Source organism: Candidatus Methylomirabilis limnetica (assembly GCF_003044035.1).
Lineage (GTDB): Bacteria > Methylomirabilota > Methylomirabilia > Methylomirabilales > Methylomirabilaceae > Methylomirabilis > Methylomirabilis limnetica.
The window spans coordinates 57672-108357 of sequence record NZ_NVQC01000020.1 but is presented as its reverse complement, the minus strand read 5'-3'; the positions used below and the strand labels follow the sequence as shown (position 1 = coordinate 108357).

46 protein-coding genes and 2 pseudogenes (1 of these 48 running past the window's edge) are annotated in these 50686 nt (G+C 59.5%); 16 read left to right on the top strand and 32 right to left on the bottom strand.

What is annotated here, in order from left to right:
- Positions 1-369: 369 nt before the first annotated feature.
- From CLG94_RS07075 to CLG94_RS07030, 9 genes and pseudogenes are all read right to left on the bottom strand, one after another.
- A pseudogene (locus tag CLG94_RS07075) lies at positions 370-3548 on the bottom strand (type I restriction endonuclease subunit R).
- Between the two features lie 37 nt (positions 3549-3585).
- Entirely contained in the window at positions 3586-4422 is an 837-nt protein-coding gene (locus CLG94_RS07070) for a virulence RhuM family protein (RefSeq protein ID WP_320414614.1), read from the bottom strand.
- Positions 4423-4971: 549 nt separating this feature from the next.
- Complete coding sequence (locus tag CLG94_RS07060) at positions 4972-6378, bottom strand: ATP-binding protein (protein WP_107562162.1); 1407 nt, start codon at positions 6376-6378, stop codon at positions 4972-4974.
- Positions 6379-6529: 151 nt separating this feature from the next.
- Positions 6530-6760 carry a type I restriction endonuclease gene (locus tag CLG94_RS13590; RefSeq protein ID WP_239993157.1) on the bottom strand — a complete coding sequence of 77 codons (231 nt, stop codon included), beginning with the start codon at positions 6758-6760 and terminating at the stop codon, positions 6530-6532.
- Entirely contained in the window at positions 6757-8514 is a 1758-nt protein-coding gene (locus CLG94_RS07050; protein ID WP_107562161.1) for an ATP-binding protein, read from the bottom strand. Before CLG94_RS07050 ends, CLG94_RS13590 begins: the two co-directional genes overlap by 4 nt.
- The gene (locus tag CLG94_RS07045) at positions 8511-9659 is read right to left on the bottom strand and encodes an SIR2 family protein (protein ID WP_107562160.1); all 1149 of its coding nucleotides are present in this window, start codon (positions 9657-9659) and stop codon (positions 8511-8513) included. The genes CLG94_RS07050 and CLG94_RS07045 overlap by 4 nt, the downstream gene beginning before the upstream one ends.
- Complete coding sequence (locus tag CLG94_RS07040) at positions 9656-11083, bottom strand: restriction endonuclease subunit S (protein WP_107562159.1); 1428 nt, start codon at positions 11081-11083, stop codon at positions 9656-9658. The genes CLG94_RS07045 and CLG94_RS07040 overlap by 4 nt, the downstream gene beginning before the upstream one ends.
- Positions 11073-12683, bottom strand: coding sequence for a class I SAM-dependent DNA methyltransferase (locus CLG94_RS07035; protein ID WP_107562158.1), 1611 nt, complete (start codon positions 12681-12683; stop codon positions 11073-11075). Before CLG94_RS07035 ends, CLG94_RS07040 begins: the two co-directional genes overlap by 11 nt.
- A gap of 206 nt (positions 12684-12889) precedes the next feature.
- On the bottom strand, positions 12890-13909 hold the full coding sequence (locus CLG94_RS07030) for an alpha/beta hydrolase (protein WP_161954076.1): 1020 nt from the start codon (positions 13907-13909) through the stop codon (positions 12890-12892).
- A gap of 567 nt (positions 13910-14476) precedes the next feature.
- On the opposite strand from CLG94_RS07030, the gene CLG94_RS07025 reads away from it, so the two are divergent.
- Positions 14477-15151, top strand: a complete 675-nt coding sequence (locus tag CLG94_RS07025; RefSeq protein WP_161954075.1) for a TIGR04282 family arsenosugar biosynthesis glycosyltransferase — start codon at positions 14477-14479, stop codon at positions 15149-15151.
- Between the two features lie 32 nt (positions 15152-15183).
- Here the strand turns inward: CLG94_RS07025 and CLG94_RS07020 are convergent, their stop codons facing one another.
- Entirely contained in the window at positions 15184-15879 is a 696-nt protein-coding gene (locus CLG94_RS07020; RefSeq protein WP_107562155.1) for an HAD family hydrolase, read from the bottom strand.
- Positions 15880-16342: 463 nt separating this feature from the next.
- Here CLG94_RS07020 and CLG94_RS07015 point away from each other — a divergent pair, with 463 nt between their 5' ends.
- From CLG94_RS07015 to CLG94_RS06995, 5 genes are all read left to right on the top strand, one after another.
- A complete protein-coding gene (locus CLG94_RS07015; protein WP_107562154.1) occupies positions 16343-17335 on the top strand; it encodes a 4-hydroxy-3-methylbut-2-enyl diphosphate reductase in 993 nt (330 codons plus the stop codon).
- A gap of 159 nt (positions 17336-17494) precedes the next feature.
- Positions 17495-17911, top strand: coding sequence for a DUF3568 family protein (locus tag CLG94_RS07010; RefSeq protein WP_161954074.1), 417 nt, complete (start codon positions 17495-17497; stop codon positions 17909-17911).
- 20 nt (positions 17912-17931) lie between these two features.
- Entirely contained in the window at positions 17932-18384 is a 453-nt protein-coding gene (locus CLG94_RS07005) for a hypothetical protein (RefSeq protein ID WP_107562152.1), read from the top strand.
- Between the two features lie 65 nt (positions 18385-18449).
- Positions 18450-18986 carry a hypothetical protein gene (locus tag CLG94_RS07000; RefSeq protein WP_107562151.1) on the top strand — a complete coding sequence of 179 codons (537 nt, stop codon included), beginning with the start codon at positions 18450-18452 and terminating at the stop codon, positions 18984-18986.
- Complete coding sequence (locus CLG94_RS06995) at positions 18983-19537, top strand: OmpH/Skp family outer membrane protein (protein WP_107562150.1); 555 nt, start codon at positions 18983-18985, stop codon at positions 19535-19537. The genes CLG94_RS07000 and CLG94_RS06995 overlap by 4 nt, the downstream gene beginning before the upstream one ends.
- Before the next feature lie 9 nt (positions 19538-19546).
- On the opposite strand, the gene CLG94_RS06990 is transcribed toward CLG94_RS06995, so the two are convergent.
- The 4 genes from CLG94_RS06990 to CLG94_RS06975 all read right to left on the bottom strand — a co-directional run bounded on the left by CLG94_RS06990 (position 19547) and on the right by CLG94_RS06975 (position 21851).
- Positions 19547-19825 carry a MoaD/ThiS family protein gene (locus CLG94_RS06990; protein WP_107562149.1) on the bottom strand — a complete coding sequence of 93 codons (279 nt, stop codon included), beginning with the start codon at positions 19823-19825 and terminating at the stop codon, positions 19547-19549.
- A gap of 54 nt (positions 19826-19879) precedes the next feature.
- Positions 19880-21142 carry a threonine synthase gene (gene thrC / locus CLG94_RS06985; RefSeq protein ID WP_107562148.1) on the bottom strand — a complete coding sequence of 421 codons (1263 nt, stop codon included), beginning with the start codon at positions 21140-21142 and terminating at the stop codon, positions 19880-19882.
- Between the two features lies 1 nt (position 21143).
- Positions 21144-21380: an NIL domain-containing protein gene (locus CLG94_RS06980; RefSeq protein ID WP_107562147.1), complete on the bottom strand. Its 237-nt coding sequence runs from the start codon at positions 21378-21380 to the stop codon at positions 21144-21146.
- Between the two features lie 231 nt (positions 21381-21611).
- Positions 21612-21851, bottom strand: coding sequence for an NIL domain-containing protein (locus tag CLG94_RS06975; protein ID WP_107562146.1), 240 nt, complete (start codon positions 21849-21851; stop codon positions 21612-21614).
- A gap of 276 nt (positions 21852-22127) precedes the next feature.
- Here CLG94_RS06975 and CLG94_RS06970 point away from each other — a divergent pair, with 276 nt between their 5' ends.
- The gene (locus CLG94_RS06970) at positions 22128-22790 is read left to right on the top strand and encodes a rhodanese-like domain-containing protein (RefSeq protein WP_107562145.1); all 663 of its coding nucleotides are present in this window, start codon (positions 22128-22130) and stop codon (positions 22788-22790) included.
- Here the strand turns inward: CLG94_RS06970 and sat are convergent, their stop codons facing one another.
- The 13 genes and pseudogenes from sat to CLG94_RS06900 form a co-directional block, all read right to left on the bottom strand.
- Positions 22791-23984: a sulfate adenylyltransferase gene (sat, locus tag CLG94_RS06965; protein ID WP_107562165.1), complete on the bottom strand. Its 1194-nt coding sequence runs from the start codon at positions 23982-23984 to the stop codon at positions 22791-22793. It abuts the gene before it with no gap.
- Between the two features lie 34 nt (positions 23985-24018).
- On the bottom strand, positions 24019-24777 hold the full coding sequence (locus CLG94_RS06960) for a phosphoadenylyl-sulfate reductase (RefSeq protein ID WP_107562144.1): 759 nt from the start codon (positions 24775-24777) through the stop codon (positions 24019-24021).
- A gap of 172 nt (positions 24778-24949) precedes the next feature.
- The gene (locus CLG94_RS06955; RefSeq protein ID WP_161954073.1) at positions 24950-25930 is read right to left on the bottom strand and encodes a YVTN family beta-propeller repeat protein; all 981 of its coding nucleotides are present in this window, start codon (positions 25928-25930) and stop codon (positions 24950-24952) included.
- A 68-nt stretch (positions 25931-25998) separates the two neighbouring features.
- Complete coding sequence (locus tag CLG94_RS06950) at positions 25999-27750, bottom strand: nitrite/sulfite reductase (RefSeq protein WP_161954072.1); 1752 nt, start codon at positions 27748-27750, stop codon at positions 25999-26001.
- 48 nt (positions 27751-27798) lie between these two features.
- On the bottom strand, positions 27799-28740 hold the full coding sequence (locus tag CLG94_RS06945) for a sulfite exporter TauE/SafE family protein (RefSeq protein ID WP_107562164.1): 942 nt from the start codon (positions 28738-28740) through the stop codon (positions 27799-27801).
- A 106-nt stretch (positions 28741-28846) separates the two neighbouring features.
- On the bottom strand, positions 28847-29329 hold the full coding sequence (locus CLG94_RS06940; protein WP_133174658.1) for a M67 family metallopeptidase: 483 nt from the start codon (positions 29327-29329) through the stop codon (positions 28847-28849).
- A 7-nt stretch (positions 29330-29336) separates the two neighbouring features.
- A complete protein-coding gene (locus CLG94_RS06935; protein WP_107562140.1) occupies positions 29337-30272 on the bottom strand; it encodes a PLP-dependent cysteine synthase family protein in 936 nt (311 codons plus the stop codon).
- 52 nt (positions 30273-30324) lie between these two features.
- On the bottom strand, positions 30325-30570 hold the full coding sequence (locus tag CLG94_RS06930) for a sulfurtransferase TusA family protein (protein ID WP_107562139.1): 246 nt from the start codon (positions 30568-30570) through the stop codon (positions 30325-30327).
- Positions 30567-30821 carry a sulfurtransferase TusA family protein gene (locus tag CLG94_RS06925; RefSeq protein WP_161954071.1) on the bottom strand — a complete coding sequence of 85 codons (255 nt, stop codon included), beginning with the start codon at positions 30819-30821 and terminating at the stop codon, positions 30567-30569. The genes CLG94_RS06930 and CLG94_RS06925 overlap by 4 nt, the downstream gene beginning before the upstream one ends.
- Positions 30822-30865: 44 nt before the next feature.
- Positions 30866-31870 (bottom strand): annotated as a pseudogene (locus CLG94_RS06920) (YeeE/YedE family protein).
- Between the two features lie 31 nt (positions 31871-31901).
- Positions 31902-33050, bottom strand: a complete 1149-nt coding sequence (gene moeB / locus CLG94_RS06910; protein ID WP_107562135.1) for a molybdopterin-synthase adenylyltransferase MoeB — start codon at positions 33048-33050, stop codon at positions 31902-31904.
- Positions 33051-33069: 19 nt separating this feature from the next.
- Complete coding sequence (cysK, locus tag CLG94_RS06905) at positions 33070-33984, bottom strand: cysteine synthase A (protein WP_107562134.1); 915 nt, start codon at positions 33982-33984, stop codon at positions 33070-33072.
- 33 nt (positions 33985-34017) lie between these two features.
- Positions 34018-34467: an RrF2 family transcriptional regulator gene (locus tag CLG94_RS06900; protein ID WP_107562133.1), complete on the bottom strand. Its 450-nt coding sequence runs from the start codon at positions 34465-34467 to the stop codon at positions 34018-34020.
- 377 nt (positions 34468-34844) lie between these two features.
- On the opposite strand from CLG94_RS06900, the gene purN reads away from it, so the two are divergent.
- From purN to selD, 9 genes are all read left to right on the top strand, one after another.
- A complete protein-coding gene (purN, locus tag CLG94_RS06895) occupies positions 34845-35528 on the top strand; it encodes a phosphoribosylglycinamide formyltransferase (RefSeq protein ID WP_239993156.1) in 684 nt (227 codons plus the stop codon).
- Positions 35528-37129 (top strand): bifunctional phosphoribosylaminoimidazolecarboxamide formyltransferase/IMP cyclohydrolase, encoded by a 1602-nt coding sequence (gene purH / locus CLG94_RS06890; RefSeq protein ID WP_239993155.1) that lies wholly within the window; start codon positions 35528-35530, stop codon positions 37127-37129. The genes purN and purH overlap by 1 nt, the downstream gene beginning before the upstream one ends.
- Before the next feature lie 73 nt (positions 37130-37202).
- Entirely contained in the window at positions 37203-38480 is a 1278-nt protein-coding gene (gene purD / locus CLG94_RS06885) for a phosphoribosylamine--glycine ligase (protein ID WP_107562130.1), read from the top strand.
- Between the two features lie 77 nt (positions 38481-38557).
- A complete protein-coding gene (gene purE / locus CLG94_RS06880; protein WP_107562129.1) occupies positions 38558-39064 on the top strand; it encodes a 5-(carboxyamino)imidazole ribonucleotide mutase in 507 nt (168 codons plus the stop codon).
- A gap of 40 nt (positions 39065-39104) precedes the next feature.
- Positions 39105-40661: a glycosyltransferase family 39 protein gene (locus CLG94_RS06875; RefSeq protein WP_161954070.1), complete on the top strand. Its 1557-nt coding sequence runs from the start codon at positions 39105-39107 to the stop codon at positions 40659-40661.
- Positions 40662-41687 (top strand): glycosyltransferase family 2 protein, encoded by a 1026-nt coding sequence (locus CLG94_RS06870; protein WP_107562127.1) that lies wholly within the window; start codon positions 40662-40664, stop codon positions 41685-41687. It begins immediately after the preceding gene.
- Entirely contained in the window at positions 41668-42645 is a 978-nt protein-coding gene (locus tag CLG94_RS06865) for a lysylphosphatidylglycerol synthase transmembrane domain-containing protein (RefSeq protein ID WP_107562126.1), read from the top strand. The genes CLG94_RS06870 and CLG94_RS06865 overlap by 20 nt, the downstream gene beginning before the upstream one ends.
- A 15-nt stretch (positions 42646-42660) precedes the next feature.
- Positions 42661-43272, top strand: coding sequence for a phosphatase PAP2 family protein (locus tag CLG94_RS06860; RefSeq protein ID WP_107562125.1), 612 nt, complete (start codon positions 42661-42663; stop codon positions 43270-43272).
- 19 nt (positions 43273-43291) lie between these two features.
- Complete coding sequence (selD, locus tag CLG94_RS06855; RefSeq protein ID WP_107562124.1) at positions 43292-44341, top strand: selenide, water dikinase SelD; 1050 nt, start codon at positions 43292-43294, stop codon at positions 44339-44341.
- 110 nt (positions 44342-44451) lie between these two features.
- On the opposite strand, the gene CLG94_RS06850 is transcribed toward selD, so the two are convergent.
- From CLG94_RS06850 to lpxK, 5 genes are all read right to left on the bottom strand, one after another.
- Entirely contained in the window at positions 44452-45528 is a 1077-nt protein-coding gene (locus CLG94_RS06850; protein ID WP_239993154.1) for an IPTL-CTERM sorting domain-containing protein, read from the bottom strand.
- Between the two features lie 470 nt (positions 45529-45998).
- Entirely contained in the window at positions 45999-47138 is a 1140-nt protein-coding gene (locus CLG94_RS06845; RefSeq protein WP_161954069.1) for a glycosyltransferase family 9 protein, read from the bottom strand.
- A gap of 5 nt (positions 47139-47143) precedes the next feature.
- Positions 47144-48868, bottom strand: coding sequence for a lipopolysaccharide heptosyltransferase II (waaF, locus tag CLG94_RS06840; RefSeq protein WP_161954068.1), 1725 nt, complete (start codon positions 48866-48868; stop codon positions 47144-47146).
- Entirely contained in the window at positions 48865-49848 is a 984-nt protein-coding gene (locus tag CLG94_RS06835; protein ID WP_107562120.1) for a lysophospholipid acyltransferase family protein, read from the bottom strand. The genes waaF and CLG94_RS06835 overlap by 4 nt, the downstream gene beginning before the upstream one ends.
- Positions 49845-50686, bottom strand: the 3' portion of a protein-coding gene (lpxK, locus tag CLG94_RS06830) for a tetraacyldisaccharide 4'-kinase (RefSeq protein WP_107562119.1). The gene runs 283 nt beyond the window's last position; 842 of the gene's 1125 nt are visible here — the last part of the coding sequence; the start codon falls outside the window, past its right edge; it ends in the stop codon at positions 49845-49847. Before lpxK ends, CLG94_RS06835 begins: the two co-directional genes overlap by 4 nt.

Genomic DNA, 50686 nt, shown 5'->3' with positions numbered 1-50686 from the left:
AACCCCTCCGCAATCCTTCGTAACCGGTAAATCCTGTTGCTGTTGCTTTTTCCCCACCTTCAGATATGATCCTTAATCAAACCGGGCAAATTATGTGCCGGACGGTATTGTGTCTGTCCCTATTTTCTCTATTTTCTTCCGTCTCTTCGCAGTGGCCGCTCTGTCATCGTGTGCCTTCGGATTGCTGTCGTTCCGAAATACCGCCTGGCGATCATTCCCTCGTTGCGTCACATGATACGGGTGGCCGAATGCGACGGTTCGAGCAATCCGTGGAAGGCGCGAGCATGACCGCGAGCACCACGAATTGTCACGATAATAGTGTCTGTCCCTATTTAACCTATTTACTGAGTTATTGTTTGGACGCGCCGCTCATGCGGCCGCCCATTCCGTGGAGAGCAGAGCGGCCTGCTCAAGGACGGTCTCCGTCGCCTTCTCCTGCTTGTCTGGCGGGTAGCCGTACTTGCGCAGGATGCGCTTCACGAGCACGCGAATCTGAGCACGGACGTTCTCGCGCAGCGTCCAGTCGATTGTGACGTTGGCGCGCACGGTCCTGACCAGTTCCTGTGCGATGGTCCGCAAGGTCTCGTCGCCCAAGACTTTCACGGCACTGTCATTCGTCTCCAGCGCGTCGTAGAACGCCAGCTCGTCCTCCGACAGCCGGAGTGACTCGCCGCGGGCGCTGGCCTCGCGCATCTCCTTCGCGAGTGCGATCAGCTCCTCGATCACCTGCGCCGCTTCGATGGCGCGGTTCTGGTAGCGGCGGATCGTCTGCTCGAGCATCTCGGCGAACGAACGCGCCTGGACGACGTTCTTGCGCCGTCGAACCGCGAGTTCCCCTTTCAGCAGCTTCTGCAGTAACTCGACCGCGAGGTTGCGCTGGGGCATCCCGCGCACCTCGGTCAGGAACTCTTCCGAGAGAATCGAGATGTCTGGCTTCGCAAGGCCGGCTGCGGCGAAGATGTCGATCACGCCTTCTGGCGCCACCGCACGCGAGATGATCTGCCGCACGACCTGCTCGATGTCCTCTTCGGGCCGCGCATCGCCCGGAGCGCGCTTGGCGAGCACGGCCTGGACCGCCTGGAAGAACGCAAGGTCGTCGCGGATGCGCAGCGCCTCGGCGTGCGGTACCGCCAGCGCGAAGGCCTGAGACAGTTCACGCACTGCCGGCACGCACCGGTCCTTGCCGCTCTCCTGCTTCAGGATGTGTTCCTGGGCGAGCGGGAGCATACCGAGCCGTTCCGGCGGCGTCCCAGTCGTCCAATTCGACCAGTTAAAGCCGTGGAAGAGCCCGGCGCACACCTCGTACTTCTCCAGCATCACGGCGACCGCCTCGTTCTGATCCAGCGCCGTGCGCCCGGTACCGCCGCTCTCGGTATACGTGGCCAGCGCCTGCTTCAGTTCCTGGGCGAGTCCGAGGTAGTCCACGACGAGCCCACCGGGCTTGTCCTTGAACACTCGATTGACGCGCGCGATCGCCTGCATCAGCCCGTGCCCGCGCATCGGCTTATCGATGTACATCGTGTGCAGGCTCGGCACATCGAAACCCGTAAGCCACATGTCGCGCACAAGGACGAGCTTGAATGGGTCCTTCGGATCGCGGAAGCGATTGGCGAGCGCCTTGCGCCGGGGCTTGTTGCGGATGTGCCGCTGCCAGTCGGCCGGATCGGAGGCCGAGCCCGTCATCACCACCTTGAGGGCGTTGCGCTCGTCCTCGGCGCCGTCCCAATCGGGGCGGAGCTTCACGATCTCGCGGTGCAGTTCCACGCAGATGCGTCGGCTCATGCAGACGATCATCGCCTTGCCGTCCATGGCCTCGAGCCGCTTCTCGAGATGTTCGACGATGTCCCTGGCGACAAGCTCCAACCGCTTTTCTGCGCCGACCACGGCCTCGAGCTGTGCCCACTTGGTCTTGAGCTTCTCCTTGCGCTCGACCTCCTCGCCCTCGGTCGCCTCCTCGAACTCTGGATCGATCTTCGGCCGTTCGGCCTCATTGAGCGCGAGCTTGGCCAGCCGGCTCTCGTAATAGATCGGCACTGTGGCGCCGTCCTGCACGGCGCGCTGGATGTCGTAGACGCTGATGTAGTCGCCAAACACCGCGCGCGTGTTGGCGTCCTGCAGCTCGATCGGCGTGCCGGTGAAGCCGATGAACGAGGCATGCGGCAGCGCGTCGCGCATGTGGCGCGCGTAGCCGTCGATGAAGTCGTACTGGCTCCGGTGCGCCTCGTCGGCGATCACCACGATGTTGCGCCGCCCAGAGAGTGCCTCCATTCGTCCCCCTCTCCCCACCGAGGGAGAGGGTTGGGGTGAGGGGGTTTCCGGAAAGAACTTCTGAATGGTGGTGAACACCACCCCGCCAGCCGCCACGCTGAGCAGCTCGCGCAGATGTGCGCGGTTCTCCGCCTGGACCGGCGGCTGGCGTAGCAGGTCCTGACAGCGCGAGAAGGTGCCGAAGAGCTGGTCGTCGAGGTCGTTGCGGTCGGTGAGCACGACGAGAGTCGGGTTCTCCGTCGCCGGCTCGCGGATGATGCGTCCGGCGTAGAACGCCATGGTTAGGCTCTTGCCAGAGCCCTGTGTGTGCCATACCACACCCACGCGCCGGTCGCCCCGGGTTTGCCTCCCGGATTGCGACCCGACTCGTAGCGGCCGCGTTCCTCGGCCACGTTGTCGGCCGCGCGACGCAGTTCCGCGGCGCGCAGCGTCTGGCCCACCGCCACCTGTACCGCGTGGAACTGGTGGTAGCCGGCCATCTTCTTGGCGATGCGGCCGTCGTCGTCCTCGAACACGATGAAGTCCCGCAAGAGGTCGAGAAAGCGGCGCGGCGCGCACAGGCCCTCGATCACCACCTGGAGCTCTGGTAGGTGCGCGTCGGCCAAGGTCTCGCCCGCGATGGTCCGCCAGGGCTTGAACCACTCGCGCCCGGCAGTGAGTGTGCCTACACGCGCCTCCACACCATCGGAGACGGTAAGCAACGCGTTCGGCGCAAACAGCGACGGGACCTCTGCCTTATAGGTCTGGAGTTGCTGGAAGGCGCTCCAGAGCGTAGCATTCTCGTCGGCGGCGTTCTTGAGTTCCACAACCGCCAGCGGCAAGCCGTTGACGAAGAGCACAACATCCGGCCGGCGCGAGTGCTTATTCTCGACGACGCTGAACTGGTTCACCGCCAGCCAGTCGTTGCCAGCCGGGTTGTCGAAGTCGATCACACGCGCCTGCGCGCCGCGGATGCTGCCCGCGGCGTCGCGGTACTCGACGGTTACGCCATCCACCAGAAGCCGATGCAGCGCGCGGTTGCGCGCCACCAACTCCACGCCTTCCGGCCGCGTCAGCTTGCGGAAAGCGTCGTCCAGCGCCTCCGCGGGCAGCGCCGGGTTGAGCCGCGCGAGCGCATCTCGCAGCCGCTGCACCAGCACCACCTGCCCGTAGTCATAGCGCTCGGCGGCAGGCTCTCCGGGAGCGATCGCCACGCCGTTCTTCACCGTCCAGCCAACGCTTTCGAGCCAGGCGAGGGCGGCCTGTTCGACGACGGATTCGGTGAAGGCGCGCTCGCTCATGACGGGTCGTCCTCCAGGAGGTTCAGCACGAGCCGGATCATGAGATCCTTCTGCGCCGGATCGCTTTCGGCGATGAGCAGAGCCAGTGCCACCATCGCGTTGTCCGCGAGTCGCGGGTTCCCGTCGGCGCGGAGCAACAAGGCATGGCACCGAGGATCCCCGCCAGACCGTCACCGCGCTCCTGCCCGAAGAGCGCCCCCGCCTGGCCGCGGCCGACGAGGTCGTCCCGCAAGCTTGCAGCGGCGGCCCGCGCATCGTCCAGGGAGAGCGCCGCGGTCGGCGTCACGGCACTCCCCGGCACCTCGGCCAGCCGCTCTTCGTCGTACTCCAGCAACAGGCGCCAGGAGCGGGTGTAGCGCTGCACCACGTCCAGCACGGCTCGCCCTTCGTCCGTGACGAGGGCATGAGTCGTCAAGGTGCGTGCCAGGAGCCCAACCGCCTGCTCGATCTCGCTCAAGCCCCGCTCCCGCAGGCGCCGCTCGTTCAGCGTGTAGCCGCGCAGCAGATGATCGCGCAGAGTGGTCGTAGCCCAGATGCGGAACTGGGTGCCGCACTTGGAATTGACTCGGTATCCGACCGACAGGATGGCGTCGAGGTTGAAGAACTCTATCTCCCGGACGACCCCGCGGCCCCCCTCGGTTTGAACTGTTGCATTTTTTGCAACAGTTGCCGCCCGCTCCAGCTCCCCAGACTCGAACACGTTCCGCAAGTGCCGTGAAATCACGGACTTGTCGCGGCCGAACAGCTCCGCCAACTGGTTCAGCGACAGCCAGACCGTCTCCCGCTCCAGCCGCACCTCGACCCTCACCTGACCATCCGGCGCCTGGTAGACGACGACTTCGCCGCCGGGGATCGCGTTCGAGGAATTGGTCATGCAGACACCTCAGATTTGGTGAATTGAGCAATGCTCATGATTGCGCTTTCGTAGTGACCAACCGCCCCGTGTGTGGTACAAAATAGTCATGCGTAAAAAGCCATTAGTCGAAACTAACCCCTACCTGAAAGATCCTGCGCAAAGACAGTCGCTGCTTTGGACGGCGGTGTCCAGTTCATCAGCTATTGAAGGCGCCCGCCTAAGTGTCTCTCGAACGTCTGCCCGTAAAGCTATCCATACAGCTACCATTCCTAAGAAATCCGCAACGTCCTCCGGACCACGCCGCTAAAAATCCTTTCCAGGTGTGCGCAATCATACTGTCGGAGCTGGCCCCTCGGCCTCTGGCCCCCAGGCCCAATCTCAGGGCCGTACTTGACCGCCCAGCCGACGCTCTCGAGCCACCCCAGCGCAGCTTGCTCCACGACGGATTCGGTGAAAGAGGTCATTCAGTCGGTCTTTTCCGGCAAACGCTTAAATAAGCAACATATGGATTCTAAAGGACCTGTTGTCTTGAAGTGGTGGTATTCCAAGTTTGCCCTTAAATAACTCTTATGCCCAGAAGGGCAGGTAACGGGCGAACTTTCGCGACGTACCTACGCTCTCGTCCGGTTTGATCATCTCCGCCTCGATGGTCGCCGCGATAATCTGTGACGCAATCGCCGCCTTATCCTCCGCAAGCCGGAAGCGATCACGCAGCGACTGGTTGGTCATCCGCTCGGACATCACCCACTTCAAGGCACAGTGCTGGTAGCAGGCCCGCACCCGGTCATTTCGATCCATCTCTTCGAACGGCTTCAGGCCAAAGATTGTCACAACGGTGCGCCGATGCCCGGCGCGAAAATCCGGCGCCGGCAATTGATATACCTCGGCCGCCTGAACCACGCGGTCAATGCCGCTGCTTTTCTCCTCGCAAATGCCCATCCGGCGCATCAGATCGGCGAGCCGTTCGTTACGGGACTGATAGCCGTCGATGAAGCGTTCCACCGGCACGATCGGCTCGCCTGGGTTGGAGATCTCGACGCGGTTGCTGTAAATCTCGACCATCACCGATGCGCCGCCAATGGTGAAGTCCTGGTGGATCAGCGCATTGGCGACGAGCTCGCGAATCACGATCTCGGGAATGAGCTTCACTTCCTTGCGCAGTGCGTCCTCGATGACCTCGTTCTGCGGCAACTGCGTCATCACGAAACGCACCAGCCCCTGGAAACCCACTGCGTAGCCCTTGGCGCCAATCTGGTCGAGCCGGGTCTCCAGCTTGGATGCCCCGGAATACACCACCACGCGCGCCGCCTTGCGCGCTAGGTCAGTAAAGTCGTCAAGGCGTTTCGCCAGCAGCAGAGCGCCAAGCCTGCGGATCGCGAATGTGCCGTTCGCCGCGTCGGTCAACCGATCGCGTGTGAGGCGGTCGATGACGCCGGCACGCTCGGTCGGGTACGGCAGTTTCAGCAGTTCGAAGAACGTCTGCGTATCGAGCAACTCGATCACCGCCTGGGCGTCGAGGCCCGTTCTGGTGTGCTCTTCCAGCCAGTCCGGCTCGCCCTCGGCGAAGATGCGCCGCAACTGGTCCTCGCTCATCGGTACCAGCGCCTCACCCGTGCGCATCAGATATTTGCCGTCCAGGTGATACGCGGTGCCACGCGGCCGCGACGGAATGTGGAACACCAGCACCCGACCGTGCGGATGCGCCACTTCGTCGATATCCACCCGAAAACCTACGGCCTGGAACAGCTTCTCCGCCATCGCGACGGGATCGTTGAAAGCTTGCGTGCCGACAACCGTGCGCGGCGGCTTGTCCGCGACGCCGAGCAGAAGATGCCCGCCACCCTCATTTGCCAGTGCCACGCAATACTCATAGAGCCGGCGGTTGTCGAACTGTGCCTTCGCCTCCTTGAACTCCAGGCGCTGGCGCTCCGAGGGCGATTGGCGCCAGAGGTCAATCTGTTCCGGTGTTGTCATGTCATGCCTCACGGGCGGTGCACGTGTCGCCGTCCCCGCTGCTTGCCCAATCGCCGACGTCGCCCGCCACCTCGCGGTACCCGACCGTCACGCCATCCACGAGCAGGCGGTGTAGGGCGCGGTTGCGCACGATAAGCTCCGCGCCTTCGGGTCACGTCAGCTTGCGGACGGCATCTTCCAGCGCCTCGGCGGGCAGCACCGGGTTGAGCCGCGCGAGTGCATCGCGCAGGCGTTGCGCCAGGACGACCTGCCCGTAGTCATTCCGCTCGGCTCCGGCCTCGCCGGGCGCGATCTCGAGGCCGTGCGTGACCCGCCAGCCGAGGCTTTCGAACCAGGCCAGGGCGGCTTGTTTGACGACGGATTCGCTGAAGTTGCCGCTCATCGCTTCTGATACCGCCAACGACTGGCGACGACCCCCAATTGCTCTGCGGACATACCGACGTTCTGCCAACCCTTGTCAAAGTCGATGTCGTTCGACTTAGGCAGCTGTTCGTCCGCTAGATCCCTGATCATAATTCGGGATGGCAGCATGGCCGCCTGCCCAACAAAAATAGCCTCCTGTCGACGAAGTCCAGACAGCATTTTCGTGAGGCCAGCCATCGAATCAGGAAGAATCCCCTTGACGTGTTCTCTGTCAGCCTCATTCGTGATGCGAAGCACGAGCCACGAGTTACATTGCGACAACACGGTCGCCTCAACCTCGCTTGGGCGCTGTGACACCAGCATCAATCCAATGCCGTACTTGCGGCCCTCCTTCGCGATTCGCCTGATCGCACCCTGAGCTGCACTGTATTGCGCCTCGCCACTATTTGGCACGTAGCGATGGGCTTCCTCGCAAACCAGCAAGACCGGACTCATCGCCCGCTCGTCAGCCGTCTGCCAGACCTTTAGAGAGAAGAGGGTTCGAGCTATCGCGGCGCTCGCGGTCCCTGCCACCTCGTTTGGCACTCCAGATAAGTCGACGATTCGCACCGGAACACCGTCACCAAGAAACTGAGCTAACACATCGGTCATCGGGTCGCCGGCTCCACTCCAAGACTTCATCATGAACGCAAGGCGCTCGTCCTTCATCAGGGAGTCGAGCTTTCTCAGGACTTTGTTGTAGCCCTCGTGGGCCTTCTTGTCCTTGTTGTCTGGTCTCTGTGCATTGATCGCTCCGACGAGACCCGTCTCATACTTCACGCCATTGATCGCACCGAACTCATCCAAACCCGATGGTTCACCGAGAAAGTATGGAATGGGCGCGTCGACCGTGAGTTTCGCCGCATCGAGCTTTAGAACTTTCGACGCGGAATACATCCTCGCGGTGAGCAGCGCATTCTTGACGATGTTGGACTGTGACGTAGCCGCGTCCTCAGCCTTGCCGACCAAGAGACCGATCGTTTCATCCAGGTCCAACAGCCAGTAGGGGAGAGAAAGAGTGCCCTCGTCCGTCGAGAGTCTCCTGTGGTCCGTGAACGCCTTGCCATATTCGTTGTGCGGGTCGAGCACGACGATCTGCGGTTTCCAGCTCGCGTGGCCAGCAACCGCCCCTCGGTCAAGAATGCTGTGAACGATTGCTGCGACCGCTCCGGACTTTCCGGCTCCGGTTGCACCGAGGACCGCAGTGTGCTTGCCGAGCAGTTCATTCATGTCCGCAAAGCACGGCGCGCCGCCTGACCCAACGTGCTCGCCGAGCTGAATGACCGCGCCCTTCTTATACCCGTAGATGGAGCGCAATTCCGACTTGGGCGTGAGATATACCGTCTGTTGGGGCAGGGGATACGTCGCGACGCCCCGCTCGAAATCTAACTTCGTGGTGCCGGCCGCATCCTGGCTCCACTCGCCCTCCCCGAACAAGTCGGCCTCGACGACTCTCTCATCGGCTGAGGCTTGAGACGGGATGCCGCGTTCAGACTCGTACTCCGCCTTCATCCTGAGTCGGCCCACGAGGGCGTAGATCAGTCGGCGACCGAAGTGGATTCGCACGATCGAGCCGAACTGGCCGATTGGATACGTCTCCCCTGCATACACACGAGAAAGCTCTGTCAGTCCGCGGTCCAATTCCGCAATGACGTGGGATCCGTCTACTTCAATGATCTTGCCGATAGCCAGGTTCTCAATCGGATCGGCCGGATTGCGTTTGTCGGCGTTCATCGCTCACCCCCAAGCAGCCGAGTGATGTTCTCGAACTTCCACCAGAGGAGGTCCGTCGTCGTGGGCGCTGACTGGGTGCCGTGGAAGAACCCTCGGTTGGCGAACACAAGTACCTGCTCCATTACGGCGGCGTCCTTATGCCACGTTGCCAACTGGCCAGACGGCCCGTTGTCAGAAGTGAAGACAACAATCGTGAGTTTTCCTCCCGATTCTCGAAGCGCGCGATCAAGCTCAAGATTGATGTGAGCGTCGCTGAAGCGATACCCGCAGACGAACAGAACGCACTGGGAACCGGCGCTTGGCCGGAGCACGCGGCGCGCGCGCTCTGCCAGTTGCGCGTACGGATCAAGCTGCGCCTCACGATATTTGGTAGAAGCCGGCCAGATGAGGATTCGACGCTCTTTGGCTCCCGCGATCTGAAGTCGATCTCCGACTCGCCGCGGCAAAGGGTCATCTGGGAACTCGCACCAGTTGATCGATCCGTGCAGCTTGAACACACGGGCGGCCAGCCCATCGCGATCGAATGTCTGAGGACTCCACCAACCAGTCACGCCTCCGTCGAGCCCGTCCGCGAACGGGACGCGCTCCAAGGCTAGCGCGTCCTCAAGTACGGTGTCGTAGTTCAAGACGAGGTAGTCCACTGTCTGACCGGACGTAGGTTTTCCTGGCCGCAGGGGGCGATGCACAGCTCTAATAAAGCTCTGGTGGGTTTCGATCGACACCTTCCTCTCAATGACTCCAGCGATTCCCCGCTTGATTTGATCGGCCGCCGTTAGCAGCTGCGCTTCGCCATAGGAGACTCCCCCGAGAGTGACATCCTTCTGTGTCGCACCTCGTGAGGTCCGGCGTTCAGCGATCGCCAGCAAATCAATGAGTTCGCTGAGATAGTCCTCGATGTTCGCGTCGGCAGCGCCCGCGAAGAGATCACGAAGCGCAGCAAGAACTTTTTTCGTCGTGTCGTCGAGCACGTCACTGCTGAGGGCTTCTTTGGTGAGCTCGGCTGTGAGTGGCAGTCCTGCACACTTGCTGCACCCAGCCCCAATCAAGAAGGCTCGGCCGCTCTGGGCGAGCAACTCTTCGAACTTCACCACGGCGTCGGCGAAGGGTTTCTCGTGAAGCGCGGAAAGATCATCGGGTGCATTCATATGGTCGGCTCCTTGATAAGCCGCTCTGCAACGTCAATCCGCAGCGCGCCGGAGATGAGCTTGGGTAGCAGCGTGTCGCGCAGGGCGGCGAGGGTGCGGGACTCCTTGCAGTTGGCAAACAGGCGTGCGGTCAGGCGCGCCACCAGCTGGTCGAACGCGTCGACTACCTCATCTTTTGGAAGGAGGACTGGCAGTCCGCGCACTCCGGGCTGGTTGATGCCAGGCTGCGCTGAGTTCGAGTTCAGGCTGACGATCTCCTGTGTCATCGATGCTTGATCGAGCCAGAAGAAGAGAAACCTTTGCTCCTCGGACCTCCTCGGCCTAAGGATGAAGACGTGCTCGTTGATCGCACACTCAGCGTGCGGGAAATCGCAATCGAAGTACGTCTTGCGTCCGATCTGGGCGCCGTCCTTATAGAGCAGCACGTCCCCAGCCCGCACTGCGGCACCATTGAGCTTGAGCCGCTCAAAAAACTCCTGCGGCACGTACTTCTCTTTGGAGAAGTCGTAGCGCCCCAAGCCGATGACGTTCTCGGCCCCGATGCTGGGTACCCCCTCCTCCACGGCGCCGCCCTTGGGTCGTGCCCCTGAAACGAGCTCGGCCAGAACGTCGTCGAGTCGCCCTGCCCGCCACCCCATCGGAATCTCCCCCAGCTCCGAGTCCTGGAAGGAATCCGGGAACAGGTTGGCGAGGGGCTGGGGGAGGCCGGGGTCGCCTTCCGCTCCGACTCCTGCCTGCGCTCCAGGCCAGGGCAAGTCGGAAGCCACATTCAGTGGCTTCCTTGGTTGCCCGCTGCGCGCGCCATCCTGGCGTGCTTGCCCTTCGGCCTTGGCGCGGACGGGGTCGAAGGCCACGAACCACGACTTGAAGAGCGCCCGCGCCATCGCCTCCAGCGTCTCGTTCATCCTCCGGTTCAGCTCGATCTTGTCGTCCAGCGCGCCAAGGATGTGGGCGATGGCGCGCTGTTCGGGGAGCGGCGGTGCCTCAATCGTGATGCTCTCAAAGCCGGATTTGTTGAGGATAGGTGTTCTAGACCCTCCGGCTCCCAGAGCAAAGATCTCGTTCCGTTTAGACAAAAGTGCGTAGTACAGGAACGTTTCCTCGATACGTGTTCTATCCGCGACAATCGAGTTGATCTGCTGATTCGTGATCACCGGTCGATCAACAAGCAGCGGCTTGCCCATCTGCCATCCGATGCATGACACCGCTACCCCATGTGGAACGATTGCCTGCCTTAGGCGATCCACGCCTAGTTGAGAGAGTGAGCGTCCAGTTGTTTCAACTTTCCTTCTGCCGTCCATATCAGTCGGAGTAAGGAACGGCATGCAATCTCCGAAATAGTCCGGGTGTGTACCCGGCGGAGTTCGTCCAGTCAGAACTTTCCCTAACTCACCTATTCGATAGCGCTGCCAGCTACCCGCCATACCCAAGCTCCCTGAGGTTGGCGGCAATGGCGGCATCGAGCTTCGCAGCCTCGACCTGCTGCCCGTGCAGCGTCGCTGTGAGCCGCTGCATCTTCTCCTCGAACGGCTCGCCATCGTCCTCCTGCGCCTCGGCGCCGACGTAGCGGCCCGGCGTGAGCACGTGGCCGTGCTTACGCACCTCTTCCATCGGCGCGCTCTTGCAGAAGCCGGGTATGTCGGCGTACTCGCCCGCCTCCTTCTCGCCGCGCCAGGCGTGGTAGCTATTGGCGATGCGGGCGATGTCCTCGCCGGTCATCTCGCGGTGGGTGCGGTCCACGAGCGGGCCGAGCTTGCGGGCGTCGATGAAGAGCACGTGGCCGCGGCGGTCGCGGAAAGACACTGGATTCCGGCTTTCGCCGGAATGACGGCCAGCGCGGTCGCGCGCGAGAAACCACAGGCACGCGGGGATCTGCGTCGAGTAGAAGAGCTGGCCCGGCAACGCGACCATGCAGTCCACCAGGTCGGCCTCGATCAGGCTCTTGCGGATCTCGCCCTCGCCGGACTGGTTGGACGACATCGAGCCGTTGGCGAGCACGAAGCCGGCCACGCCCGCGGGTGCGAGGTGGTGGACGATGTGCTGCACCCAGGCGAAGTTGGCGTTGCCCGCGGGCGGCACGCCGTACTGCCAGCGCTTGTCGTCGCGCAGGCGCTCGCCGCCCCAGTCGGAGATGTTGAAGGGCGGGTTGGCGAGGATGAAGTCGGCCTTGAGGTCGGGATGGCGATCGTTGTGGAAGGTGTCACCGTGCGCGATCTGGCCGTCAATGCCGCGGATGGCGAGGTTCATCTTCGCGAGCCGCCAGGTCGTGTAGTTAGACTCCTGGCCGTAGACCGAAATGTCGGCTTTAGCCTTACCGCCATTGCCGTTGCCCTTGGCGTGCGCGCGGATGAACTCCACCGACTGCACGAACATGCCCGACGAGCCGCAGCAGGGGTCGTACACCCGGCCGCGGTAGGGCTCGAGCATCTCGACCAGCAGCTTGACCACGCAGCGCGGCGTGTAGAACTCGCCACCCTTCTTGCCCTCGGCGCCAGCAAACTGCTTGAGGAAGTACTCGTAGACGCGCCCGAGCTCGTCTTTGGCGCGGCTGGCCTCGTCACCGACCTTGATGTTGCTGATCATGTCGATCAACTGGCCGAGGCGCTGCTTGTCGAGCGCGGGACGGGCGTAGTCCTTGGGCAGCACGCCCTTGAGCGCCGGGTTGTCGCGCTCGATGCCCGCCATGGCGTCGTCCACGAGCTGGCCGATGGTAGCCTGGCGGGCCTGCGCCTTCAGGTGCGGCCAGCGCGCCTCGGGCGGTACCCAGAAGATGCTCTGCGCGCGGTACTCATCGGGGTCTTCGGGGTCGGCGCCCTGGGCCTTCTCGGCCAGCAGCGCGGCGTGTTTTTCCTCGAAAGCGTCGGAGATGTACTTGAGGAACAGCAGGCCGAGGCAGACATGCTTGTACTCAGCGGCGTCCATGCTGCCGCGCAGCGCGTCGGCCATCTGCCAGAGTTGAGCTTCGTAGCCGACGGTGGCCGAGGTGGCGTTCGCTAGAGCCGAGATCTTCTTCACTTTGGGCACGTGTTACCTCTTGGGGACTCGGGCTGCGCGACGGTTCTGGGTGCGCCTAACGAGGCGGATAAGTACAGCACAAATTCTTCTACACGGTCAAGACGAAACAATAACTTACCGTAAACTATAAGATTTCATTACAAACAGCAATGACTAATAGGCGATTCACGGAATATCCAACTTAAAACGCCTAGGCCTCTGCCGCCGCCCAATCGCTACCGGCGCAGCGCGGCAGTGATGTGGCGCAACGAGTCGATGACGCGATAACCGACGCCCATGTGGCCGCCATCGAACTCCTCGAACTCGAACGGAATATTGTGGTGCCTCAGGCGGCTCGCCAGGACCCGATGGCCAAAGTTGAGGAACCACTCGTCGCTGGTGCCGGCGTCCAGGAAGAGCAGGCGCATGCCGCGCAACGCCTCAACATGGCCCTCGACCATCGACACCGGATCGCAGGCTAGCCAACGTCGCCACGTCGCCGTGATCATCTCGCCGGTGTCGAGATCGAAGGGCAGATCGGCACCGTAGACAGGCACTTGCGCGTTCGGCGAGTAGCACTGCGCGTAGGCCAGCACCATCATGGCGCTCAACTCCGCGGGCGTGCGGGTCCGCTTGTGGGCAAACGCGGCGACGAACCCTTCCGGCCCGCCGTGGCGGTGGTAGACCTGCAGCGCCTTACCGAAATCTTGCACGCATGAGAGCGGAAAGTAGCTGTCCGCGGCCGTCGCGCAACACAGACCGAAGACGTCCGGGCGCAGCATCGCCATCATGAGCGCGCCGTACCCTCCGGAACTCTTGCCCATCACCGCTCGACGATCGCGGTCGGCCTGGGTACGAAAGCGCGCGTCGACAGCGCTGACCAATTCGTCGGCGAGGTAATCGCCATAGCGCCCCGTCCCCAATGAGTTGCGGTACTGCGAGCCGCCAAAGCGGGTGAAACAATCGGGAAACGCGACCAACGCCGGTTCCAAGTCGCCCGCGCGCATGAGTCGATCGAGCTGATCGGGCAGCGGTTCCTCCCAGGCGCGCACCGCCGTGGCCTTCTGTTCGCCCCAGCCGCCGTAGCCCGCCAGCAGCCAGACGACCGGAAAGCGCCGCTCGTGTTCTGTGTCGTACTGCGGCGGCACGTACACCGGAAAGCGGCGTACATGCGGATCGCCGAGGGGGTTATCGCGCAAGCAGAGGCTGTCGACGATAACCTGGCGCAGGGCTTGTCGTTCCGGGATGGCAGGCATATTTTCCTCCACAGTCTCGTTCGCTTGCCGCTTTGTTTGATACGGCATTACTTTCGGTGGTCGAAAGTGTAGGAGGGCTGTTTTTGCTTGTCAAGGGATGCTTGACATCGAAAAGCGGGGGATGGCGATTATGACTCGTCCAGTTTCCTGCGCACCTCCCAGATGAACCCGTCTCCTTGCAGCGGCCGCTCTGTCATCGTACGCCTTCGAATCGCTGGCGACGCCTGTCTGCCGACAGGCAGGTCTAATTGACAAGCGAGAGAGGGTCCGCTACTCTTGTTGTAACGAAGGTGCCTACTCCTACCGATAAGTAATCGGTCGATGCGATGCAACGCTCCGCGCCGTGAGGTGACACGGAATGTAGGCGCAGCAGCGGGTTTCGAGACGGCAATGAGTGATGGCGGGAGCCGTCGGCGGCGTTGCCGGCTCTTGGCCCCTACGCCTGGGTACTCTGTGAGCTCATGGGAGGGCGCAGCATCCAAACAGCTCAAGTCGCTAACGTCCTGTGCCTGACAGCGCTTCGGGGTATCACGCGATTCACGGAACTTTATTATGACTGCTAGTCCTATGCGACAATATGCTCTCGCGGTGATGGCCAGGGCACCAGAACCAGGCCAGGTCAAGACGCGCCTCGTACCGCCATTAAGCTATGAGAGCGCGGCCGAACTGTACCGGTGCTTCCTGCTGGATAAGCTGCTGCAGGTGGCCAGGCTCCATGAAATTGACCCGTACCTGGCCTACACACCTATTAAGGCAAGGCAATCGATGTTAGAGCTTTTGCCGGAGGCCTTTACGCTGATTCCGCAAGCCGGTTCAAGCCTTGGAGACCGGCTTCACAGGCTCTCTGCGATCCTCCTGGAACGAGGCCACCCGGCGGCCATCCTTATCGACAGCGACAGCCCGACCCTGCCCACGCCCTACCTGCTGGATGCGGTCACGCGACTTCAGAGTGGGACCACAGACCTTGTGCTCGGTCCCGCAGAGGACGGAGGCTATTACCTTATCGGGCTCAAGCGCCCCTGCCGAGCGCTCTTCGATGACATACCGTGGAGTGGCCCCAAAGTCCTCGACGAGACACTCCGCCGCGCTGCGGCGCAACGCTTACAGGTTGCAACCCTCCCGCCCTGGTTCGACGTGGATACACCAGAGGACCTGACCAGGCTTCAGCACGATCTGGCAACCACCGAGACCTCCGTGGCTCCCCATACGCGGCGATTTTTATTCAGTGAGCAGGAAGACTGAGATTGGCGGTGGGCTCTTGACGAGGCTGTAGTTTACAAAAGCTGCATCAGGACCAGGTCGGCGGCTTCTGACAGGTCGCGTGCCTTGGGGCAGTCCACATGGTCCCACAGGCCGGCAGGATCGAGCAGTATCGCGCGCATGCCTGCCGCTCTCGACCCCACGACATCGATGGAGTAGAGGTCGCCGATGTAGAGGGCCTCGGCGGGACTGATCCCGACTTGGTCCAGCGCGATTTGAAAGATCCTGGGATCAGGCTTTTCCACCCCAACCAGCCGCGAGTCAATCACGAAATGAAAATACGAACGCAGCCCGCTCTCCATCACAAGCCGCTCGACCCAACCGTTCGAATTCGAGACCATGCCAAGCGTAAGCCCGTGGCCTTGCAGCGCCTGAAGGACAGCATGGGCTTGAGGATTGGGTTGGTTCCAGAGGTTATACTCCCGGTGGTACTCGGAGATCCGACAAAGGGCCGACTCGGCGGCTGCCCCCCAGGGCACACCCAAGCCCTCACAGACAAAGCGCATATACGTCTGGAAGATCTGCGGCGCTTCGGTGGAGTTGCGCTGGGCCAGGATCGAATCGAGACGCACTCGGGCGCGATACTCCGCCTCCCGCACTGCCGATTCCTCGACATCTAACCCCTCGGCCGCCAAAGCCTCGACCACTACGCCGTAGTTGATGAGCATCACGGTGTTGCCGGCATCGAACAAGACGGCCTTTAGCGCCATCGTTCCCCCCCTTGGATGGAGATCACATTACCCATGCCCTTATATCGTTCGATCATACCGCTGTCAAGGCTCATTCCCACAGCCACACCCCAGCGCGCGACTCTCCCCTGACTGGCAGAGCGAAAGCGGGCGATGGTGATGGCGTTGCGAAGGTCACCTGACGCGTCGGCGCGCTACTTCAGGAGAATTCGATGGGGCTCAAAGGCAAGAGGATCGCGATTATGGCGGAGAGCATGTACCAGGAGATGGAGGGGAGGACCTTACGCCCTCCCGATCAACGGGCGGGGATTAACCCCGCCCCTACATTTGGAATGACATGCCGATGAACGGGTTGCGCGTCAATCTATTCTTGGGAGAAGGCGACGTTTTGACAGCGTGGCTCTCCCCTGCTATGATGTCTGCCATGTCCGTACTCCACATCAATTAAGGGTAAAGGAAGCTATATGAGTCGCGAGGTATTCTGGTGGCCGTTGAAAAGCTGATTCTCGCCGCGCCGAGAGGGTTCTGCGCCGGAGTAGACCGCGCTATCGATGTGGTCAAGATCGCTCTCGATTTGTATGACGAGCCGGTGTATGTCCGGAAGGAGATCGTTCATAACCGGCACGTGGTGGATGAACTCCGGCAAAAGGGGGCAATCTTCGTCGATGAACTCGATGAGGTTCCCGATGGTGCGCTCGTTATTTATAGCGCCCACGGGGTCTCACCGGAGGTGCGTACCCAGGCCGCTGCCAAACAGTTAAAGGTCGTCGATGCCACCTGTCCCTTGGTCACCAAGGTCCACAACGAGGCGATTAAGTTCGCCAAGGAAGGCCACTCTATCATCCTGGTCGGCCATAAAGGACACGATGAGGTGATCGGAACGACGGGAGAAGCACCGGACGCCATCACCGTGATTGGGTCAGCGGAGCAGTTGGAGGAGCTAAACGTTCCCGATCCCACCAAAGTGGCGGTCATCACGCAAACCACGCTCAGCCTGGATGACACTACTGGGATCATCGAGGCCCTCAGACGGAAGTTTCCGGATCTGGCCTTTCCATCTAAGGAAGATATCTGCTATGCGACTCAGAACCGGCAGACCGCACTGAAAGAACTGGCCTCACGTGTTGACCTCATTCTGGCCCTCGGCTCACAGAACAGCTCTAACTCCAAGCGATTGATCGAGGTCGCCAAAGGGGTAGGGGTTCGGGCCTACCTGATCGATGATGTCAGCGAGATCAATCCTGCGTGGCTTGAGGACACGCGGGTCATTGGGGTCACAGCGGGCGCCTCAGCCCCCGAGCATTTGGTCCAGGGAGTCGTCAGCTATTTCAGGAAGTTGGGCGTGACCGATATCGAGGAGATCGAATCGATCAGGGAGGAGGTGAATTTCGGCCTGCCTCAGGAGCTCATTAGAGAACGCGCCAGCATGGAGAACGGACTATCCTCGCATACAAGCCCTGTGGCAAGCGCCGCATAGTCTGCAGATCACCCTTGGTGGGAAGACAGGTATGCGACAGATCGTAATCATTGCCCTCGCATATGGCATCACACCAGTGTTAATGGCACTGACGATCCTGCTGGCCTGGTGGCTGGCTAAGCAAGACGGTGCAGACAGAGACGTATGAGGAGAAGGGTAATGAGCCAGGCTGTTGCGTCTCAATGGATCGCACTGATGCTCCTCCTGGTACTGGCTGGGGCCCTGCAAGGGTGCCCCATGGTCCTCATGGGTGTGGGTGCGACCGGTGGCGTAGCCGGGACCAACTATGCCAGGGGTGAGATGGAGCAGGTCCACGCCGCTCCTTACAACACGGTATGGGACGCAACACTCCACGCATTAAGGACGATGCATGTCGCCGTCTCAGAAACGCAGAAAGACCAGATCAGCGCCAAGGCAGTTGGAGTGAAATTAGACGGTACGTCCGTCACGGTCACCGTTTTACCGGTCACTAGAGATGTGACCTCGGTTCGGGTTCGTGTCGGGACCTTCGGTGATCGCCCCGCCTCCGAACGGATCCAGGGCGAGATTGCCGTGGTTCTCAAGCGCTCGACCTGAGCGGGCCATAAGGATACGCTATGAGCTACCGAAACTACCGACAATATCTGATGTTGTTGCTCTTCCTGGCGATGGCGGGCTGCGCAGGCTTTCCCGGCGCGAGCCGAGAGGTCAAATCCTACCCGCGCCCTGCCATGGAAATTCTCGTAGTCGTGAACCAGGCGCTTCGAGACCTCAACTTCTTTCCGACCGACCTGGTGCCGAGTCATTCAAATCCGCGTCTCATGTACTTCTCCACCGCGTACCGGGAACAGAGCATGGGGGAGATCGTTCACGTCGCTGTTCGGGACATGGGGGCCGAACAATCGCAGGTGGAAGTCCTGACCCAAGGCGATTTGTCGGGCGTCTTGACCTGGTCAACCTGGTGGCCACCTCTCATCTTTGAGCAGACCGACCGCCGGCTTCGGGCCACCCCCCGGTCGCAGTCAGCCCCAATGCCACCAACGCCTCTGCCTGGCCGCTTGGCCCTCTGACTGAACCAGGTTCCTGGCCTCGCGTTCCAGCCGGCAGATGCCGGATAAGGACAGTAACTTAGCTCATGGGAATGAAGCGGCTGCTTGCACCTTTTGCCATCTGCGCGTGTCTATTGTTCACCTACCCGGCAGTCAGCCGGGCTGCTGATTACAAAGCACCGCTCCTCTATGGCACGATGTACGATCTGCTTACGGTCGGCATGAGTTGGCGCCATGCGTATGAGATCACCAGAGCCCCGGAGTTACAACGGGAACCGGCAGATCTCGAGGCCACTGATCTTTTGCGGCTAGAGCCGGTAAACCGGCGGTGCCAGGCCCAACTCCTTCGATTGCATTGGTATAAGGGAGCACTTCACTGGGTGGAGCACTTCCAACTCGACTCAGCAGGCGTCACTTACCATGAGCGCGGCAATCCCGACCCTATTGGCGAGGGATTGGTGAGGCGACTGACCGATATTTCACACCTCTACGCCTCCCACTTGGAAGAGTTAACGGCGTCTATCGCTCAGGAGGGATCTCCTGCCTTACAGGCTAAGACGAAGCAGGCGGTGGACAGTATGAAGCGACGGCTGGAAGAACTTCGCCACGAGAGGAAACAATGACAAGAAGGTCAGGTATTACGGATTTCTTTGCCCGGTGCTCCGTCGTCTGTCTGAGCACCGGACTCATCCTTACCGTTCCATTGGCAGCATCCGGCCGAGAACCTCTAAAGATTGGCATACTGGACTTCCGAGAGGTAGCCATTGGGTCCAAAGCCGGTAAAGCCACCAAGGCGCGGCTGGAGAAACTTGCCGAGAAGCTGACGAAAGAGATGAAGGCCGAGGAGGCAAAGCTACTCGCGCGTCGGAAGGATCTTGAGGCGGCAACGTCCCGACTCACCCCCGCGGAGCGGCAGCACCGTGCCGCAACGCTGGAGCGCGACGAAGCAAACTTTCAACGCCTACTAGAAGATAAGACGGAGGAACTGAAAAATGCCGAGACAGAGAGCATCCAGAAACTCGCCAGCCAGATCGATCTCATCCTGAAAGCCTACGCCACCGAAAAAGGGTTTTCCGTCATCCTGGAGGCGCGGCGCCCTGGTGTCTTGTACTTTGACAAGAACCTCGACCTCAGCGCTGAGATTATCAAACGGTTTAATCTGACCTCGAAGTAAGAGCTCCTCTCAGCAACCACCAGCGATGGCCGGAACGATTGATACAAGATCGCCTGGCTTGAGCTGCGTCGAGACCCCCTGCAGAAATCGGATGTCTTCCTCATTCACATAGATATTGATGAAGCGGCGGACGCTGCCGGAGTCATCGTAGATCCGCTCCCTCAGGCCAGCGTACGACTGCTCCAGATTCTCGATCAGCTCATTAATAGAGTCCCCTTGCCCCTCAACCTCCCCTTGACCGCTGGTCAGACCACGTAAAGGGGTCGGGATGCGCACTTTCACACCCATCAATCTGCTCCTTTCGATAATAGCTCGCCGTATACGCTCTCGTGTTTTCGTGCTTTAGTCCATTGTTCTCGACGTGACGTCGATTCCATGAGAGACCATCGCTTCATCAAACGCTCGAAGGGTCGGTTTGATGTGCAGCCGAACCTTCAGTGATGAGGCGACTGCCTCCTGGGTCTTCAGCCCGTTGCCGGTGATACAGAGGACCAGGCTTTCGTCCCTGGGGATTCGCCCCTGCTCGATCAGCCGTTTGGCCGCCGCTATCGTCACCCCGCCGGCGGTCTCGGAAAAGATCCCTTCAGTGCTGGCCAACAGCTTCATACCCTCCACAATCTCCTCATCTGTGGCATGTTCCCCGTGGCCACCACTCTCCTTGACGACCTTGTAGGCGTAGTAGCCGTCCGCCGGGTTCCCGATGGCGAGCGACTTGGCGATTGTCTTTGGCTTGACCGGTTTAATGATCTCGCTGTTCGCCTTGATAGCGGTCACAATGGGGCCACACCCTTCCGCCTGGGCCACGTGCATCCGCGTAGCGCAGCCGCCATTCAGGAGGCCGAGTCGATCGAACTCCTTAAGCCCCTTCAAGATCTTCGTGACCAGCGAACCCCCCGCGGCCGGCACAACGATGTGCTGGGGCGCACGCCAGCCAAGTTGCTCTGCGATCTCGTACCCAAAGGTTTTGGAGCCCTCAGCGTAGTAAGGCCGGATATTAATGTTCACAAAGGCCCATCCATATTTATCGGCAATCTCGCTGCACAGACGGTTGACCTCATCGTAGTTGCCGTCCACGGCCACCAGCTTTGGGTTGTAGATCAGGGTGCCCAGCACCTTGCCCTGCTCCAGGTCGGACGGCACAAAGACGAAGCTTCGAAGCCCCCCTTCGGCGGCGTGGGCCGCCACCGAGTTTGCCAGGTTGCCGGTAGAGGCACAGGCCACCACCTTGAAGCCAAACTCCACGGCCTTAGTCACCGCTACCGCCACCACCCGATCCTTAAATGAAAAGGTGGGATGGCTCACGGTATCGTTTTTGACATAGACCTCCCGCATGCCTAACGCGCGCGCCAGGTTCTTGGCCCTCACGAGGGGCGTCATCCCGCAATGTTTCCCGACCACGGGCTCTCCCTCGATCGGCAGCAGCGCCTTGTATCGCCAGATGCTGGGCGGTCCAGCCTCGATCGCTTTTCTGGTCAGCGTACCGCGGAGTGCGTCGTAATCGTAATCGACCTCAAGAGGCCCGAAACAGAACTCACAGACATGCAGAGGCTCAGCGGGATATGGTCTGCCGCACTCCCTGCACTTCAATCCTTTCACCTGCGCCATCTCAGCGTCCCTTCTCCGGAGTCGGCTCCACCCTGATCCCTAAACCGGCCAGGTAGGCAATCCCCTTATTCAACGCTTCCTCCTCGCCGTCCAACTCCAGCATGACCTCGCCTGCCTGCTCCGTCACTCGCGCCCGGCGAATATTAGGAATGAGCTTAAATTCACGCGCAAGACGATAGATCACCGGCTCTTTGATCAGTGCCTGTGGGTAGATGAGTGTGATCATCCGTTTTGGCATCACATGGTCCCTTCACCGGTAACTACTTAGGTAGATAGACTGTAATCTTTTAGACTGTAGGAACGCGCACCGATGAGCCAGGCGTTTTCCGAATGCGACGCGAAAATGATGGAGACCGAAAAGGTTCTAGGCGCCTTGATTTGGTCCATGCGCAACGGCTAACAGCCTACAGCCTTCAGCCTAAACACCTGAGCAGCTACCTATCAAGCAACAATCAAGGACTCGATCTCCTTAAGAGACGACGTCCTGCTCGATGGGCGCCACATGGACACCATGATCCTCCAGCCACGTAATCCCATTCTCAAGCGGCTGAGGGTCTCCCTCAAGCTCCGCCATGATCCACCCGATTCCCTCGGTAAAGTCGGCCTGGCGAATATTGAAGACCACGTTGAAGGTCTGACTAAGCTGCCACAGGATCGGCTCCTCGGCCAGCTTACCGGTAAACGTTAAGTGTATGCGTTTTTTCGCCATTGCGTCTTTCGAAGAGCGATCTTAGATTCCATGTGAATACATATTCGACCACATTCCGCTTGAACCCTTCGTACGCAGTGAAGTATAAAGGGTTTCAACCGGACTGTAAAGCTCCAAGACACCCCTCAGAGGGATCCCTCTACTCGGTCACGAAACAGCCGGTGTGCCCTAATAGCATTGACAAGCGTAGTCAGGGTATACTCCACACAGGAGAAGCTCCACACGGAGGTAAGGCACAATGTGCAAAGTAATCTTCCCTCAACCAGCGTGAGCGCGATGCCAAGCGAGATACCGACGTTGACGCCACATCAGGCAAAGAGCGCATTAGACGAAGGCGTGCTGCTGATCGATCTGCGCCCGCACAAGGAGTTCGCGTCACGCCATATTCCGGGCAGTATCAACATCGTCTTCAGTCGTAAAAGCCTCTCTGAGCGCGTCGCGACCGCGATCCCACCCGGTCCCCCGATCATACTCCTCTCCGGCGAGGAGGGTGTTGCTGAGGCCGCGGCTGATGCGCTCCAGTGGGTGGATCGAAATCCTCTCCAGGGAATCGTCACTGGAGGCGCCGAGGCGTGGGACCACGCAGGATTGCCGCTGGTCCAACTGTCACAAGTGTCTGTCTCGGATCTCTGGCAACGCCTGAACGCTCCGGACGATGAACTGATACTGATCGACGTGCGGGAGCCGTTCGAGTGGGAGCTGGGCTATATCAAAGGCTCGCTGCTCATCTCGCTTGCAGAAATCTGGCAGCAGACTTACGGACTCGATCGCCGTCGACACATCGTCCTGATCTGCGAAGAAGGTGTGCGCAGCAGCACGGCGGCCAGCATCCTGCTTCACCACGGCTTCCCAAGGGCCGGCAATGTCCCGGGGGGAATTGGCCACTGGTTGACAGCCAACTACCCCACCATCCGCCTACCGAAGCCGCCAAAGAACTGATTATTCACCCTGCATCCATTCCGCCAGGATCTCGGAGACCTCCGGCCGCGTAAATTCTTCTGGTAGCGCCTCACCGCTCCGAAGGAGTTCACGAACGCGCGTGCCACTCAGCGTCACCCGCTCGGACGCCTCATGTGGGCAGGTCTTGGACGAGGCCATCCCATCGCAGCGACGGCAGAAGAAGGCCTCATCGAAGAAGAGCGGGGTGATGTCCAATTCGTCGCGTGACAGCCGCAGGAAGAGGTCACGGGCGGCGTATGGATGATAGAAGCCGCCTACCCCTGCGGGGTCCCGCCCAACGATGAAGTGGGTACATCCATAGTTCTTGCGCACGAGGGCATGGAAGACCGCCTCGCGCGGCCCCGCATATCGCATAGCGCCAGGGAAGACGCTCAGCATGACGCGCTCCTTCGGGAAGTAGCACTCCTCAAGCGCGCGATAGCATCGAAGACGGATTTCTGATGGGACATCGTCGAGCTTTGTCCGACCGACCAGCGGGTGGATCAGCAGGCCGTCCATCAACTCTAACGCGCATTTCTGGATGTACTCGTGCGACCGATGAATCGGGTTGCGGGTCTGAAACCCGACTACGGTCTGCCATCCACGCTCCTTGAACCGTCGCCGCGTCTCAGCCGGCACGCAGTAATAGTCTTCGAATCCCGGTAACGACGGGGGGCGAACCATGCTGATCGACCCGCCCACCAAGAGCTCTCCCCGCTGGTACAGGTACTGCACGCCAGGGTGGCGCGTCTCTTCTGTAGCGTATACCAGGCACGCCTCCGCGCGCTTGTCGTAGGGGAAGATCTCCTGCACTGAGAGGAGGCCAAGCAGCTCACCGTCCGAGTCCAGCAAGGCCGCCTCTCCCCCCTCCCGTAGCCCGGCCGCTTCCTCTTTGGGCGCGGCCAGGGTGATCGGAAGCGTCCACAGTATGCCGTTCTTCATGCGCATCTCATTGACCACCCCCTCGTAGTCACCCCGATCCATAAACCCTTCGAGCGGGCTAAAGACGCCAGTGGCCAGGCATTCCACGTCGGACACGGCCCTCGCGTTCAAGGAAATCGCGGGGAGATCCTGCGCCCTACCTATCGCGTCGGCCCTGGCCTCTCCTGTAAGTATCCGAGAGACGAGCCGCCCACCGTGAGGGAGGATCTGTGTCGGCGCCTCTGTCTCCGGCGATTCAATCGATTTCTGCATCGTGTGCTCTCCTGTCGACATCGTACCCCTCGCCTTAGCCGCGTGCGCCATGATCGCCGTGTCCGCTCTCCAGATGCAGCCCGCACTCCTTGGTCTCCGGGTTTTCCCACCACCATCGTCCAGCTCGTACATCCTCGCCCGGCTTGATAGCCCTCGTGCATGGCGCGCAGCCGATGCTGGGAAAGCCCTGGTCATGAAGAGCGTTGCTGGGCACATCGTGCTCGCGGATATACGCCCAGACCTGCGACTCGGTCCAATCGACGAGCGGATTGATCTTAACGATTGAGCCATGGCTCGCATCAATCTCAACAGCGTCGATGCCGGTGCGGGTCGCTGCCTGCTCCCGCCGGAGCCCGGTGATCCACGCATCAACGTTTAGCAGCGCTCGACCGAGCGGCTCCACCTTTCGGACGCGACAGCAGAACTTCCGTTCCTCGATACTCTGCCGGAAGGAATAAAACCCGCGCTCGCGCTCTAGCGCCTCTACGGCGTCTCGCCCCGGGAAGTAGCTCTCAATCGCAACCTTGTACCGTTCTCGGGTCCGCTCCATTATGTCGTACGTCTCCTCATGCAACCGACCTGTGTCCAGGGTGAAAATCGTGGTCGCCGGCTCGAGCTTCGACAGCATATCGATTAAAACCATATCTTCAGCCCCAAAACTGCTGGCGAGCGCCAGCTTGGGAGCGAAGGTGTCGATCGCCCACCGAAGCACCACCTCCGGCCCGGCCCCCCGGAACCGCTCGTTCAGTTCAATAATGCTCTCTGCGCTCTGAATTCCCGATTGTCTTTCCATCATTCCTCCTTATTGGAATATGTCAACGCACGTGAAATAATTCGCGCAGCTACACGCGAGGCTGCGACCATGCCATTACTTCGAAAGTCCCCAGTTCCCCTCTTACCCCCCCTTCTCTCTCCCCCCCCTTACAAAGGGGGGGTTGGGGGGGGTTATCTGTATCTTAGTAATCTTAGTGATGGCTCGCAGGAAGTACAGCGATCCCGTGAGGGTCTTTTCCTACCGGAATCTCAGCGACAACCTTCTCTGTTAGCGTATCGATGGCGATCACGGTATTGGTGTCACGGCTGGTCACGTAGAGGCGACGGCCATCCGGCGTAATCGTGATGATGTCGATCCGCTTGCCTGCTGGAATATCTTTTATAATCTTCAACTGCTTGCAATCGACAATCGACACCACATTCGCCTTGCGGCTCCCAACGTATGCTCGCTTCCCGTCAGGCGACAGCACAAGGCCATGCGGTTCGCCCTCTCGCGGGATCCTCGCCTTGACCTGGTGACTAATCGCATCGATCACGTCGATTCGATCGACATCCCCCGCTGTAACCAGCAGAAGCTTTCCGTCCCATGTGATATCTGTCCCCATGGCGCCCTTGCCTGCCTCGATGGTGGTAATGATCTTCCGGCTCTTCGCATCGATCACAGAAAGGTCCCCGGATCCCCCGTTGCTGACAAAGGCTCTCGCGCCTTTCGGATCAAAGACTACGAGCGCGGGGGCTTTCCCGACTGGGATCGTGTCGATCGTTTGCCGGAGTTGAAGATCAATGACTGTCACATCGTTTGATCCCGGGTTCGCCACCCAGAGCTGCTTACCATCGGGGGCAACGGCAAGGCCATGCGCCCTGATCCCGGCGGGAAATGTCGCGATCACCTTTCTCGTTTTTGTCTCGATCATGTTCACGTCGTTGGACGCCACATTCGCGACAAAGGCATGGGCGCCGTCCGGTGAAAAGGCGACGTTATGGGGCTTCTTGCCGCCCGGCGTGATCGTGTCGAGGACCGTATTAGTCTCGGTATCGATCACGGTGACGGTATGGTCTTCCTGATTCGTCACCCATGCTTCGTATGCGTGGGCCTGGCCGATCCACGTGACTCCTACTACCAAGGCTAGCCCGGTTATCCATGGCGCCAGCTTAACGACCCGTCTCCCCATTCCCTCTCCTCTCATTGTTGTTCATACCGACCTTCCCAGCCGACTACGGCACTCTCTTGATCCGATGATTACGCAGCGCACTCGCCAGGCCCGGTCTGGACGGAAAACGCCTCTTCAGCGTTATAGTCAAGATAGTGATCCGGCGCCTCAGAGACCGGCAGCAGGTCTGTAAAGGGCGCCAGGACTATCTTCACGGTCTCCAACCCATAGCGATCCAGAAAGCCGTTGAACGATTCGCCATCCTGTCGCTCTTTCTGATACAGACGGAGGACCGCCTCCACCGCACCCGGGATATTCTTTGCCGGGATCCGTGCCACCGGCTTGCCATATTGCGCCTGGCCCGGCGCCAAACTCGCACCCAGCAACATCTCGTAGGTCGGCACCTGCCGGCCGTTGAACTTTTTGGCGCCGCCATAAAACCCGATATTCGCAAGGTGGTGCTGGCCACAAGAGTTTGGGCAGGCAGAAATCTTCATCCGAATCCCCGCCTCATCCGCCAGATCCCTCAGTTCATCATCGAAGAGGGCTCCCAGGGCAGCCGCCAAGCCGCGAGAGGAGGTGATTCCGAGCTGGCAGGTATCAGCGCCTGGACAAGCGGTAATATCTGCCAACCGTTCAGCCGACGGGGCAGCCAAGCCGACAGCGTGGAGCAACCGATAGAGCGCAGGGAGGCGCTCAGAGGGAATCCACCTGAGGGCGAAGTTCTGCTGGTTCGTGCTGCGGACTGTGCCATCGCCGAACTCACGCGCCGCGAAGGCAAGGCTTCTAAGCTGTACTGAGGTGACGTCTCCGAGTTCGAGGCGAACATGAACCATCAGGTATCCGGCCTGCTTCTGCTTCAGCACATTGGTGGTCCGCCACCCCCGGTAGGCAGGATCGTCCGACTCTTTGATGGGACCCGCCGAAACAGGTGATGCACGATGAGGCGGGATCTCCTCCCAACTGACAAGAGGGGGAAACTGTCCGGCCATTGTTGATTCGAGTCCGGTCCGCTCCTGGAACACCAGTAATCGAAACTGCTCGATCCCCAGCTTGTTCAACAGGAACTTCATTCTGGCCTTGTGTCGATCGTCACGATTACCGAGGCGGTCGAATACGCGCACAATAGCGGCCACTGTCGGCAGGAGCCGATTCGCCGGCGTAAACTCCTCGAGCAACTCCGCGAGGTGTGGCGTGGGGCCTAGGCCGCCCCCGACATAAAGCTGAAAGCCCCGCTCCTCCTTTCCTGCTGTCAATCGGAGCGCAGCACGGGCACCGATGTCCTGGATAGGGGTGAGACCAAGGTCGTCGGGACAGCCGGAGAACGCGATTTTAAACTTCCTGGGCAGGTTCTGATTCATCGGATTGCGCAGGAGAAATCGCGTAATCGTAGCGGCATACGGGGTAACGTCGAACACTTCTTGAGGGCAGACCCCGGCGCAGTGCCCGACCGTAACGGTGCGAACGGTGTTTCCGCAGGCCTCTCTGGTCGTCAGCCCGATTGAGGCCAGGCTCCTCGTCAGTCCTGTCACCTGGTCGAGTTTGATGAAGTGGAACTGGATGTTCTGGCGGGTAGTCACGTGACCTACCCCCTTCGGAGCCTTCGCCGCCAGCTCGGCGAGCAGCTCCAGTTGATCCGAGCTGAGACCGCCCCACGGGATCTTGATCCGGAGCATCTGTTCCCCTTCCTGCCGCTGTCCGTAGACCCCGTTCTGCAGGCGGAACCGCTTGAACTCGTCTGGTGAGATCTCCCCATTCCAGAACCTTTGGACGAACTGATCGAAGGTATCGATCTCCTCCTCACTAGCCCAGGACGGCCTGTTTTCGCCCGCATCATTCATTATTGCCCTCCCCATCATTCACCGCTCGCTCGCTACCGGGCGATACACTCATGCAGGCAGATCGTCCTGGGTTATGGTCGGCGTTTTTTGATGCATGAGCCTGGAACCCCCATCAGGGGCATCGACAGCCAAGGCGGCCGCCGAGATCTCCGGCCCCCTCGTAAAGAAGCCGTAGAGTAAAAAGAGATCGATCATGATAACAGCCAGCCAGACACCGTAGGCACGCGGGCTTGCGATCAATCCCAGCTCGATAAATACCTTCGATAATCCAAAGCCCACCACCCAGGCATCGAAGCTCATACAGATTCTTCTGAACGTTTCAGCATTCATGCGTCTGATGATGTAGGCCCCTATCGGAATCCCGATCGCGACGCTCGGAACGATCGACGACAGGAGCCCCGTACTCTCTGCAGTATACACTCCTAGAAAGTAATACGCGGTCGCTGTCACGGTTGATTCGACCATTCTGATCAGACCAAGGGCGGCTCTAAACTCGCCTTTGACAAAGCCCTGGTTGTTAAACAGGAGCGCCAAAGGAGGACCAGAGATGGTGGTTGTTGAATAGAGAACGCCAACTCCGGCGCCGAACGGGACACCAATGAGATGTTCGGACCGAATCGGCCGCCTGACCCCTGCCGCCTGCAGCAGGATCAACGGCAGCACGATGAGATACGTGATCAGCTTAAGCCATCCCGGGTTCGCCATCGAGAGGAAATAACTCCCCGCGATGACACCAGGAATAAGGCCAAATACGATCGGTAGCACCCTCTTCCAGATCTTCCGGATGCTACTGCGATTGACGAGCAGCACGTAGCTATTAAGGGCCACCTCCACCAATACCAAGGCGGGATTCAGGATCCTGTTAGAATAGAAGATGAGGGCAACCGGGACGGTCAGCGATGAAAACCCATACCCTAGCGCCCCATTGACGGCGGCCGCAAAGAGCGTGATAGCTATGAGCGTGATTTGCCCGGTATCAAGGTCCATCATGCCCATTACTTCCATTCATCGCACGGTCATCCATCTCGGCCTCGGAGGCTTTGCACATCACTTCTCACTACTCCACGCAACCCTGAAAGAGAAGCTAGTCGTTGAGCTAAAAGACAGCAGATGGTTCTTCTGCAAACTCTTTTTTGATCGCGTCCCACCTGAATGCTTTGAAGTACAACACTTTCCCATTTTTCACTGACACGACAAGATAGTGCATCTGCGGCCACAACGGTTCACCGTCGAACAACGCCAAGTCTCGATCGGTCTCAGAGAAGTAGGCTTCATGATCTGGGTGTGAATGGTAGATAACGACAAACTCAAGACCTTTGGCATCAGCTTCGCTCTGAATCCGTAGAAGGTCCTTTGGGTCCATGATATAGGCGGTCCTTGCATCTCTCGGATAACGAATTGGATCGTCCTGCTGATACTGGTTCGCCAGATTCGCGCATCTGCGGATAATATTCGTACTCGGATCGCCTGGCTTCCCTATGACGACCCCGCAGGCCTCTTCAGGATATGCCTCCTCGGCGTGAGCGAAGATTTCGTTCAGCCCCGGTTGCGTATGGATCATCGGTTCGACAGGGCTCACCACAGGCCTACCACCAGAGGTGACTGTACATGTTCTCGCCCAGCGCGGGAAACTCCTTATGCCAGACACCCAGGCTCACATACTTCCACCCGCCATCGCAGAGGATTACCACGATGTTGCCCTTCTCCATTCGATGCGCCGTCCGGATCGCCACATGAACGACAGCCCCAGAGGACACGCCGGCAAAGATCCCTTCCTTGTTGGTCAGATCTTTGGTAGCGGCAAAGGCACAGCGAGAATCGACCATTATTTTGCCGTCCAAGAGGCTGGTGTCAAGGATCGGTGGAATGAAACCCTCATCAAGACTGCGAAGCCCCTGGACCAGATCGCCCGGATTCGGCTCCACGGCAATGACCTTGGTCTTGGGGTTACGCTCCTTCAGCCGTCTCCCCACGCCCATCAGGGTTCCGCCGGTCCCAAGGCCGGCCACAAAGACATCAACCTCCGGGAGGTCGTTCAGGATCTCCACCCCGGTCGTTTCGTAGTGGGCCAGAGGGTTGGCCGGATTACCGTACTGAAAGGGCATGTAGAGGGTTGGATCCTGCGCCACAAGCTCTTGAGCCAACTCAATAGCCCCATTACTCCCTTTGGTCCCATCAGAATAGATCAACTCGGCGCCGAAGATCTCAAGGAGTTGACGTCTCTCCGGGGTAGCGTTTTCCGGGATCACCGCCTTGACCTTGTACCCCTTCCTCCGCCCGATCATGGCCAAGGCGATACCGGTGTTGCCGCTCGTTGGCTCCAGAATCGTTTGGCCCTTCGTCAGTTCGCCGCTCCGCTCGGCCTGCTCGATCATGTACTTCGCTATTCGATCCTTCAAGCTGCCGGTCGGGTTCACTCCCTCCAGCTTGGCGAAGATCCGAACCTCTTTCTTGGGACTCATCCGCGACAGTTCGATCAGCGGCGTGTGCCCGATCGCATCAAGAATATCGACTTTTTTCATCCATGTCCTCTTTGTCGGCCTTCTCGTCCCCGGCCCACCTTCACCTTACGGGTCAGGCCTTTATTACCGTGATCGCCCAGTCAGTGTCATTCAACTTCGTCGCATCCGCAACTATATGCCCTTCACTGCGTAAACTCCTGGGAACGTTCTCAGCAGAACTAGGGTTATCCACTATGATTATCAGCGCCTGACCGCTTTGTAGCTCTTCCAGCGCCAATTTGGTCTTCACAAACGTGTAGGGGCATACCTCCCCCTTCAGATCAAGGGACTCGGCTATCTGCTCAGGCGCCCCACTCATTTCCCCTCCTCCAATAATGCAGGTGAGACTTTTTCCAGGACGATTTCCCATTGAGTTCTACCAACTTCCGAAATGGCGAGGACCGCATAACCTTCCTCCTTCGCCCATCTGGGGATATCTTCTACCGATTTCGCGTAATCGACAATTACCACTAGTTGATCACCGGCTGTAAGTTTCCCCATTTTCTGTTTGGTCAACATCAAAGGATACGGACAAATCTCTCCAGTCACATCAAGGGAGTACTTCGTCATCGCTGCCCCCATGATTTTACGATCGCCACCACGTTCGGAAGACTCTACGCCCGCTGGGCGTTTCGCGGCCCACGCTCAAACGCAATGCTACCAAACAACAGATAGACTCCGACCCATACTCCCAGGATAATACCGAGTGTCGCCGTCACACTGCTCAGTCCAAAGAGTGGAACTCCAGTCAGCCCATGACCGATGTTGCATCCACCCGCAATGCCGGCCCCCACGCCCATCAGCAGACCACCCCCGAGAGCCTGGAGAAGACGCTGAGCGCCAGGGGCGCGCCAGGCAAACTCTCCATGTGACCTCGCCGCCACGTATGCGCCCGCAATGAGCCCCACCCACATGAAACTCCCCCAGGTGAGCAGGGAGGTCTCACCGGTGAACAGGAACCCCGAGATCGTTCGGATCGGCTCGGTGATCGAAAGACCGTACTCCCTTCCGGTCAGGGCTGAGATCGGCCAGGCAGCCGTGGCTATCAGACCGATGGTGATGCCGCTCCTTGTCCAACTCCACCCTCTCTGGTAGCCGCCGGCCGGGCTTTTCAGAAGCCACCAACCGCCAACTATGACGAAGGTTACTACCAGTATCCATGGATTCACGCCCAAGAGGCGATCCAGCGTTGCGGGCTGCCCATCGATCTCAACCACGGAGCTCCGCAAGACGACTTGCACCGGCTCTAAAACGCCGTCATTGGTCATCGTGATCCCAAATACAAAACCGAGCAGCGCAATAATCGAACCCACCATCCCCTCACCGGACCGGTAAGTACTGCCGCTCCCTCACCCACCGGAAAAGGCCATTCCGATACCGAACACGAACCCGCCGCACAACGTCGCTACCCAAAAAAATGGTGTGACGCCCAGCCCGAACAGACCCAACGTCGCCATCGCCCTGACCCCGACCATCTGAATCAAAAGAGCCAGGATGTAGGCCCGTAGCAGGGTGAGATCCCGCGCCAGCAGGATATCGCGGAACGTAGAGTTCATGCAAAAGCGCCCACGCTGCAGGGCGTACCCGAAGGCTGCCCCGACAACGAGACCCAGGCCCATCATTCGGATCATGGCTGCGCCGTTCGCGGTCTCAGTGACCACCGCCGGGAACTCCACAAAACTCGTAGTAATCGATCAGATCGGTAATGGTGGGATGATCACCACAGACCGGACAGTTCAGATCGCGTCGCACCTTGACCTGCCGAAACTCCATCCCCAGCGAATCGAAGAAAAGAAGCCTCCCGGCCAGAGAATCGCCGATCCCGATCAGCAACTTAATCGCCTCGATCGCCTGGAGACTCCCAATAATACCGCAGAGTACACCCAGTACGCCGGCCTCCTGGCAACTTGGGACCAGCCCTGGTGGCGGCGGTGCAGGGTAGAGACAGCGATAGCAGCCCTGCCCTGGAGCGAAGACCGTCACCTGGCCTTCGAACTTGAAGATACTCCCATCTACGAGTGGTTTCTTCAGCAGTACACAGGCGTCGTTGACCAGGTATCGGGTCGGAAAATTGTCGCAACCATTCACCACCAGGTCATACTGACTGATGACCTCTTTCGCGTTCGCCGAGGAGATGATCGTTTGAAACGGCTCTACCTTTACGTCCGGATTGATCTGAGCAATCGACTCGACCGCAGAGACAACCTTTGGTCGTCCCACATCATCCACGTGGTGGAGGATCTGGCGTTGCAGGTTACTCAGGTCCACAATGTCGGCGTCGATGATGCCGAGGCGACCGACGCCGGCAGCGGCCAGGTAGAGAGCCGCAGGGGAACCCAGACCACCCGCCCCGACGAGCAGGGCCGAGCTGTTCAGAAGCTTGCGCTGCCCTTTACCGCCTACCTCAGGGAGGATGATGTGGCGACTGTAGCGACGAATCTGCTCTTCACTGAACGGAGCGCTCCCCCCAGCCATAGCCGGGATCAAGATCACCTCGTCCCCGTTCTTAAGCGCGGTCCGCCTCCCTCCAAGCTCCTCCACAGCCACGTTATTGACATAGACATTGACATGACGGTGGACCTCTCCAACTCCATCGAAGACATGTTCGCGAATACCTGGAAAACGCCTCTCCAGATCCTCTAGAAGCTCTACCAGATTGTCCCCATGCCCCTCGACGACGGGCTGATTCTGCGTCAGTCTTCGATACGGGGTCGGGATGCAGACACGGATCGCCACACTACGGTCACCTTCCGGTGATGTCATCCCCTGAGAGGTATTCTCACCACGATAGCCATCCATGCGTTCGCTCCCTTATTGATCAGAATGAGACCGACAGGTACCGCTCTCCTGTGTCGGGTAGGATCGTCACCACAACCTTCCCAGCTTGCAGCCGTTCGGCGACCACTATCGATGCAAAGACATTGGCCCCGGCCGAGATCCCTACCAGGAGGCCTTCCTCTCTGGCCAGGCGAGAGGCCATTCGATAGGCATCCTCGTCCTCAACGGCGATAATCTCATCAATTACCTCCATGTTCAGCACGCCGGGGACAAAGCTCGCGCCAATTCCCTGGATGCCATGCGGCCTAGCCCTGCCTCCCTGTAACACGGGGGATCTGGCCGGTTCCACCGCGACCACCTGAACGCCAGGGACTTCCCTTTTCAGCACCTCACCCACCCCGGTAATCGTCCCGCCAGTCCCGACGCCTGCCACGAAAGCGTCAATTTGCCCGTCCGTTGCCTTGAGAATTTCTTGCGCGGTGGTAAGGCGGTGAGCCTCCGGGTTGGCCGGATTCACAAACTGTTGCGGCATGAAGTAACCAGGATTTTGCGCCACGAGAGTTTCTGCCGCATAGACTGCGCCGCTCATTCCCTCGATGGCAGGGGTGAGTATCACCTCGGCCCCGTACCGACCGACTAACCTCCGCCGCTCCGTACTCATATCCTCCGGCATCGTCAGGATCAGGCGGTACCCCTTGACCGCCGCCACCATCGCAAGTCCGATCCCGGTATTGCCGGAGGTCGGCTCGACAATCGTGTCACCCGGCTTCAGCCTCCCGCTCCGCTCGGCCGCCTCGATCATGGCCAAGGCGATTCGGTCCTTCACGCTTCCGCCCGGATTGAGCGACTCCAGCTTTCCAAGAATTCGGGCCGATCCAGGGCGCGGTATTCGCTGTAACTGGACCAGCGGGGTGTCGCCTATCAACTCCAGGACATTTCGAGCCAACCGTGGCATCTACTTATTCAACCTCCAGGCAGCCCAGACGGGTTAGATCTGGTAGCTTACTCCCTCTCGCTCCTGTCTCGTACGGATCTGTCGGCTGAGGTCTTCAAGCGTGGTGTGGTCCACAATCTTCACCACGGCATCGCGCACGTCAGCCCAGAGATCCCGGAGGCCGCAGCGAGGCTCCTCAATGCAGATCTCTCGCGGCCCACTCCCAACACAGAAGATAGGGATGATCGGGCCCTCCATGGTCCTGATGATGGCTCCGACCGTAATCTCTCTGGGGTGCTTTGCCAGGTAGTAGCCCCCGCTGACTCCCCGCTTGCTTTCGAGAAAGCCGGCTCGCTTGAGGCTTAACAGGATCTGTTCCAGGTAACGGGCCGGCAGGTGTTGTCGTCGGGCGATATCCTCTATCTGAATCGGCCCTTTCTCATAATGGAGAGCCAGATCTTGCATGGCTCGTGTAGCGTAGTCGCCCTTCGCGGACACCTTCATTTCTAATCACCTAGTAAATACCTAGTAAGTCGATTGAGTTACTTGATAGTTATAGCTTCAGCGAAGAATCATGTCAAGAATTTTTTGTAACATCGGATTTAGACAGGATAATTAGACAGCCACTCACTTGTGATTCGTCGCCTTACGTCGCTATAATTCTCTTGCCCAATTATTCTCCCTCTGCTACCCTCACTTCGGTTTGTCGAGCTCTATGTGTCGGTAGGTCTGGCGTTGCCATGACGTGCCTTCGTAACGTGTGCAGAGCCCGCGAATGCACCCTTCCAAGATAGCACTGCCCCGTGAAAGCTGAGTCACGCACACCGACAACCGGAGTCCTGACGCAGCAGGGCAGGATATGCGGGAAGAATGCTGGGTGAATGAGGGGTCGAGAGGGCATGCAGGGACGGCTCAGACTTGGCGTACTGGCATCCGGTCGAGGCAGTAACCTACAAGCGATCATCGATGCCTGTGAGGGCGGTCAGGTCGATGCGGTTATCGCCCTTGTCATCAGCGACGTGGCAGAGGCCTACGCCCTCGAACGAGGTCGCCAACATGGAATCGAAGCCGTCTTCCTCGACCCATCTCTGCACCGCACGAGTGAAGAGTTCGATGCGGCGGCGATCGACCTGCTGCGTAGGCACGAGGTGGAGCTGGTTTGTCTAGCCGGATTCATGCGCCTGCTGAGCCCTCATTTCATCCGGGAGTATCGGAACAGGATCATGAATATTCATCCTGCGCTTCTCCCTGCCTTCCCTGGGCTGCACGCCCAGCGCCAGGCGCTTCGGTGTGGCGCGAAGGTCTCCGGATGCACCGTCCACTTCGTGGATGAGGGGGTCGATACCGGTCCCATCATCATTCAGGCCGTCGTCCATGTGCTGGACGATGACACCGAAGAGGCCCTCTCGGCCCGGATCCTCGCGCATGAACACCAGATCTATCCGCAAGCGATCCAACTCTTCGCCGAAGGGCGGTTGGAGATTAGAGGTCGTCGGGTGCTCTGTCATGGGACCAAGACCTCTCAGGCGCACGACAAGCGGGCATGGGGAGCGATGAACCCGTGATGATGTCAACCGGGCTTGCGAGCGAAAAGGGATCGGTACACGTTCGACGGGCCCTGATCAGTGTATCCGATAAGGCTGGGCTGATTGAACTGGCGTCGGCTCTACAGAGTCTGTCCATCGAGATCATCTCTACCGGCGGAACGGCTCGCGCCCTGCGGGAAGCCAACATTCCGGTGGTCGATGTGGCCGACATCACAGGCTTCCCTGAAATGCTGGACGGGCGAGTCAAAACGCTCCACCCGAGGATTCATGCCGGTATCCTGGCGAAGCGAGACGACCCCGAGCACCAGCGGCAACTGCGCGAGCTCGGTCTCCTCCCCATCGACCTCGTAGTCATCAACCTGTACCCCTTCGAGGCCACTGTCTCCAAGAGCGGCGTTACGCTGGAGGAGGCCATCGAGCAGATCGATATCGGCGGACCAAGCCTCATCCGGGCTGCTGCAAAGAATTTCGAGGACGTTGCGATCGTCGTTGATCCGGCCGATTACACTACGGTTAGCACAGAACTGCAGCAAGCGCAGGGCTGCCTATCGCGGGCCTGTCGGCTGCATTTAGCGACAAAGGCCTTCGCGCACGTCGCTCGTTATGACGCGCTGATTGCCGCGTATCTGGAGCGGCAATGCGGTGAGGCAGATGAACCTGTGCTCCCCAATCTCCTCGATCTTCGCCTGGTCAAGGTGAAGCAACTCCGTTACGGCGAAAACCCGCACCAGCAGGCTGCCCTGTATTGCGACGCACTCGCAAGTGAACCTTCTGTGGCGGGGGCACAGCAGCTTCAGGGGAAGGAACTCTCGTTCAACAACCTCCTGGACCTTGACGCAGCCTTTGCCTTGTCTAAAGAATTCGATGAACCTGCCGTTGTCGTCGTGAAACATACAAATCCCTGTGGCGTCGGTATCGGTTCCAGGCTGAGTGAGGCGTATCAGCGTGCCCTGTCCGCAGATCCGATCTCGGCCTACGGCGGGGTTCTTGGGCTTAACCGCCAGGTGGATGCCGAGACCGCGCGCGAGATCGCTGCCACCTTTGTGGAGGCGATTGTTGCGCCGGGATACCATGAGGCGGCGCTCGCCATCCTTAAAGAGAAGAAGGCCCTTCGGCTCTTACTGATCGAGCCTTGGCCAGGAACGATACCCCCTGATCGAGCGGCCCGAGAGCTGCGGCCGATCGTTGGCGGGATGTTGGTACAGGAACGGGACCAGGTCGATCTGAACCCCAACACCCTCCGTGTGATGACCCGCCGCGAGCCTACTGATGCCGAAATGCGAGCGCTTCGGTTTGCCTGGAGGGTGGCGAAACACGTAAAGTCAAACGCGATCGTCATGACAAACGACTGTGCCACGGTAGGGATAGGCGCCGGACAGATGAGCCGGGTCGATGCCTGCCGACTGGCGGTGATGAAAGCCATCTCCCCCACACGTGGAACGGTCCTGGCGTCAGATGCGTTCTTTCCGTTTCGAGATGGGGTTGATACTGCGGCTGAGGCGGGGGTAACCGCGATCATCCAGCCAGGCGGCTCGATCCGTGATGCCGAGGTGATCCAAGCGGCGGATGCGGCCAACATCGCGATGGTCTTCACCGGCATTCGACACTTCCGGCATTAAACGCAGGGGATAGGGTGTGGGGGAAAAGCCAAGCCCTTGCCTCTACCCTAGACCCTATACCCTTGGAGGGTGCATGCAGGTTCTCGTAATCGGTTCAGGCGGAAGAGAACACGCCCTCGCGTGGAAGATCGCTCAGAGTCCGAAGGTGGCGAAGGTCTGGGTCGCACCAGGAAGCGCCGGGATAAGTGAGATCGCCGAGTGCGTGGAGATCAGCGCCTCCGACTTCCGCCTGCTGGCAGATTTCGCCGAACAGAAACGGATTGACCTGACCGTCGTGGGACCAGAAGGTCCGCTTACGCTTGGGATCGTAGATGAATTCGAGCGCCGCGGACTCCGCATCTTCGGACCCAGGAAGGATGCTGCCCTCATTGAGGGGAGTAAGGTCTTCGCCAAGAGCTTCATGAAGAAGTACCATATCCCCACCGGCTTCTTCCAGTCGTTCGACCGGGCAGAGGAGGCCAAGCGATACATCCAGGAGATCGGTGTCCCCCTCGTCGTGAAGGCCGATGGCCTGGCGGCGGGAAAAGGAGTCATCGTCTGTTTCGATTTGCCAGAGGCGCTGGATGCGGTCAAGAAGATTATGGAAGATCGTCTCTTCGGCGACGCCGGCGAGCGGATCCTCATTGAGGAGTACCTGGAGGGAGAGGAGGTCTCCTTCCATGCGTTGACTGACGGAGACGCCGTCTTGCCGCTGGCATCATCCCAGGATCATAAACGCGTGTTCAATGACGACCAGGGCCCCAATACCGGCGGCATGGGCGCCTACTCTCCAACGCGGGCCATCACCGAGCCGATCCAGCAGCAGATCATGGAGCGCATCATGATCCCGACCATCAGAGGCATGGCGGCCGAAGGACGACCATACAAAGGCGTTCTCTATGCCGGCCTGATGATCAGGGCGGGCGAGATCAAGGTGCTCGAGTTCAACGCCAGGTTCGGCGACCCCGAAACGCAGCCGCTGCTCCTGCGAATGAAGTCTGACCTGGTCCCGCTGCTAGAGGCAGTCGTAGACGGTCGACTACGGGACCAGACAATCGACTGGATGCCGGACGCGAGCGTCTGCGTAGTCATGGCCTCAAGAGGTTATCCCGGCCCGTACGACCAGGGCGCTCTGATCGCCGGGCTTGAGGAAGCGGCAGCAGAGCCTGGTGTCATGATCTTCCACGCCGGGACAAGCTGCATGGAAGGTCAGATCCTCACCGGAGGGGGGCGGGTCCTGGGTGTCACCGGCCTCGGTCAAGACATTCAAGGGGCGATCGCCACCACCTACAGAGCGGTAAAAAAGATCCATTGGGAAGGCGCACACTACCGGACGGACATCGGCGTTCGCGCCCTCGCCAAGGCCTCATAGCGGTATGGCAACGCAGCCCGTAGTCGGGATGGAAGAAAAATACGTGGAAGGAGCGACAGTTGACCACTCATAACAGTATGGCAACGCAGCCCGTAGTCGGGATCGTCATGGGCAGCGACTCCGATCTGGCAGTCATGGAACACACCGCCAAGGCGCTGGAGCGGTTCGGGATCCCGTTCGAGCTCAAAATCAGCTCTGCCCATCGTTCTCTTGACGCTACACTTCGCTATATCCGTCAAGCCGAGGCGCGAGGGATTAAGGTGATCATCGCCGGCGCCGGCGCCGCGGCTCACCTCGCGGGCGTCATTGCAGGCCAGACCATACTCCCGGTCATCGGGGTTCCACTGGCATCGAGTTCGCTTAAGGGCCTGGACGCGCTTCTCTCTATTGTCCAGATGCCCGGGGGGATTCCGGTTGCCACCATGGCTATCGGCGAGGCAGGGGCAAGGAACGCCGGCATCCTGGCCGCGCGAATTCTGGCGCTGTCAGATGAGGCCCTCCAACATACGCTGCAATCATTTAAGGAGGCTCTGGCCTCTGAAGTGGAGGAAAAAGATCGCACGCTCCAAGAGCGCCGTTCCTGAACTCCCCCTACCACAGAGCCCTTACTCCAGGGAATCGTTCATGAATTTGGCGTACCCGGCTAGTGGCCGGCAGGCGTCGCTGCTGTTCCTCTTCTTCCTTGGCCTCGTCACCACCTTTCACCTCTGGTTCATCAACTCAGGCCACTTCAATCTGGCGCCGGACGAAGCGCACTATTGGGTCTGGTCGAAGCGACTGGACTGGAGCTACTATAGCAAGGGGCCGATGGTGGCCTACATCATCGCCCTATCCACCCGGTTAGGGGGCGACACCGAATTCTTTATCCGGCTCCCTGCAGTCATACTTTCAACTGGAACCGCCTTACTCACGTTCCTATTGGCAGTTCGGCTCTGCCGCTCCACTATTGCCGGTCTGGAAGCAGTACTGCTCCTTGCCGCCATACCGCTTTACGAGGCGGGCTCAATCCTGATGACGATCGATGCGCCGCTGGTATTCTTCTGGTCTCTCACGCTGCTGCTGATCCACCGCGCTCTCACGGCGAACGGCAACGGCTGGTGGCTCCTCGCGGGAATCAGCCTCGGACTTGGTTTGCTCAGTAAATATACGATGGCAGTCATGGTGCCGCAGATTTTCCTCTATCTTGCATTGTCCAGAGACCATCGGTTCTGGATGCGGCGATCAGGTCCCTACCTCGCTCTTGGGGTGGGGCTCCTCCTCTTTAGCCCTGTCATATATTGGAATGCGACGCACGGCTTGGTCTCGTTTCGCCACCTCCTGGAGCAGCTTGGGGGGGGAAAAGATACGGTTCTGCCGCTGAAGAGTCTGGGGGAATTTGTGGCATCCCAGGTAGGTGTGGTGACCCCCGTACTGTTCGTTGTACTCATGATCGGGCTCTGGGGGGTTGGAAGGACCGGACTTACCCGACGCGGTGACGACGCCTCGCTGTTTCTCTTCTGTGCCTCCGTGCCCCTGCTGCTCGCTTGCGTCATCACCAGCCTGTGGACAAAGGTACAGGCGAACTGGGCCGCGCCGGCCTTTATCGCTATGGCCATAGCTGCCGCTAAGTGGCGATCAGGCGCACCCATCCAAGGTTACTCTGCCTTGCGATGGACGCGCAGTCGTGCCCTTTTCGCGGTCGCCTTACTGACCGGGTTCCTCGTCAGCGCCATTGGTCACTTTCCGCACGCACTTGCCTCGATCGGTCTGCCGCTTCCTCACAAGCTCGATCTGACCCGGCGCCTCCGAGGATGGGCAGATCTCGGCACACAAGTTAGTACCGTCCATCAAGAGATGAGTCGAAATAGATCGACATTCGTCTTCAGCGATCGGTATCAGATTGCCAGTGAGGCGATGTTCTATGTACCGGCTCATCCGACCACCTTTAATATCCAACTCGGGCGGCGAATGAACCAGTTTGACGTATGGGGAGGAACCGAGGAAGTTCGAGGTTGGGACGCCATCTTTGTTACGGATCGGTCTGACCCCCCAGATGCCGTTCTCCGCTCCTTCGACATGGTGAAACTAGAACGGACAGCTCACCTCTCGAAGGTCGGCCAGTTGCACGCCCTTGACTCGTGGTCAATCTTTCGCTGCTACGGTTTCCGTGGATTCCCTCCGGCGCAGCAGCTCGGGTACTAGATGAGTGACGACTCACCCCGATGCGCTTTGAACAACGATCCTCAGCAGGCGCCGTGGTTGTCCATCATCATCCCCTTTTGTAACGAAGAAGAAAACATCCGGCCCCTCCACGACCAGATCATCGCGGCCATGGTCGGTATTGGACGGCCCTACGAGGTGATCGCCGTGGACGATGGCAGCACTGATCGGACACTGGCGGCCCTTGAAGCGATCGTGAAGGACGACCCGAGGTGGAGTGTGGTGGTGTTCCGACGAAACTTCGGGCAGACTGCTGCCTTATCCGCTGGCTTTGACCACGCCAAGGGCGACGTGATCGTGACCCTCGATGGGGACCTTCAGAACGATCCAGCCGATATCCCCAGGCTGCTGGAGTCGATCCAGGACTACGACGTAGTAAGCGGCTGGAGGGCCAATCGTAAGGACCCCTTCCTCTCCAGGCGGCTGCCTTCTATGCTTGCGAACTGGCTCATCTCCGTGACAACCGGCGTAAAGCTTCACGACTATGGGTGTACCCTGAAGGCGTATCGACGGGCGGTAGTGGAGAATCTCCGGCTGTACGGAGAGTTGCATCGGTTCATCCCCGCCATTGCCAGTTGGATGGGGATCGCCATCGCCGAGATCAAGACGAACCACCGCCCCAGACAGTTCGGACGCTCCAAGTACTCCATAGCACGAACGGTACGGGTTCTCCTGGATCTCATCGCTGTAAAATTCCTCCTCCGATTCAGCACGTCCCCAATTCACATCTTCGGCGGACTAGGGCTCACCGTCGGAGTCACCGGCGGAGGGTTACTCCTGTACCTGACCAGCCTCAAACTGCTCATGGGCCACTCGATCGGTGGGCGGCCGCTCTTGCTGCTTGCGATCCTCCTCCTGATTCTGGGGGTGCAACTGGTGGGCATGGGCCTACTCGGCGAAATGGTGGCACGGGTCTATCACGAAACGCAGGGCAAACCGATCTACATGGTTAAGCGAACGATTTACGGTCAGCAGGCCGGAGGAATAGATGCTGAATCCGATCAATAGATCCGCAGCCAAGTCCTGGCAGTTTTGGCTAAAACTCGCCGGTAGCCTGGCGCTGCTGTCTTTCCTCTTGGCCAGAACCGATCTACACGCCATTGGGACGCTCTTCCGTTCCCTGCGCTTTCCCATCTTTTTCGCCTCCATCTTTCTCTACATCCTTGCCCAGATGCTCAGTGTTGTTCGCTGGAGATGCCTGTTGCTGGCAGAAAAAATCAACATTCCATTCTGGCGGCTGACTCTACTGTACTTCGAGGGAATGTTCTTCAATCTGATGCTCCCCACCTCTATCGGCGGCGATGTGATCCGCGGCTATCGGGTCTTCCAGATGACCCGGCGAGACAAAGCCTCACTGGCCTCTATTCTCGTCGAGCGGCTCTCCGGCTTTGTCGCCCTTGCTATCATCGCCTGCATCGCCATGATCCCAGCCTACACCTATTTGAACGACCCCGTCGTCGTATGGTTGGTGGTCATGGCGGCCACGGGGGTCATCGGGATCGTCGCAGGCTTGCTGAGCGTTCGACTCCAGACGCTGTTCTTTAGGGTGCTGAATGGGGTGGGGCTAGGCCGGTTCCACGAGAGGCTGGAGCAGCTGCACGAATCGATCCGGCGATACTGGACTCACCGGCAGGCCCTGTTACAGGCAGTTGGTCTCTCACTGATTCTCCAGTCGCTGGTAATCATGATCTTCTACCTGACCTCACGCGCTCTGAATCTGTCCGTCGATGTTCGCTATTTCTTCCTGTTCGTCCCGTTGATCAACGTCATCTCGATGCTGCCAGTTTCCATCGCTGGCATAGGTCTCCGCGAGGGAAGCTCCGTCTACTTCTTCTCCAAGGTCGGTCTGGATTCGGCTGGCGCAATTAGCCTATCCTTATTATTTTTCGCTGTCACAGCCCTCTGTAGCGGGTTGGGAGGGATCGCGTTTCTGGTCGGTCACTCTCAGCACCGGATGGACCCGTAAACTGCGGAACCAACCATGCCTGTTATGCCGTGGCTAGAGAGACTGCGCGAGTGGGATGAAGCCGGATTCCGCCTGATTAACGGAAGCCTGCGGAACCAGATCTTCGATCTCCTGATGCCGTTCGTCAGCAATAAATGGAACTTCGCCATCCCGGTGGCCGTTCTGCTTATTTACGTATTGATCTTCCGTCCAAAACGAGATCGCATCATAGTCGTTTCCGCCATCGCTGTCATTCTACTCACCGATGGAACCAGCCACATCCTCAAGGATCTGTTCCAACGGACCAGGCCATTTCATCCTCTCAGGGATGCCACGCATCTCGTTTCGTTCTCCTTTCCTTCAAACCATGCCAGCAACATGTTTGCCTTGGCTACGTTTCTCTCCTATAATTACTCACGATCAGGGTTGCTCTGTTTCCCTTTAGCAGCTCTGGTTGGATATTCCAGGATCTATGTTGGCTCGCATTATCCGTTCGATGTGCTGGGCGGAGCGTTCTGGGGAGTCCTGATCGGACTTCTTGGCGCCGCAGCGGTCCAGCGTCTCATGCGGAGCGCGCGAGTTCAGCATGCGAGAAGATCGAGAGGCAAAAAGGACCATCCGTCCTGCGGGCCGGAAACCTTCCAGTAGCACCTTAAGGAGATCAATGATGAGTGATCAACGGATTCGGCTAACGTCCTTGTCGCATGGGGCTGGCTGAGCGTGTAAGATCAGCCCTGCTGATCTGGCCCAGGTGCTGGGCCAACTTCCACGATTTAACGACCCTAACATCCTTGTGGGGACGGATACCTCCGATGATGCCGCTGTCTACCGACTGGACAGTGGACAGGCGATCGTCCAGACCGTAGACTACATCACACCCGTAGTGGACGACCCCTATAGCTGCGGTCTGATCGCTGCCGCCAACTCTCTGAGCGACATCTATGCCATGGGCGCTACTCCACTATTCGCTCTCAACATCGTCGGTTTTCCGGTGGGAACGCTGCCGCTGAGCGTCCTGGGGGAGATCCTTCGTGGCGGAGCCGATAAGGTTTGCGAGGCTGGCGCCTCAATTATCGGAGGGCACAGCACCGATGACCCGGAGCCAAAGTATGGCCTCGTCGTCACCGGGCTGATCGATCCTGCAAAGATCTTTAAGAATTCGACCGCCCTCATTGGGGATGATCTGGTGCTGACCAAACCTCTCGGTATCGGGATCATTACCACAGGAATCAAACGCGACAAGGTCTCGCAACCAACGATTGATGCTGCCATAGCGATGATGGCCGCGCTGAATAAAGACGCCTCGGAGGCCATGGTGTCGGTAGGAGCACACGCCTGTACTGACGTCACAGGCTTCGGGCTGCTGGGTCACCTGCACGAAATGACAGCAGGTAGCAAGGTGGGAGCGCGGGTGTCGCTCTCAAAGGTTCCCGTTCTTTCCGGGACGTGGGAACTGGTCCAAGAGGGAATCTGCCCTGGCGGCACGCGACGGAACCATGAATCGCTGCAAGGAGCCATTGTCTGGGATCCAGAGATTCGGCAAGAGGCCCAGCTTATCTTATGCGATGCCCAGACCTCCGGTGGCCTCCTGATCGCGGTACCGAAAGACAGAACTTCGGCCCTGATTGAGCGCTTACGGGAGCGTCAAACGCCGGCCTTTGCCCTCATTGGCGAAATCATCGAGGATCCGGAAGGCCGGATCTGGGTGGAGCCGTAATCGGTAACAGGTAGATAGGCTGAAGACTGAAGGCTTTTAGGGGTAGGAACCGAGAAGATCGTAAATAGCTTGATTCGTGCCTTGCGAACAGATCCCTCGGCGGAGGATAGTTATCGACTCACAATGGACCTGCGAGCGATCCGCAGAGTGAGTGTAGCGGCCATGGCGCCTACTAGAAGCAACAGGGCGCCATCCGAGAGGGTTGGGATAATTGGGATATCTACAGAGGTGAAGGCGACCCCAGTGGGGGCCGTGCCGACCGTAATCGGGCTGCCAATCACACTGTTTGTAGCCGTAGCGATGACCGAGACGGTATTCGAGGATTGATTGGGCACGTACACCGATCCCCCGTCCGGACTCACAGCCAGGAAGTCAGGCCTCTCCCCTACCGGGATCGGGATGCCGACCACGGTGTTGGTGGCTGTGTCGATGACTGAGACGGTGTTGGCTACAAAGTTGGATACGTAGGCGTGGGCGCCGTTCGGGGTGATGGCGATACCGACGGGATTGGAGCCGACCGGGATCGGGATGCCGACCACGGTGTTGCTGGCCGTAGCGATGACTGAGACGGTGTGGGAGCCTGAGTTGGCGACATAGGCGAAGGCGCCGTTCGGGGTGATAGCGATGCCAGTGGGATTGGTCCCGACCGTGACGGTGCCAACGACCGTATTGCTGGCCGTAGCGATGACTGAGACGGTGTTGGAGCCTGAGTTGGCGACATAGGCGAAGGCGCCGTTCGGGGTGATAGCGATGCCAGTGGGATTGGTGCCGACCGTGACGGTGCCAACGACCGTATTGCTGGCCATAGCGATGACTGAGACGCTACCGGGGATGGAACCGAAGTTCGTCACGTAGGCGAAGGCGCCGTTCGGGGTGATAGCGATACCGACGGGATTGGATCCTACCGGGATCGGGATGCCGACCACGGTGTTGCTGGCCGTAGCGATGACTGAGACGGTGTTGGAGCCTGAGTTGGTGACATAGGCGAAGGCGCCGTTTGGGGTGATAGCGATGTGCTCAGGCGTTAGTCCGACTGAGATATTGGTTAGAACAGTTTTTGTAGCGGTGTTAATGACAGAGACACTGGCCGAGCCAGCATTCGTCACATATGCCGAAGACGCAGCCTCCGCCGCCCTCACCGTCCAGGATGCCCCAATAACCAGACAGACAATACCGGCGAGAGCCAAGCCCCATGGGAGCCGGCCACTATCTCCTGGAAGAGCTGATTGCCTATAAGTGATCGGTAGAGCTCGCTTCACCATCGTGTCCAGTGTCGATCAGATACGCCTTCATTGCCAGCAGCTTTCCTTTCCGCTGTGTCGCGCAAGAGCCCGTTAACAGTAAGCAAACTGATCCCTTCCTGTCAAGGGAATTCGCCCTTTCAGTGTAACCATTCAGTGAGAGGGGGGAAATCATTAAAAATAATGTGGTATTTTTTTATAAAATCCCCCTTAATCCCCCTTTTTCAAAGGGGGAAACGGTTAGTCCCCCTCTTTGGAAAAGAGGGGTTAGGGGAGATTTTCCACCCGTAACTGAATGGTTACCTTTCAGTCAGGTAAATAGGCAGAAGACTGAAGGCTGTTGGAGTAGGAACCGAGAAGCCTGATAAATAAATTATCGCTTTTTCTGGAGGACTCGACTAACCCTGCAGCTTCGGTTACGAGAGATCGCGGCCTGTTCGACATGCCGAACTTGTGGCCAGGAGAGCGGAGGCGGCTTCCGTCACCTCCTCAACAGAGATCGAGCGCATACATAAACGATCCGCTTCAATCTGACACCGCCGCTTTGAGCAAGGGCTGCAAGGAAGGGGGACACGGAGCACAACCCCACCTGCCTGGCCGGTAGGCGGGTCGCCTCCGTAGGGACCGATGAGACGTGGATCGGTTGGGCCAAAGAGCGCGACAAGTGGGGTTCCGAGCGCCGCTGCCAAGTGCATGGGACCGGAATCCACCGTCACCAGGAGGTTGATTCGCCGGAGGAGGGCGATCAGGACCTTTAGGTCTGTCCGACCCGCCGCCACGAACGGGGCTGGGTTCATGTGGCTTACCAGACGCCTGGCCAGTGGAAGGTCCGATGAGGAGCCGATCACAAGGATCCTGGCCCCATGCCGCTGTGCCAGCACTTCCCCCACACGCGCAAATCGCTCCTCTTCCCAGAGTTTCGTCCGCCAACGCGCCTGAGGATTCAGGGCGATCACCGGATTATTCGGCGTCACGGCGGCCTCAGCCAGGAGCGCCTCAGCCCTCGCCCCGTCCTCGGGTCGGGAAGGGAACACGAACGCTTTCGATAGTGGGTCTGCTCCCAAAAACCTGGCGGCTTCCAGGTACCGGTCCACGGCATGTAGCGGTCCTGGTGGAAGCGGCACCACGTGAGTTAACGCGCGATCGCTCCCCTCGCGCCCCCCCGCGAGACCGACCCGATATCGCGCGCCGGTACAGACCACCGTGAGGGCGCTCTTCAGCAGTCCCTGTAAATCGACAACAAGGTCGTACCGACCCTGACGAAGATCAGCGATAAGCGCGGTCATCTCTCGCAGCACCTTCGCCCCGCGGAAGGGGGTCCGTACCTCCCGTCCCCATCGCCTGCGGCCTGAAACGATGACCCGATCCAGCAAGGGATGACCCAGCAGCAGCTCTGCCGCCTCCTCCTCCACCAGCCATGCGATGTGCCGATCAGGGTACCGCTGTCTGAGCGAGCTAAGGAACGGGAGCGCGTTCACCACATCGCCGATGGAGCTCGGCTTAATGATGAGGATGCGCTGGACCTGCTCCATCGGCACAGCGCCGATTGAAGACACGGCTCTCATCCTCGGCCGCTCCGTTGCACAATCCACTCGGTGGCGCCCAGCAGATCTCTAGCCGTATGAGCGGGCATTGGACCTCCCGCCGCATGAAGGCGATCCAACGACTCGCGCCCATAGCCGGTCAGTACCAGCACCGAGGGGAGGCCTAGCCGATCTGCCAGCAGCATATCGCTCACCTTATCCCCAACGACGTACGATCGCTCCATGTCTACCTGCTGCTCAAAGGCCGCCTGCTGAATCAACCCGGGGGCAGGCTTACGACACAGGCAGGCCCGTCTGTACGGGAAGAGCCCTTCCCGAGGATGATGAGGGCAGTAGTAGAAGGCATCCATCTCGCCTCCCGCCTCGCGGAGCAACTGCAGGAGTCGCCGATGGGTCGCTTCAACCAGCTCTTCCGTTGCGTCCCCTCGGGCCACTCGCGCCTGATTGGTGACCACGATCCGCAGATACCCTTCCTCGCCAAGGCGTTTCAACGCTTCTGCCGCCCCGGGAATCGGTCTCATCAAGTCTGGGTGTTGAATCGGCCCGATCTCCTCGTTGATGGTACCGTCCCGGTCCAGAAAGACCGCGGGCCGCATCCGGACGTTCTCCTCGGTAGTGGAGGTTGATCGTGTGAGAAGGGCCTCCACGGCAGCCACAACCCTCTCCACGTCCAGCGCCTGCATGCATCGATGGTCGATCGGGCAGTCGCGGTAGCGACACGGACTGCAGGCCGGCGGATCGTGAAGAACCCGATGTCCAGAGCCGAGAGGCCCTGTTCGGAGAGGATCCGTCGGGCCGAACAGGGCGACGCACGGCACCCCTAACGCGGAGGCGAGATGCATCGTCCCCGTATCGTTCGTGAGGAGCAGCGCGCATCGACTGAGCAGGCCGGACAATTCGGGAAGAGTCGTCCGGCCACCGAAGTCGATAGCAGCTCCGCGCATCCGCTCGCGGATGGCGCTTGTTAACGAGGCTTCCCTCGGTGAACCGAATAACAGGACGGTGGCTCCAAGGCGATCAATCAAAAGATCGGCTGCTGCGGCAAACCGGTCAGTCGGCCAACGCTTTGCCGTCCCATAGGCAGCACCGGGGGTCATGCCAATTAACATGGTGTGAGAGGGGAGACCCAAGTCGGTGAGCAGCTTCTCTGCTTCCGCGTCGCTTCCCGGCGGAAGCAGAGAAGCTGTCGGACGCGACCACGCATCCCACTTAAGCGATCGGAGCAGGCCAAGGTAGGAGTCTGCCTGATGATGAAGTTTCGGGTTTCGGATTTCGGGTTTCGGGTTCAAAGAATCTCGTGACGCGTAACTCGAAACTCGAAACTCGAAACTCGAAGGTGAGGGGCACACCCCAACCGTCAAAAGAGGGCCCCGTCCATCGGCCACATACCCGACCCGGTGCGGAATTCCTGCCAGCCGGACGATCAGAGCTGTTCGGAAGCTGTTCGGTAAGAGCAGGGCCAATTCAAAGTCTCGTTGCCGTAGTGCTGTCGCCGCCCACATCAGCTCACCTCTGCTTGGCAACTCAACGAGCTCGTCGATGAACGGTAAGGATCGAAACAACTGGCTAAGCCACGGGCGCACGAGAAGTGAGATTCTTGCTTCAGGAAAGGAGCGGCGGAGGTTGGCGAGCGCAGGCAGAGCGAGGACCGCGTCGCCCAACCAATTAGGGCTTACGACCAGGATAGATCGAATCTGGTCTGGTTCGAAGGTACGCCTGATGCGAAGCGTCGCCACACTCATTGTGTCGGGTTCTGCCTCGCAGTTCCAGATTCCACGTATCGGGTTCCGGATTCCAGGTTCGGAACCTGGCACGTGGCACGCGGTTGTGTTTTCCATCTGCGATGGAGCCAGAGCCACTGGGCCGGCTCCCTCCGAACGAACGCTTCGATGGCCTTGGTGAAAGAGGCGGTGTTGGCAATGACGTCTGCCTTCAGGCGCCCGGTCCTGATCAAGGGGATCTCTTTCTCCACAAGAACAGTGTGCCGGTCCCGCCCGCACCGTATGATGGCGGCAGGAAGAACCGATGCGTCGGTTCTGAGGGCCAGGAGAGCTGGCGCAAGGGTCGTGCAGGCCTGCATACCAAAGAAATCGACAAAGACCCCCTCTTTCCAGGTGGTGTTTTGATCCATGAGGATCGCGACGCTCTCCCCACGAAGCAGCGCCCGCACCAGCACCGGCATCACCTGTTTCTTGGCTAATACCCTCGTTCCCCAGGCGGTCCGCAACCGGTTGATTGCCCTATCGAGGTATGGATTATCCAGGGGGCGCGTCACAGCAGACAACGGCTCACCCATAAGGCCTACCGCAAGCGGCAGCAGTTCCCACGAACCCAAGTGCGCGGTGACGTAGATGATTCCTTTCCCTCTGCGCTTGGCCTGCTGGATGTGCTCATACCCTTCGACCCCGATAACTTGCCGGAAGTTCTCTCGATCGATCTTGAGACTCCGACAGGTCTCGACAACGGTTCGGCCGAGATTGATAAAGCATAAGCGCGTAAGTTCATCAATCTCCATAGAGGAAAGCTCACCATGAAAGGCCCGATGCAGGTTCTCATGAGCAACAAGGCGATGCTTGTGATCAAAGCGGTAGAGCAGCCCAGCCAATCCCTCACCTACAGAGTAGGCCACTGAAGATGGCAGGTACAACAATCCCTTCGCGAGTCCCATCGCGAGGAGGTATTCGAGATAGGCGGCAATACCGCCCATGGTCTTGGGCTTCATGAGGCGCTCAGTTTCACCATGCGGCTCACCATGGCGTCTAACACCTCCACCCCTTCCACCAATTCGAGTGAGATCGACAGGGCGTAGAACGGTGCCTCCACCTTTGCAAGGTCCAAGCACGTCAATTTTACCATATCCTTTTCTGTGGTGACTACCATGGAGGCGCCGCTCTTCCTGGCCGCTTCGTTGATGATCTCCAGGTCGGCGGTAGAATAGCGGTGGTGATCGGGGAAGACACGACGAGCCACAACGAAGGCGCCAAGCTGAACAAGGGTGGCCTCAAACCGGCTCGGATTGGCGATGCCAGAGGCTGCCAACAACCGCTGACCAGTGAGACGTTCAAGGCCCAGGCGTTCTCCGCCGTTGACATCGATGAGGCCAATAGGCCGATGAACAGCCAGGGCGATTGGGGTGGTCGGCGCATACCGTCGGATCGCCTGCATGGCGGGGTCCAGGTCCCGTCCGGCGTCAGCGTGGGTGACGACCACGATGTCGGCCCGTCCGAGCGCCTCCGGAGGCTCCCGCAACAACCCCGAGGGCAACAGCCGACCGTAGCCAAGAGGGTTGCCCGCGTCAACCAGGACGATATCCAGATCGCGGTAGAGCCTGAGATGTTGAAACCCATCATCCAGAATAATGACACCGCAATCCACCTGCTCAAGGGCAACCTCACCAACTCGGTATCGGTCGGCTCCCGTCAAGACAGCGACACCCGGCAGGTGCCTGGCCAGCATATAGGCCTCGTCAGCGGCGACCGGCGGTTCACATCGTAGATCTCTGCCGTCGCTGATAATTGTTGGCTTCTTCAAACCACCTCGATACCCCCGTGAAATGATGA

Coding starts and splice junctions, on each gene's coding strand:
- purN (WP_239993156.1), top strand. CDS start 34,845: ATGAGGGGTCGAGAGGGCATGCAGGGACGGCTCAGACTTGGCGTACTG.
- purH (WP_239993155.1), top strand. CDS start 35,528: ATGATGTCAACCGGGCTTGCGAGCGAAAAGGGATCGGTACACGTTCGA.
- CLG94_RS07020 (WP_107562155.1), bottom strand. CDS start 15,879: ATGGCGCTAAAGGCCGTCTTGTTCGATGCCGGCAACACCGTGATGCTC.
- CLG94_RS06875 (WP_161954070.1), top strand. CDS start 39,105: ATGAATTTGGCGTACCCGGCTAGTGGCCGGCAGGCGTCGCTGCTGTTC.
- moeB (WP_107562135.1), bottom strand. CDS start 33,050: ATGGATGGCTATCGTGGTGAGAATACCTCTCAGGGGATGACATCACCG.
- CLG94_RS07025 (WP_161954075.1), top strand. CDS start 14,477: ATGCGACAATATGCTCTCGCGGTGATGGCCAGGGCACCAGAACCAGGC.
- CLG94_RS07000 (WP_107562151.1), top strand. CDS start 18,450: ATGGGAATGAAGCGGCTGCTTGCACCTTTTGCCATCTGCGCGTGTCTA.
- CLG94_RS06930 (WP_107562139.1), bottom strand. CDS start 30,570: ATGAGTGGGGCGCCTGAGCAGATAGCCGAGTCCCTTGATCTGAAGGGG.
- CLG94_RS07030 (WP_161954076.1), bottom strand. CDS start 13,909: ATGCCTGCCATCCCGGAACGACAAGCCCTGCGCCAGGTTATCGTCGAC.
- CLG94_RS07010 (WP_161954074.1), top strand. CDS start 17,495: ATGAGCCAGGCTGTTGCGTCTCAATGGATCGCACTGATGCTCCTCCTG.
- CLG94_RS06865 (WP_107562126.1), top strand. CDS start 41,668: ATGCTGAATCCGATCAATAGATCCGCAGCCAAGTCCTGGCAGTTTTGG.
- CLG94_RS07060 (WP_107562162.1), bottom strand. CDS start 6,378: ATGACAACACCGGAACAGATTGACCTCTGGCGCCAATCGCCCTCGGAG.
- CLG94_RS07050 (WP_107562161.1), bottom strand. CDS start 8,514: ATGAACGCCGACAAACGCAATCCGGCCGATCCGATTGAGAACCTGGCT.
- CLG94_RS06925 (WP_161954071.1), bottom strand. CDS start 30,821: ATGACGAAGTACTCCCTTGATGTGACTGGAGAGATTTGTCCGTATCCT.
- CLG94_RS06955 (WP_161954073.1), bottom strand. CDS start 25,930: ATGGGGAGACGGGTCGTTAAGCTGGCGCCATGGATAACCGGGCTAGCC.
- purD (WP_107562130.1), top strand. CDS start 37,203: ATGCAGGTTCTCGTAATCGGTTCAGGCGGAAGAGAACACGCCCTCGCG.
- CLG94_RS06860 (WP_107562125.1), top strand. CDS start 42,661: ATGCCTGTTATGCCGTGGCTAGAGAGACTGCGCGAGTGGGATGAAGCC.
- CLG94_RS06975 (WP_107562146.1), bottom strand. CDS start 21,851: ATGGCGAAAAAACGCATACACTTAACGTTTACCGGTAAGCTGGCCGAG.
- CLG94_RS06995 (WP_107562150.1), top strand. CDS start 18,983: ATGACAAGAAGGTCAGGTATTACGGATTTCTTTGCCCGGTGCTCCGTC.
- CLG94_RS06945 (WP_107562164.1), bottom strand. CDS start 28,740: ATGATGGACCTTGATACCGGGCAAATCACGCTCATAGCTATCACGCTC.
- thrC (WP_107562148.1), bottom strand. CDS start 21,142: ATGGCGCAGGTGAAAGGATTGAAGTGCAGGGAGTGCGGCAGACCATAT.
- CLG94_RS06870 (WP_107562127.1), top strand. CDS start 40,662: ATGAGTGACGACTCACCCCGATGCGCTTTGAACAACGATCCTCAGCAG.
- cysK (WP_107562134.1), bottom strand. CDS start 33,984: ATGCCACGGTTGGCTCGAAATGTCCTGGAGTTGATAGGCGACACCCCG.
- CLG94_RS06970 (WP_107562145.1), top strand. CDS start 22,128: ATGCCAAGCGAGATACCGACGTTGACGCCACATCAGGCAAAGAGCGCA.
- CLG94_RS07045 (WP_107562160.1), bottom strand. CDS start 9,659: ATGAATGCACCCGATGATCTTTCCGCGCTTCACGAGAAACCCTTCGCC.
- sat (WP_107562165.1), bottom strand. CDS start 23,984: ATGCAGAAATCGATTGAATCGCCGGAGACAGAGGCGCCGACACAGATC.
- CLG94_RS07070 (WP_320414614.1), bottom strand. CDS start 4,422: ATGACCAATTCCTCGAACGCGATCCCCGGCGGCGAAGTCGTCGTCTAC.
- CLG94_RS06960 (WP_107562144.1), bottom strand. CDS start 24,777: ATGGAAAGACAATCGGGAATTCAGAGCGCAGAGAGCATTATTGAACTG.
- waaF (WP_161954068.1), bottom strand. CDS start 48,868: ATGAGTGTGGCGACGCTTCGCATCAGGCGTACCTTCGAACCAGACCAG.
- CLG94_RS06835 (WP_107562120.1), bottom strand. CDS start 49,848: ATGAAGCCCAAGACCATGGGCGGTATTGCCGCCTATCTCGAATACCTC.
- CLG94_RS06900 (WP_107562133.1), bottom strand. CDS start 34,467: ATGAAGGTGTCCGCGAAGGGCGACTACGCTACACGAGCCATGCAAGAT.
- CLG94_RS07040 (WP_107562159.1), bottom strand. CDS start 11,083: ATGGCGGGTAGCTGGCAGCGCTATCGAATAGGTGAGTTAGGGAAAGTT.
- CLG94_RS06980 (WP_107562147.1), bottom strand. CDS start 21,380: ATGCCAAAACGGATGATCACACTCATCTACCCACAGGCACTGATCAAA.
- CLG94_RS07005 (WP_107562152.1), top strand. CDS start 17,932: ATGAGCTACCGAAACTACCGACAATATCTGATGTTGTTGCTCTTCCTG.
- CLG94_RS13590 (WP_239993157.1), bottom strand. CDS start 6,760: ATGAGCGGCAACTTCAGCGAATCCGTCGTCAAACAAGCCGCCCTGGCC.
- CLG94_RS06935 (WP_107562140.1), bottom strand. CDS start 30,272: ATGAAAAAAGTCGATATTCTTGATGCGATCGGGCACACGCCGCTGATC.
- CLG94_RS06950 (WP_161954072.1), bottom strand. CDS start 27,750: ATGAATGATGCGGGCGAAAACAGGCCGTCCTGGGCTAGTGAGGAGGAG.
- purE (WP_107562129.1), top strand. CDS start 38,558: ATGGCAACGCAGCCCGTAGTCGGGATCGTCATGGGCAGCGACTCCGAT.
- CLG94_RS06990 (WP_107562149.1), bottom strand. CDS start 19,825: ATGGGTGTGAAAGTGCGCATCCCGACCCCTTTACGTGGTCTGACCAGC.